Annotated in this window: 53 protein-coding genes (2 of these 53 cut by a window edge); 20 read left to right on the top strand and 33 right to left on the bottom strand. The window is 52.7% G+C overall.

Annotation, left to right across the window (positions count from 1 at the left end; translation table 11 throughout):
- Positions 1-286: the 3' portion of an STAS domain-containing protein gene (locus tag LWL52_RS12645; RefSeq protein WP_196266546.1), read on the top strand. It extends 92 nt beyond the left edge of the window; 286 of the gene's 378 nt are visible here — the last part of the coding sequence; its start codon lies off the left edge, out of view; it ends in the stop codon at positions 284-286.
- A 15-nt stretch (positions 287-301) separates the two neighbouring features.
- Positions 302-1,222, top strand: coding sequence for a ribonuclease Z (locus tag LWL52_RS12650; protein WP_242920335.1), 921 nt, complete (start codon positions 302-304; stop codon positions 1,220-1,222).
- On the opposite strand, the gene LWL52_RS12655 is transcribed toward LWL52_RS12650, so the two are convergent.
- Positions 1,209-1,649, bottom strand: coding sequence for a hypothetical protein (locus tag LWL52_RS12655; protein WP_242920337.1), 441 nt, complete (start codon positions 1,647-1,649; stop codon positions 1,209-1,211). The two genes, LWL52_RS12650 and LWL52_RS12655, sit on opposite strands and share 14 nt — an antisense overlap.
- Before the next feature lie 124 nt (positions 1,650-1,773).
- Between LWL52_RS12655 and LWL52_RS12660 the strand changes: the two genes are divergently transcribed.
- From LWL52_RS12660 to trpS, 7 genes are all read left to right on the top strand, one after another.
- A complete protein-coding gene (locus LWL52_RS12660; RefSeq protein ID WP_242920340.1) occupies positions 1,774-2,448 on the top strand; it encodes an RNA polymerase sigma factor in 675 nt (224 codons plus the stop codon).
- Positions 2,449-2,702: 254 nt separating this feature from the next.
- Positions 2,703-3,230: an RBBP9/YdeN family alpha/beta hydrolase gene (locus LWL52_RS12665; protein WP_242920342.1), complete on the top strand. Its 528-nt coding sequence runs from the start codon at positions 2,703-2,705 to the stop codon at positions 3,228-3,230.
- Positions 3,231-3,344: 114 nt separating this feature from the next.
- Positions 3,345-3,815 (top strand): heme-binding domain-containing protein, encoded by a 471-nt coding sequence (locus LWL52_RS12670; RefSeq protein WP_242920344.1) that lies wholly within the window; start codon positions 3,345-3,347, stop codon positions 3,813-3,815.
- 165 nt (positions 3,816-3,980) lie between these two features.
- Positions 3,981-4,793, top strand: coding sequence for a queuosine precursor transporter (locus LWL52_RS12675; RefSeq protein ID WP_242920346.1), 813 nt, complete (start codon positions 3,981-3,983; stop codon positions 4,791-4,793).
- Positions 4,794-5,035: 242 nt separating this feature from the next.
- Complete coding sequence (locus LWL52_RS12680) at positions 5,036-5,941, top strand: EamA family transporter (RefSeq protein ID WP_242920348.1); 906 nt, start codon at positions 5,036-5,038, stop codon at positions 5,939-5,941.
- A gap of 463 nt (positions 5,942-6,404) precedes the next feature.
- Positions 6,405-6,875 (top strand): copper resistance protein NlpE, encoded by a 471-nt coding sequence (locus LWL52_RS12685; RefSeq protein ID WP_242920350.1) that lies wholly within the window; start codon positions 6,405-6,407, stop codon positions 6,873-6,875.
- A gap of 88 nt (positions 6,876-6,963) precedes the next feature.
- Positions 6,964-7,938 carry a tryptophan--tRNA ligase gene (trpS, locus tag LWL52_RS12690; RefSeq protein WP_242920352.1) on the top strand — a complete coding sequence of 325 codons (975 nt, stop codon included), beginning with the start codon at positions 6,964-6,966 and terminating at the stop codon, positions 7,936-7,938.
- A gap of 140 nt (positions 7,939-8,078) precedes the next feature.
- Here the strand turns inward: trpS and LWL52_RS12695 are convergent, their stop codons facing one another.
- Complete coding sequence (locus LWL52_RS12695; RefSeq protein WP_242920354.1) at positions 8,079-8,441, bottom strand: methylglyoxal synthase; 363 nt, start codon at positions 8,439-8,441, stop codon at positions 8,079-8,081.
- 161 nt (positions 8,442-8,602) lie between these two features.
- Positions 8,603-9,016 carry a hypothetical protein gene (locus LWL52_RS12700; protein WP_242920356.1) on the bottom strand — a complete coding sequence of 138 codons (414 nt, stop codon included), beginning with the start codon at positions 9,014-9,016 and terminating at the stop codon, positions 8,603-8,605.
- A 344-nt stretch (positions 9,017-9,360) separates the two neighbouring features.
- On the opposite strand from LWL52_RS12700, the gene LWL52_RS12705 reads away from it, so the two are divergent.
- Positions 9,361-11,676, top strand: coding sequence for a patatin-like phospholipase family protein (locus LWL52_RS12705; RefSeq protein WP_242920359.1), 2,316 nt, complete (start codon positions 9,361-9,363; stop codon positions 11,674-11,676).
- A 5-nt stretch (positions 11,677-11,681) separates the two neighbouring features.
- Here the strand turns inward: LWL52_RS12705 and LWL52_RS12710 are convergent, their stop codons facing one another.
- Positions 11,682-12,227: a DUF4136 domain-containing protein gene (locus tag LWL52_RS12710; protein WP_242920360.1), complete on the bottom strand. Its 546-nt coding sequence runs from the start codon at positions 12,225-12,227 to the stop codon at positions 11,682-11,684.
- A gap of 276 nt (positions 12,228-12,503) precedes the next feature.
- Here LWL52_RS12710 and LWL52_RS12715 point away from each other — a divergent pair, with 276 nt between their 5' ends.
- Positions 12,504-12,770 (top strand): sll1863 family stress response protein, encoded by a 267-nt coding sequence (locus LWL52_RS12715; protein ID WP_242920362.1) that lies wholly within the window; start codon positions 12,504-12,506, stop codon positions 12,768-12,770.
- Between the two features lie 71 nt (positions 12,771-12,841).
- On the opposite strand, the gene paaN is transcribed toward LWL52_RS12715, so the two are convergent.
- Positions 12,842-14,515 carry a phenylacetic acid degradation protein PaaN gene (gene paaN / locus LWL52_RS12720; RefSeq protein ID WP_242920364.1) on the bottom strand — a complete coding sequence of 558 codons (1,674 nt, stop codon included), beginning with the start codon at positions 14,513-14,515 and terminating at the stop codon, positions 12,842-12,844.
- Positions 14,516-14,700: 185 nt separating this feature from the next.
- Here paaN and LWL52_RS12725 point away from each other — a divergent pair, with 185 nt between their 5' ends.
- Positions 14,701-18,027, top strand: a complete 3,327-nt coding sequence (locus LWL52_RS12725; RefSeq protein WP_242920366.1) for a S8 family serine peptidase — start codon at positions 14,701-14,703, stop codon at positions 18,025-18,027.
- Positions 18,028-18,102: 75 nt separating this feature from the next.
- Here the strand turns inward: LWL52_RS12725 and LWL52_RS12730 are convergent, their stop codons facing one another.
- Positions 18,103-20,382, bottom strand: a complete 2,280-nt coding sequence (locus LWL52_RS12730) for an aconitate hydratase (RefSeq protein WP_242920369.1) — start codon at positions 20,380-20,382, stop codon at positions 18,103-18,105.
- Between the two features lie 191 nt (positions 20,383-20,573).
- Between LWL52_RS12730 and LWL52_RS12735 the strand changes: the two genes are divergently transcribed.
- Positions 20,574-21,839 (top strand): peroxiredoxin family protein, encoded by a 1,266-nt coding sequence (locus LWL52_RS12735; protein ID WP_242920371.1) that lies wholly within the window; start codon positions 20,574-20,576, stop codon positions 21,837-21,839.
- Positions 21,840-22,277: 438 nt separating this feature from the next.
- Here the strand turns inward: LWL52_RS12735 and LWL52_RS12740 are convergent, their stop codons facing one another.
- Complete coding sequence (locus LWL52_RS12740) at positions 22,278-22,901, bottom strand: class I SAM-dependent methyltransferase (protein ID WP_242920373.1); 624 nt, start codon at positions 22,899-22,901, stop codon at positions 22,278-22,280.
- 197 nt (positions 22,902-23,098) lie between these two features.
- On the bottom strand, positions 23,099-24,079 hold the full coding sequence (locus tag LWL52_RS12745) for a polyprenyl synthetase family protein (RefSeq protein ID WP_242920375.1): 981 nt from the start codon (positions 24,077-24,079) through the stop codon (positions 23,099-23,101).
- A 331-nt stretch (positions 24,080-24,410) separates the two neighbouring features.
- Here LWL52_RS12745 and LWL52_RS12750 point away from each other — a divergent pair, with 331 nt between their 5' ends.
- The 3 genes from LWL52_RS12750 (at position 24,411) to LWL52_RS12760 (ending at position 26,241) form a co-directional block, all read left to right on the top strand.
- Complete coding sequence (locus LWL52_RS12750; protein WP_242920377.1) at positions 24,411-25,256, top strand: alpha/beta hydrolase family protein; 846 nt, start codon at positions 24,411-24,413, stop codon at positions 25,254-25,256.
- Positions 25,249-25,734, top strand: coding sequence for a 2-amino-4-hydroxy-6-hydroxymethyldihydropteridine diphosphokinase (gene folK / locus LWL52_RS12755; RefSeq protein WP_242920379.1), 486 nt, complete (start codon positions 25,249-25,251; stop codon positions 25,732-25,734). Before LWL52_RS12750 ends, folK begins: the two co-directional genes overlap by 8 nt.
- A 78-nt stretch (positions 25,735-25,812) precedes the next feature.
- Positions 25,813-26,241, top strand: coding sequence for a hypothetical protein (locus LWL52_RS12760; RefSeq protein WP_242920381.1), 429 nt, complete (start codon positions 25,813-25,815; stop codon positions 26,239-26,241).
- A 47-nt stretch (positions 26,242-26,288) separates the two neighbouring features.
- Here LWL52_RS12760 and LWL52_RS12765 read toward each other — a convergent pair whose 3' ends face one another.
- The 5 genes from LWL52_RS12765 to LWL52_RS12785 form a co-directional block, all read right to left on the bottom strand.
- Entirely contained in the window at positions 26,289-26,579 is a 291-nt protein-coding gene (locus LWL52_RS12765) for a hypothetical protein (RefSeq protein ID WP_242920383.1), read from the bottom strand.
- 10 nt (positions 26,580-26,589) lie between these two features.
- On the bottom strand, positions 26,590-27,402 hold the full coding sequence (locus LWL52_RS12770) for a CPBP family intramembrane glutamic endopeptidase (RefSeq protein ID WP_242920385.1): 813 nt from the start codon (positions 27,400-27,402) through the stop codon (positions 26,590-26,592).
- A gap of 159 nt (positions 27,403-27,561) precedes the next feature.
- Complete coding sequence (fabD, locus tag LWL52_RS12775; RefSeq protein WP_242920387.1) at positions 27,562-28,443, bottom strand: ACP S-malonyltransferase; 882 nt, start codon at positions 28,441-28,443, stop codon at positions 27,562-27,564.
- A gap of 169 nt (positions 28,444-28,612) precedes the next feature.
- Entirely contained in the window at positions 28,613-29,038 is a 426-nt protein-coding gene (locus LWL52_RS12780) for a thiol-disulfide oxidoreductase DCC family protein (RefSeq protein ID WP_242920389.1), read from the bottom strand.
- Positions 29,038-31,851, bottom strand: a complete 2,814-nt coding sequence (locus LWL52_RS12785; RefSeq protein WP_242920391.1) for a T9SS type B sorting domain-containing protein — start codon at positions 31,849-31,851, stop codon at positions 29,038-29,040. Before LWL52_RS12785 ends, LWL52_RS12780 begins: the two co-directional genes overlap by 1 nt.
- 244 nt (positions 31,852-32,095) lie before the next feature.
- Between LWL52_RS12785 and LWL52_RS12790 the strand changes: the two genes are divergently transcribed.
- The 4 genes from LWL52_RS12790 to LWL52_RS12805 all read left to right on the top strand — a co-directional run bounded on the left by LWL52_RS12790 (position 32,096) and on the right by LWL52_RS12805 (position 36,356).
- Positions 32,096-32,776 carry a succinate dehydrogenase cytochrome b subunit gene (locus tag LWL52_RS12790; protein ID WP_242920394.1) on the top strand — a complete coding sequence of 227 codons (681 nt, stop codon included), beginning with the start codon at positions 32,096-32,098 and terminating at the stop codon, positions 32,774-32,776.
- Positions 32,777-32,798: 22 nt separating this feature from the next.
- On the top strand, positions 32,799-34,733 hold the full coding sequence (locus LWL52_RS12795; protein ID WP_242920396.1) for a fumarate reductase/succinate dehydrogenase flavoprotein subunit: 1,935 nt from the start codon (positions 32,799-32,801) through the stop codon (positions 34,731-34,733).
- 172 nt (positions 34,734-34,905) lie between these two features.
- Positions 34,906-35,661, top strand: a complete 756-nt coding sequence (locus tag LWL52_RS12800) for a succinate dehydrogenase/fumarate reductase iron-sulfur subunit (protein ID WP_242920695.1) — start codon at positions 34,906-34,908, stop codon at positions 35,659-35,661.
- A 170-nt stretch (positions 35,662-35,831) separates the two neighbouring features.
- Positions 35,832-36,356 carry an NADPH-dependent FMN reductase gene (locus tag LWL52_RS12805; protein ID WP_242920398.1) on the top strand — a complete coding sequence of 175 codons (525 nt, stop codon included), beginning with the start codon at positions 35,832-35,834 and terminating at the stop codon, positions 36,354-36,356.
- Between the two features lie 220 nt (positions 36,357-36,576).
- Here the strand turns inward: LWL52_RS12805 and ftsZ are convergent, their stop codons facing one another.
- The 20 genes from ftsZ to crtID form a co-directional block, all read right to left on the bottom strand.
- Positions 36,577-38,109: a cell division protein FtsZ gene (gene ftsZ / locus LWL52_RS12810; RefSeq protein WP_242920401.1), complete on the bottom strand. Its 1,533-nt coding sequence runs from the start codon at positions 38,107-38,109 to the stop codon at positions 36,577-36,579.
- A gap of 24 nt (positions 38,110-38,133) precedes the next feature.
- A complete protein-coding gene (gene ftsA / locus LWL52_RS12815) occupies positions 38,134-39,453 on the bottom strand; it encodes a cell division protein FtsA (RefSeq protein ID WP_242920403.1) in 1,320 nt (439 codons plus the stop codon).
- 12 nt (positions 39,454-39,465) lie between these two features.
- Positions 39,466-40,227 (bottom strand): cell division protein FtsQ/DivIB, encoded by a 762-nt coding sequence (locus LWL52_RS12820; RefSeq protein ID WP_242920405.1) that lies wholly within the window; start codon positions 40,225-40,227, stop codon positions 39,466-39,468.
- Positions 40,214-41,623, bottom strand: coding sequence for a UDP-N-acetylmuramate--L-alanine ligase (murC, locus tag LWL52_RS12825; protein ID WP_242920407.1), 1,410 nt, complete (start codon positions 41,621-41,623; stop codon positions 40,214-40,216). The genes LWL52_RS12820 and murC overlap by 14 nt, the downstream gene beginning before the upstream one ends.
- Complete coding sequence (gene murG, locus LWL52_RS12830; RefSeq protein WP_242920409.1) at positions 41,620-42,732, bottom strand: undecaprenyldiphospho-muramoylpentapeptide beta-N-acetylglucosaminyltransferase; 1,113 nt, start codon at positions 42,730-42,732, stop codon at positions 41,620-41,622. Before murG ends, murC begins: the two co-directional genes overlap by 4 nt.
- Positions 42,725-43,894: an FtsW/RodA/SpoVE family cell cycle protein gene (locus tag LWL52_RS12835; protein ID WP_242920411.1), complete on the bottom strand. Its 1,170-nt coding sequence runs from the start codon at positions 43,892-43,894 to the stop codon at positions 42,725-42,727. Before LWL52_RS12835 ends, murG begins: the two co-directional genes overlap by 8 nt.
- A gap of 33 nt (positions 43,895-43,927) precedes the next feature.
- On the bottom strand, positions 43,928-45,271 hold the full coding sequence (murD, locus tag LWL52_RS12840; RefSeq protein ID WP_242920413.1) for a UDP-N-acetylmuramoyl-L-alanine--D-glutamate ligase: 1,344 nt from the start codon (positions 45,269-45,271) through the stop codon (positions 43,928-43,930).
- A 7-nt stretch (positions 45,272-45,278) separates the two neighbouring features.
- Positions 45,279-46,499, bottom strand: coding sequence for a phospho-N-acetylmuramoyl-pentapeptide-transferase (gene mraY / locus LWL52_RS12845; protein ID WP_242920415.1), 1,221 nt, complete (start codon positions 46,497-46,499; stop codon positions 45,279-45,281).
- A gap of 51 nt (positions 46,500-46,550) precedes the next feature.
- Positions 46,551-48,014, bottom strand: coding sequence for a UDP-N-acetylmuramoyl-L-alanyl-D-glutamate--2,6-diaminopimelate ligase (locus LWL52_RS12850; RefSeq protein ID WP_242920417.1), 1,464 nt, complete (start codon positions 48,012-48,014; stop codon positions 46,551-46,553).
- Positions 48,014-50,119 carry a penicillin-binding protein gene (locus LWL52_RS12855; protein WP_242920419.1) on the bottom strand — a complete coding sequence of 702 codons (2,106 nt, stop codon included), beginning with the start codon at positions 50,117-50,119 and terminating at the stop codon, positions 48,014-48,016. The genes LWL52_RS12850 and LWL52_RS12855 overlap by 1 nt, the downstream gene beginning before the upstream one ends.
- Entirely contained in the window at positions 50,109-50,552 is a 444-nt protein-coding gene (locus LWL52_RS12860; protein ID WP_242920421.1) for an FtsL-like putative cell division protein, read from the bottom strand. The genes LWL52_RS12855 and LWL52_RS12860 overlap by 11 nt, the downstream gene beginning before the upstream one ends.
- Positions 50,553-50,592: 40 nt before the next feature.
- Entirely contained in the window at positions 50,593-51,507 is a 915-nt protein-coding gene (gene rsmH / locus LWL52_RS12865; RefSeq protein ID WP_242920423.1) for a 16S rRNA (cytosine(1402)-N(4))-methyltransferase RsmH, read from the bottom strand.
- Positions 51,507-51,974, bottom strand: coding sequence for a division/cell wall cluster transcriptional repressor MraZ (gene mraZ / locus LWL52_RS12870; RefSeq protein WP_242920425.1), 468 nt, complete (start codon positions 51,972-51,974; stop codon positions 51,507-51,509). Before mraZ ends, rsmH begins: the two co-directional genes overlap by 1 nt.
- A gap of 463 nt (positions 51,975-52,437) precedes the next feature.
- Entirely contained in the window at positions 52,438-53,013 is a 576-nt protein-coding gene (locus LWL52_RS12875) for a hypothetical protein (RefSeq protein ID WP_242920428.1), read from the bottom strand.
- A 138-nt stretch (positions 53,014-53,151) separates the two neighbouring features.
- Positions 53,152-53,835: a fatty acid desaturase gene (locus LWL52_RS12880; protein WP_242920430.1), complete on the bottom strand. Its 684-nt coding sequence runs from the start codon at positions 53,833-53,835 to the stop codon at positions 53,152-53,154.
- A gap of 89 nt (positions 53,836-53,924) precedes the next feature.
- Entirely contained in the window at positions 53,925-54,776 is an 852-nt protein-coding gene (locus LWL52_RS12885) for a 4-hydroxy-3-methylbut-2-enyl diphosphate reductase (RefSeq protein WP_242920432.1), read from the bottom strand.
- A gap of 5 nt (positions 54,777-54,781) precedes the next feature.
- Positions 54,782-55,480, bottom strand: coding sequence for a lycopene cyclase domain-containing protein (locus tag LWL52_RS12890; protein ID WP_242920434.1), 699 nt, complete (start codon positions 55,478-55,480; stop codon positions 54,782-54,784).
- Positions 55,481-55,554: 74 nt separating this feature from the next.
- The gene (locus LWL52_RS12895) at positions 55,555-56,088 is read right to left on the bottom strand and encodes a hypothetical protein (protein WP_242920436.1); all 534 of its coding nucleotides are present in this window, start codon (positions 56,086-56,088) and stop codon (positions 55,555-55,557) included.
- Positions 56,089-56,922, bottom strand: a complete 834-nt coding sequence (locus LWL52_RS12900) for a phytoene/squalene synthase family protein (protein WP_242920438.1) — start codon at positions 56,920-56,922, stop codon at positions 56,089-56,091.
- Between the two features lie 4 nt (positions 56,923-56,926).
- On the bottom strand, positions 56,927-57,671 hold the final stretch of the coding sequence (gene crtID, locus LWL52_RS12905; protein ID WP_242920440.1) for a bifunctional phytoene desaturase/3,4-desaturase. Its footprint extends 767 nt past the window's final position; 745 of the gene's 1,512 nt are visible here — the last part of the coding sequence; its start codon lies off the right edge, out of view — the gene reads right to left on this strand; it ends in the stop codon at positions 56,927-56,929.

Genomic DNA, 57,671 nt, shown 5'->3' on the forward strand with positions numbered 1-57,671 from the left:
TGAGTTCGTGAAATTGAATGCCGAGGGGATCACCAACCTGATTCTTGACCTGAGTAACGTGAAATATACGGATTCATCGGGCCTGAGCTCCATTCTGATCGCAAACCGCCTATGCAATTCCTCTAACGGTTTGCTGATCATGACAGGGTTACAGGACCATGTGATGAAGCTCATCTCTATCTCTAAACTGGAGTCGGTGTTAAACATTCTGCCTACGGTAGAAGAAGCGATCGATCGTGTGTTTTTGCACGAGATTGAGCAAGATCTGACCAACAAAGAAGACTAACCTTACCGCCCGGTAGTGGATTTCGAACTCAGAATTCTCGGCAGTTCGTCGGCTACTCCCTCGGCAAACAGACACCATACCGCCCAAGTCCTGACGATTGGCAATCAGTACCACCTGATTGATTGCGGAGAAGGAACGCAGATGCAGCTGATGCAATACAAGATAAAGCATCAGCGCATCTGCAATATTTACATCAGCCACCTGCATGGCGACCATTATTTTGGGCTGGCAGGGTTGCTATCCACCATGCACCTGCAGGGGCGCCTCACGCCGCTGCACCTCTTCGGCCCTCCCGGCCTCTCCGAAATCCTTAGCCTGCAGTTTAAGTATTCGGGCACCAACCTGAGCTTTCCGCTCATTTTTCATGAGCTGGACACAGCTTACCACAAAAAGATCTTTGAAGACAAGCAGATCACGGTACATACCATCCCGATGGAGCACCGTGTGCCCTGCTGCGGTTTTGTTTTCAGGGAAAAGCCCAAGCCACGCCCACTGATCAAGGAAAAGCTCTCCGGCTTTCTGACCCCGCCGCAACTCGTGCGCCTCAAATGGGGCGAAGATATCAAAGACGAACAAGGCAACATCATCGTCCGCAACCAGGATGTAACACAGGAGCCAAAGCGCAGCCGCAGCTACGCCTATTGCTCAGACAGCCGCTATAAACCCGAGCTGCTCCCCTACCTGCGCGGTGTAGATCTACTTTACCACGAGGCCACTTTCCTGGATGATATGCGCGAGCGCGCTACCTATACCTTCCACAGCACGGCCCTGCAGGCTGCCGAGCTCGCCGCGGCCGCCAAAGTGCGCCACCTGCTGCTGGGCCATTTCTCGGTCCGGTACAAAGACCTGACCCCGCTGCTGCTGGAGGCCATGTCCGTATTCCCGCATGTAGACCTGGCCACCGAAGGCAGCATTTTCTGTATTACAGAGCAGTAGAAGGTCTGCCAGCCAGCGTTCTTTCTGTGCGGGGGCTATCGGTAGCGGTAGTAGCCTCGGTTACTTTGGTAAGCGTAAAAGCGCCTACGGCCATGGTCAGATCCCGCACAGCCACATCCAGGTAGTGCCCGCTCAACAGCAGGTTCAGGGCAATGCCGATCAGCCAGGCCATCACCACATAAGCGCCCAGGCGGGGCCGCACAAATACCAGCACCCCGGCAATGATCTCGATCACACCCACAAGCAGCATAAAAGTATGTGGTGCCACCGGCAACATCCCAGCAAGGGTCGGGTTCAGGTACTTATCCCAGTCTACCAGCAGGTCTGTGAACTTATCAATACCCGCAACAATAGGTACAAGGCCATAGGTCAGTTTCAGGGTGGTTCGGATTTGAAGCAGCGCCTGATGTTCCATTACATTTTCCATGATCTTTCGGTTTTTACAATTATTTAACATTATTTACTCATTAGATACCCGCTAATGAATAACGTTACAGATTCATGTAACTTTTTTGCGCCATTTGCATCTAAATAAGTAAAGGCAGCCAAGTATGCAGGTAAAAGAAAAACAAGGGCAACACCAGTTATCGGACCGGGAGGTAGTGGAACGGGTATTAACCGGGGAAAAAGAGTTGTATGAGATCCTCATGCGGCGCTATAACCAGAAACTTTACCGGGTGATCAGGGGATACCTGAAAGATGCGTGCGAGGTAGAGGATGCCATGCAGAACACCTACCTCAAAGCATATGAAAAGCTATATCAGTTTCACGGCGAGGCGCAGTTCTCGACCTGGCTGGTCCGCATTGGTATAAACGAGGCGCTGGGCTGGCTGCGCCAAAACCAGAAAGCCGCTTTCCTGCATAGTATACAAGAAGACCAACCAGACCAGCAACTCCTGGAACTACCTGACACCAAAAGTATGAACCCCGAAATCAATACCATTCACAAGGAAATGCAGCTGCTGCTGGAGCAGGCCATCGATAACCTGCCTACCAAATACAGGGTCGTTTATATGCTGCGCGAGGTAGAGGAAATGAGCACGGCGGAAGTGACCGCTTGCCTGGCTATCTCGGAAAGCAATCTGAAAGTAAGGCTGCATCGTGCAAAAACACTGCTCAAAGAAAACCTCTACCAGCTTTCTGCCTCGCGGGATGTGTTTACGTTTGGCTCGAAACATTGCGACAAGCTGGTCAACCAGGTTATGGCCAGGCTGCAGCAAGTATAGGTCCGTCCTCGCGTTGCTGTCAGTTCAAAAATTTATTCAAACATCCGCTTACCGCCTCAACCCGGCGCCGCTGTTAGCTGGCAGGAAGTATAAACCAGGTAAAACTCTTTAACAAGTGACAGATACGTATAAAGGCCATCGCTGCTTTTCGCCAATACCAATTAAATTTATGCTGAAAACCAGCCCACTTCAGTCTGCGCAAGTATAGCTTTGCCTTTTCTTTACCGTATTATTACCAGCACCAAAACACACGTATGGCTATACAACTGATCATGGTACCTGGGCTGGGCAACTCGGGGCCGCAACACTGGCAAAGTCTATGGGAAGCGCAGGATACCGCCATCCGCCGCGTAGGGCAATCGGATTGGGATACGCCCACCTGCGCAGCCTGGGTGAAAAAGCTGCACGAGGAAATACAGCAGGCAGATGCTCCTGTGGTGTTAGTGGCGCACAGCCTGGGTTGCCTGGCGGTGGTGCACTGGGCCCGGCATTACCAGGGAAACGTAAAGGCCGCCATGCTGGTAGCGCCGCCGGATGCAGAACGCCCGGATTTTCCGCAGGAAGCAACCGGTTTCGCCCCTATTCCCCAACAAAAGCTCCCCTTTCCAACTATAGTAGTAGCCAGCAGCAACGACCCCTACATATCCATGCAACGGGTACAGGAACTGGGCCGGAACTGGGGCAGCCAGTTGGTAAGCGTGGGAGATGCCAGGCATATCAACGCCAGTTCGGGCCTAGGCGACTGGCCGCAGGGGCAGCAGCTATTGCAGGAGCTACTGTAGCGCCAGGCTTTGCTTTAATCCTTTGCGGGCTTTGTACATTCTACTGAAAACCGCTATATTTAGGAGCCGCGTCAGCCCGCCTGCGCGCCTGTAATATCCCTAATCCTAACATAAATGGCTAAGAGAAAAGCATTCACCGCCACCGGCATTATCGTCGGTATACTTGTCCTTCTGGTTTTGATGCAGTTTATCCGCATTGATAAAACGAACCCGCCTGTAGACCCGGCCAAAGAATTTGTAACCATTGCTAATCCGCCACAGGATGTGACTCTTATCTTGCGGGAGTCCTGCTACGATTGCCACTCCAACACCACCAAGTATCCCTGGTACTCGAATGTAGCTCCGGTTTCATGGTTTCTCAAAAACCATATAGACGAAGGTCGCCGGGAACTGAATTTCTCGGAATGGGGAAGCTATACAGCTAAAAAAGCGAACCACAAGTTGGAGGAAGCCATCGAACTGGTTGAGAATGGCGAAATGCCGATGACGTCTTATACCTTGCTGCACGCCGAAGCTAAGCTTACCAAAGAAGAAAAGGAAAAACTGATCAGCTGGCTGAAAACTTACAAGAGCACCGGTTCTTAACCAGTAAGTATAGTGCCCCTGCAGGCAGCGGAAGGAGCGCTGCCCTGATGAATACCTGCCGTTGAACAAAAACGGCCAAAAAGAAGATGAACAGCTGCTTTACCTGTAACCAATGGGCAAGGTAGCTGTTTTGCTATTGTAAAAACCTAAACGCAGCGCACTCCTATGGCATCCCCTACTTCGCTGGCTCACGACAAAAAACGCACGCAGCTGTTTCTGGTGCTCAGTGGCATTTTTCTGGCCAACGCGTTGCTGGCCGAGCTGATCGGCGTAAAGATCTTCTCGGGCGAGGCTATTTTCGGTCTGCCCGGCGCACAGCTTAACCTGCTCGGCTATAAGCTGGACTTTAACCTGACGGCAGGGGTCATTATCTGGCCGGTCGTGTTCATCACCACCGACATCATCAACGAATACTTTGGCAAGGAAGGCGTTAAGAAAGTAAGTATACTCACGGTGTTGCTCATCCTGTATGCCTTCCTGGTGATCAGTATTGTAACCAAACTGCCCCCCGCGCAGTTCTGGCAGGAACTCAACAGCAAGGATGCACAGGGCAATCCCTTTAACATGAATTTTGCCTACAACAGCGTGTACCGCCAGGGGCTGGGCATCATTGTGGGCTCTGTTACCGCTTTCCTGGTATCGCAGTTCCTCGACGCGACCGTTTTCCACTGGCTGCGCCGCTTTACCGGCAGCAAAAAGATCTGGCTCCGCGCCACCGGCTCTACCGTGGTGTCACAGCTCATCGACAGCATTGTGGTGCTGTTCATCGCCTTTTATGCTTTTGGCAACTGGCCCCTTAGCCAGGTCATTTCGGTGGCTGCCATTAACTACATCTACAAGTTCTTTATTGCCGTTGCCCTCACGCCGCTGCTCTATGTGGCACACTATGTTATCGACAAATACCTGGGGCATACAGAGGCCGAAGAACTCATTGAAGAAGCCGCGATCGAAAGCGGCGATGTGGTGCCGCAAAAGTAAATTACAGCAGGCCTTTATACTTCAACTCTGCCGGAGGCATCAAAAGAACTATTTAATTTTTGATTCTTAAAAATCCCGGTCTAGCTTTGCAGTCTTATGCCTGCACATTTCGCACATACTCAGATCTTCATTACAGGCTACGTGCTTCACGACCTGTAGGAGCACCCCACTTCGCGTGCGGGGCTCTGCTCAGCCCTGCTGTTTTCTAAATTTTGTTGAATTTTCTGCTTAAAGGGACAATTATGTTCAGAGGGATCGCTGCGGTTTTTCTTGGAGCTTGCAGCTTCGGTATACTTTCTACGTTCGTAAAACTAGCATATAAAGAAGGTTTTACCCTGGGTGATGTAACGGGCACCCAGGTATTTTTTGGATTGATTATTCTTTGGGGGATGGTGTTGTTGCGGCAGCTGCCCGGCAGCAAAAGCAGCAGCACCTCGTTCAGAGATAAGCTCAAATTAGTAGCCATGGGCACCAGCACCGGCCTGGTGAGCATCTTCTATTATAAATGTGTACAAACCGTACCTGCTTCCATTGCCATCCTGCTGCTGATGCAGTTTACCTGGATGAGCCTGGCCCTGGATGCGGTTATGAAACGTAAGCTTCCCACCTCCATCCAGCTTGCCACCGTGGTGCTGGTGCTGCTGGGCACCTGCCTGGCCGGGCGGTTATTTTCCGGCGAGCTCCCGGATTTTGACTGGCAGGGTATCGGGTATGGCTTGCTCGCTGCGCTTTGTTATACTTTCTTCCTGGCCATAAACGGGGCGGCCGGCAATGCCATGCACCCTACTACTAAAAGTGCCCTGCTCCTGACGGGTGCCTGCATCCTTGTCTTTAGCGTGTTTCCGCCGGAGTTCCTGGTAAACGGGGCGCTCTGGCATGGCTTGTTTAAATGGGGACTGGTGCTGGCAGTTTTCGGAACGGTCATTCCCCCGTTATTTTATGCCTATGGCATTCCGCGTGCTGGCCTAGGGCTGACCGCCATACTTAGTGCCGCAGAGCTGCCGGTTGCCGTGCTCATGTCGCGGGTGGTGCTGCACGAGGAGGTATTGCCGGTGCAATGGCTGGGCGTCGGGCTGATCCTGCTGGCTATTGCGCTCTCAAACCTGAATTCTATCCGGAAAAGCCGCCAAACGGCTTCGCTGGCTTAAGTATATAATTGCATTTACCTGAACCTAAGACGCCGTGCCTATGTAAATGATTTTTTCTTCAAACAACAACTGATTGATTTTTGTGGTTAGGTCGATGCGTCAGACGCACGTTGCCTAACCATTGTTTTTTAGAGGCCCCGATTGTTGCATTCTACCTTTTTGTCATGCTGCAAGTCACAGATCCCGCACAAGTTGCAGGAGCTCGTAGTAGCATGCAGCACAGGCTTCAGCTCTTTTCTACCGGATTTGTCTGAACGAAAATAAAGCAAAGGCTAAGTATAGATTACCCGGCTCGCAGAAGAAACAATAACGGGGGTTCAATTTCCTACCAGGGTAAACAATAAACCACCGGATTTAATGGTTAAAATAGAAGTATACCCCCTTGATCTAACGCGAGGGAAACTTGGCCTGCCACAAGTGTTGCCAGTGGAAGTATACCTTGACCACTAAGAATATCCCTGCTATGAAGAAAACCATGCTCTCCCTTTTCCTGTTCGCCTTGCTGCAGTTAAGCGGCACCCCCACACAGGCAACCAACCACCCCCACCCTGCCACGACCCGCATACCGGGCCAGCCTCCCGTTAAAGATGCTGCCGGAACCTATAGCGGCACGGTACCCTGCGGGGACTGTGCAGGTATCCGGATGGAGCTTACGTTAAATGAGGGCAAAGACGGGAAAAGCAAAACCTATATCCTGAAACAAACCTACCTCGGCAAGCCCACCGGCACCACCACCCTTGAAAGCCGGGGCAAGTGGTTTGCCGCCACCGGCAACAGCCAGAATGCCAAAGCAGTAATTTACCAGCTCATTCCGGATAAAAAATACGAGCCGCTTTACTTCAAGCGCATCAGCGGTAAAGCCATTAAGATGCTGGACCGCGAACAGAACGAGATCAAATCGAAGGCTAATTATACTTTACTAAAGAAACCCTGACCCGGATAACATGCCATTTTAAGAACGGGATTTCCTTTAAAGCCCTTTTTACCGTATTTTGCAGCTGCAAACTTCTTAATCCTGTTACATGGCACGTTATCTTACCGGCATACAAAGCACCGGCCGCCCGCACCTTGGCAACCTGCTGGGCGCTATTATTCCGGCCATTGAATTTTCCAAAAGTTCGGAACATCAGTCCTTATACTTCATCGCCGACTTGCACTCGCTCACGACTATCCGCGAGCCGGAGGTGCTGCGGCACAATACCTACTCGATAGCGGCCTCTTGGCTGGCATTTGGTTTTGACACCGAAAAGCACCTGCTATACCGCCAGTCAGATGTGGCCATGGTAACAGAACTTACCTGGTACCTCAACTGCTTTGCGCCGTTCCCGATGCTGGCCAACGCCCACTCGTTCAAAGATAAATCAAGCCGCCGCGGCCTGGCCGAAGTGAATGCGGGCCTGTTTACATACCCTGTGCTGATGGCTGCCGACATTCTGCTCTACGACGCCAATTTTGTGCCAGTGGGCAAAGACCAGATCCAGCACCTAGAAATTACGCGCGACATTGCCAGTACGTTTAACCACCTCTATGGCGAAACGTTCGTACTGCCCGAGGCTAAAACGGATGAAGCGGTGATGACGGTGCCCGGCATTAACGGCGAGAAGATGAGCAAGTCGTATGGCAACATCATCGATATTTTTGAGGCCGATAAACCGCTGCGCAAAACCATCATGAGCATTATTACCGACAGCACACCGCTGGAAGAGCCCAAAGATCCGGATAGCGATACCACATTTAAACTCTATAGTTTACTGGCCTCTCCTGCCGAAATAGAAGTGATGCGCCAGAATTACCTGGCCGGCGGCTATGGCTATGGCCATGCCAAACAAGCACTATACGAACTCATTGTAAGCAAGTATGCCAAAGAGCGCGAGCTGTTCAGCTACTATATGAACAACCTGCCCGAGCTAGATAAAAAACTGCACGAAGGAGCCGAAAAAGCCAAAGCCATTGCCCTGCCTGTGCTACAGCGGGTGCGCCAGAAATTAGGCTACTAACGGGATTCCGGTTAAAAATACCCTTAAAATAAAGCGGGCCGCAATAACTGTTGCGGCCCGCTTTATTTTAAGGTGTACGTACAATCTGTTACACCATACTATGGTCAGCAAAACCTGGTAGCAGGATGTTAACGCGTGGCTTAACGTTCCAACACGATCAAATCGGCAGAGGCCCGGTTCAACGCAATAGGAATGTTGTTGATCACGGCCGTACGGATGAGCGTCTGGATATCGTGCTCGTGCCCGTGCGGGGTTTCGGCGTCTATAAAAAAGATCACCTTATCAATTTCGCCCTGCAAAATGCGAGCCGCCAGTAAGATGTCGCCGCCGCTTGGCCCATGTCCGAAGGCCTGCACGTTCAGGTCCAGCAGGTCGTTGATGAGTTTGGACGTGTTGGTGGTACCAATCAAGTTATAGCCTTCCAACGACGTATGGTTCTCTTTTACCCAGTTCAGCAGATCATTTTTCCGGTTGTTGTGCGCTATCAGTGCAATCGTTTTCATATCGTTTTATTTTGATCGGGGCTGCCTATGTAGAAGCCCCGGCTAAAGATAAATATTTTACAGAAGTATCGTTACAGCAGCCCCGTTAAGTTTTGGTTATGCCAGGGGCCCGGCGCCGCAAGACGTGTTATCAGATGCACCTGCTACCTTTCTCCACCGGATTACGATACATAGTCGCCCTCTTTTACCAGCCAATTAACGGCCTGGTGCTCATCCATAAACGTTTTCACCTCAAAGGTGCGTACTTCCTGTTGATTCACCTGTTTCATAACATGCTCGCGGGAAGGGTTTCCTGTTTGCAGGCGCGCTAATTTCTGCAAGCGGGTAGTTTGGAGCCCTCTTATAAAATCTGACAGCAAGTGCATGTACTGTGCTTCGTCTACTACCAGTATCCGCTTGCGGGAATCCATCAGCAGCCGTTTTACATCATAGTGGTGCACATGCTGCACTACGATCCTGAAAAACTCGATCATCTCCAGGGCATAAAACTCCTGCTGGGTTGTTAAGTCGGCCATCAGGATATCTGTTGCCGGTGTGTACTGCAAACGCAGGATAGGACTTTCGAATAAGATCATAAAGTATAACGGCAAAAAGAATGGCGTTTCGAACACGTTTCTGCTGCCTGGGGGCAAAGGTAATGCTTTTCTAAGTATCCCTTCACCATTCCGCAGCTGGGGCTATACTTCTTTTTCTGATCAGGTTTTCCCTTCCACCGGTCAGCAAAGAATACTTTCCATACCGTGCTTCGAAGCCGGGCTTGCGGAAGGTAAGACGATCTGGCACCCATCAGCCTAATTCCTGCTTTACAGCACAATATCAGGCCACTTCAGACAGTTGTGTTTTAAACAAATTGCAGGCAAACGCCTGTCAATCCTACCACATTCTGCTTACTTTTACCGCTCACCCACGATCCTCCTCCATGTCTGCCCGACACGTAAAGGTATGTTTACCGCTTCTGCTCAGCTTGCTGCTGCTGCTGGCGCCTTCCTTCCGGATTCAGGCGCAGCCGCAATTGCAACCGGGCAAGCCGCGCCCTAAAGTGGGGTTGGTGCTGAGCGGTGGCGGCGCCAAAGGTATGGCCCACATCGGTTTTCTGAAGGTGATGGAAGAAGCCGGCATCCGGCCCGACTACATCACGGGCACCAGTATGGGCAGTCTGGTGGGCGCTTTGTATGCCATGGGCTACTCGGCCGATGAGATCAAGGAGATAGCCCTGAAGATTGACTGGAACAAAGTGCTCAGCAACAAAGTATCACTCAACAAAGTGGCCCTGGAAGAGAAGGACTACTTTGCCCGCTATATGGTGGAGCTGCCGCTGGAGAAGCTGCGCATCGGCATACCAAGCGGCATGATCGAAGGGCAGGCGCTGGCAGAGACCTTCTCGCGCCTGACGCGCAGTGCGCATGGTATCACCGATTTCAGCAAGCTGCCCATCCCCTTTGCCTGCGTAGCCACCGACCTGCTGACGGGTGAGAAAGTAGTGCTCAAAAAAGGATCGTTGCCCGAGGCCATGCGCGCCAGTATGGCCATTCCGTCTGTTTTTACGCCCGTGCATATAGATGGCCACCTGCTGGTAGATGGCGGCATGGTGCAGAACTTCCCGGTGCAGGAGGCATTGGACATGGGCGCCGACATCATTATCGGGGTGAATGTGAGTGGTGCCCTGGAACCGGAAGCCAACCTGAACTCGATGCTGAACGTGCTGGTACAGATTGCCTTTTTTACCAGCTCGGCCAACATGGAGGCGGAAAAACGCAAGACCGATCTGCTGGTGGAAATGCAGGACTCGCTTAAGCAGTATAGCACCGGCAGCTTTAACCGCACCGCCGACATCATTAAAATTGGGGAAGAAGCATCTCAGCCTTACCTGGACTCACTGAAGGCGCTGGCCGCCCGGCTTAACACCTATGGCCCGCCCCCGCCGCCCGTGCACCACATCATGGCCAGCGATTCAGTATATGTGGAAAGTATCGCCATAACGGGTGCCAAACGGGTGCCCAGGCGCCTGATTACCGGCAAGCTGCACATCCAGGAAAAAGACACCCTGGTGCTGGAAGAAATAGAAGACCACGTGGAAGAACTTTACGGCACCCGGCATTTCGATAAGGTCTCGTACACGCTGCAGCCCCGAGAAAGCGGCTATCACCTGCAGGTGCAGGTAAAAGAGGCGCCGCCCTCCTCGCTGAAAGCCGCCGTCTTTTACGACTCTGAAAACCGGGCCGGCGTAACGGTAAACCTGACGCAGCGCAACCTGTTTGCCCTCGGCTCGCGGTTTATAGCCGAAGGGGACTTTGCCCAGGCTCCGCGCGTGGATCTGAATTACCTCAAGTACCTAGGCAAAACGCAGAGCGTGGCCGCCGTGGCGGGGGCCTATTATTATGGCTATGAGTTTCCGAGCTACGACCAGGATAACAACAAAATTGCCGTTTTCAACAAGAACAAGTATGCAGGCTATGCCGGCTGGCAGTCCAGCAAACATACTAACTGGACGCTGGGCCAGCGCATCAGCCTTTACCATGCGCGGCTCTCGCCGGAAGTAGCCGGCCAGGTAATCCTCAATGGCAGAACCTTCGACAGCTCCCTGCTGCAGAAGCTCCGCAACAGTGCCTGGGGCCTGAGCACCTTTTACCAGCTCAATAACCTCAACAGTGCCGTATTTCCTACCAAAGGCTGGAAAGTGGATGTAGCGGCGGAAGGGATGAAGCCCGGCCACGTAAAAGCCAGCTTTGTGGCAGGAAACAGCGAGCTGAAAGACGCCATCAACCAACGGACATACCCCACTTACCTGCGGTTTACCGTGAAGAGCACGGGCCTGGTGCCGCTGCGCCAAAACCTGAGCCTGGTGCTGCGTCAGGGGCTGGTATATTATACATCGGAGCAGGTGCCACCCGACCAGGAGATGTATGTGGGCGGCTTCCGGCCTATCGTGCCCAACAGCCTAGATTTCTGGGGTGTGGAGCCTTATACTTATGCGCTGACCAGAGCCTTATACCTGCAGGCAGGCCTGCAGCTGCGGATACGCAAAAACTATTACCTGCAACCCATGGCGCAGGCGGTAGACGTGGGCCTGCTACAGAGCACACGCACCCTGCATGGGCAAGCCTTCCGGATCAGCTATGGCCTCTCGGCAGGGTATGACTCCCCGTTGGGGCCATTGGTGCTGGGCGTAGCCCGGCAAAACGATTCCTCGCTGCGGGGTTACCTAGGCCTAGGCTTCCGTTTGCCCACCTACTAACCCGCTTATTGCGGTACGCGGCTGATGAGTTCCTGTATGCCTTTGGCCACTTGCTCCTGCAGCTTTTTATCTTTCTCCTGCAGAATGCTTTCGGCGGTGCCCTGCCATACCAGTTCGTTGCGGTCGGGGTTTACCAGGTCGAGGGTGACAGTGCCTGTTTTATAGCGGCCCACTTCCACCTCTTTGCTTTTCCAGGTATACCGGCGCTGCCCGATATAGGTAGGCGGATCTGTGACGAAATTGGTCTGGCGCGTCTGCACCTTCTCCTCCACTACAATACCAATGTTTACCAGTAGATCCGGATTTTGAGTTACCTGTTGTAGCCCGCGGGCCTGCAGCTGCCTGGCGATCTCGTTTTGCAGCAGCGCCACCTTTGGCTTATCGTTTTCCTCCAGGCCAGTACCCGATGCGGCTACCTCATAAAAGGCAAAGGTCCGGTAACGGGCCAGGTGAAAATCAGGCGCCGGCTCGGAGGTGATCACTATTTTAGGTGTGCAACCCGCTGCTACGATCAACCAGAAAAGCAGGATACATATTATGCGCTTGTTCATACGTGAAGTGTTAAGTTCAACCAGTTTTTTATGGCTACCATGCAAGTCGGATGTGCCCCACCCCGCAGCAGGCCGTTACCTTTGTATACTACTCCTGTCTTATTTAGATCAGCTCTAAATATATTCCGGATGCTCCGATAACTTCCTGCACCCGCCAGCTGGGTACATCCTTTTTAGGCTTAAAAGAGTATTTAGAGAAGGCTGCCGTTTGGCCGGCAGGTGAAGTATAACAGAAAACATGACGTTATGGATAACTACCCTTTAAAACCCGAACACATGCGCGCACCAAATAACCTGTCGCGCGAGGAGATACAGCAGAGCCTGGATGAACTGGATAATAAAATCAAAACCCTGAAAGGACGTGTGAACGCCACAGCGGCAGACTCGAACCATACCTACCATGAGCATATTGCGGGCCTGGAGAAGAAACGGGAGCTGATTGCCAGCAAGCTAGCCGACACGGAAAACACCCAGACCAAGTGGCAGCACCTGCGCGAGGGTATCGATGGCCTGAAGAAAGACCTGGACAACCTGTTCAGCTAATATAAAAATCCCCCTGCCGTAATGTTACAGCAGGGGGATTTTTATACGTTATACTTTGTGTCCGGTAGACCCTAACCAGCTACAGGCTCGCGGAAACCAACCCACGTAAAGCGCTTGATCACAAACTCGGGGTTAGTAAAGGAAGCGTTACCCGCCGGGTTGCCGCCCGTCACATGGAAATCGGAGAAACCGGCATTCTGATTTACAAAAATGCCGCCTGTCAGGTTAAAGCTAACCGGGGTACCGGCCAGGCTCATCTCATCCATTATTTTCTCTTTCACTTCCGGGTCGGTAGTATACGCGCCGCACGAGATAGCGCCATACTTCTGGGCCATTTCCTTGGCAATAGCAATCGACTCATTTGTATCCTTTGTTTTGATGATCAGCACGATCGGGCCGAACAGCTCGCGGCTGTAGCTTTCGGGTTCGCTGGCTGCCACTTCGTAAATTACTGGCGTGCAGGTACGGGCATTGGCAAACACCGGGTTGCTCAGGTCGCAGGTGCTCAGCACTTCTTTTCCTTTTATACTGGCTGCCTCCTTCACCCGCGCCGTGGTAGCCGGGTTTTGTATGGCGCCTAAAATATGCGGGCCTGCTTTGGGGTTATTAACCAGGCTGGTCACAGCATCAGCAATTTTGCGCACCACCTCGTCGTAAGCAACCACTTCGCCGCCTACCTTCACGCCGCTTTCGGGCACAAAGAAATTTTGCGGGGCCGTACACATCTGCCCGGAGTATAAGCTCACCGAGAAGGCCAGGTTCTGCGCCACTTTATCCAGGTCTTCCACCGAGTCAAGTATGATCGAGTTCACACCCGTTTTCTCGGTAAAGACGGTTTTCCCTTTCAGGCTCTCCACGTAATTGCCAAACTCAGTGCCACCGGTATAATCGATCAGCTTGACAAGCGGGTTTTCGGCCAGCTCTTTTGTGATCAGGTGGTCGTTAGCGTCCACAGCCAGCTGGCAGATATTGGGGTTCAGGCCATTCTCCTGGAGCACCCGCTGCACCTCTGCCACCACAATGGCGATCGGGAGCACCGCCTTGGGGTGCGGCTTCACAATAACCGGGTTGCCGGTAACGAGGCTGGCATACATGCCCGGCACCGTGTTCCAGGTCGGGAAGGTGGCGCAGCCGATCACCAGCGCCACGCCTTTGGGCACTGCTTTCCACTGCTTATTGAGCTTTAAGTTATACTTGCCCATGGGCTTTTCCCACTGCGTCTCTTCCGGAAAGCGGGTCTGCTCCTCCAAGCCGGCGGCTATCGCTTCCAGAGCACGGTCCGCGGCGTGTGGCCCCGATGCCTGAAACGACATCATATAGGCCTGGCCGGTAGTGTGCATGGTGGCATAGGCAATTTCGAAGAAGCGGTTTTTTACGCGCTCCAGTGTCTCCACAAGGATGGCTGCGCGATCGGCGGGCTTTACCTTGCGCCAGGTATGGAAAGCTTCTTCTGCCCGCGTAACCAGTGTATCGGGCGCGAAGAATGGGTACGTGATGCCTAGCGGCTGCTGCTCGTAGGGCGACTCCTCCTGCCCTACCCAGGCGGCGGGATCTTCCTGCAACAGTTCCGAGAAGGGCTGGTTCAGGTGCGCTTTATACATGTCACGTCCTTCCTTATCGGCATTTTCGCCATACACATCCGGCGTGGGGTTCTCGGGGTATTGCGAAAAAAAGGTGCGTTCGTGTAATGCACGGATAGCGGTTTGGAGCAGCTGCTGGTGGTTATTGCTTAGATTCAGGTTCATAGTAATATTTATATATAAAATAATTATAATTCATTCAGACTTCTTTTGGAAAGTTACGTAAAATCCTGAAAAGGTTTGATCACAAACCCTGATTTCGTCTGTACCCCAAGGCGCAATGCACCCCGCTTAGCTTACCGGAAAACTTCAGTTATACATACGTTAGGTTACATTATTTATTTGGCAAAATGTCTACTCCCCTCATGCGGCGCCTGAGCTGCCTGTTTAGTGCTTTGTTTTTTTTCGCCATTACGTACCCGGCAGCCGCCCGGCAGCTACCCCATAACCCCGATCCAACCAGGCCCTATACTGTTGTGTATAAGCTAAAGCCCACGGGCAATGCGCGGCTGGCAGCACCTGCCGCCGCCAAGCTAAAGGCAGCCCTGGCAAAAGTCGGGGCGCGGGAGGTTCACCAGAAATTTCCGAAGGCAGCACCGCCAGCCAATGCCCGCGTAGCCAGCGGCGCTGTAGACCTCTCATTGCTTTATGAACTGACCTATGCCCCCGGCCAAAGCCTGCAACAGGTACGGCGCACCCTGCTCAGCAGCGGCGCCGTAGCCTATGTAGAGCCCGTATACCAGCGCCAGCCGCTCCTGCAGCCAAACGACCCCGCCGCCGACTCCACCAAAGCTACCCAATATTATCTGAAGCTGATCCAGGCCTACGAGTGCTGGGAAATTGAACAGGGAAATGCGGCTGTGCTCATAGGCATACTGGATACAGGGACGCGCTTTACGCACCAGGACCTGAAAGAAAAAGTACAGTATAACGAACATGACCCGCTGGATGGTTTAGATAACGACGGCGACGGTTACACGGACAATTACCGCGGCTGGGACTTTGCCGACCAGGACAATGACCCCAGCGATGATTCGCAGTACAAGGGCCACGGCACGATCGTGGCCGGCATTGCAGCGGCGGCTACCAACAACGGCCAGGGCATTGCCGGCACAGGCTTTAAATCGAAATTCCTGCCCCTGAAGGTTTTCTCTTCTAAGAGCGGCAACGGCTTTGCTGGGTACGAAGCCATTGTATACGCTGCTGACAGGGGCTGCAAGGTCATTAACTTATCCTGGGGAGGCGAAGGCCACTCGCAGTACGAACAGGACATTATCAATTATGCCGTGCTAAACAAGGATGTGGTAGTAGTCGCCTCGGCCGGCAACACCGACAAAGGCGCACCGCTCGACGTGTATCCCGCCTCCTACGACAATGTGCTTTCGGTTGGCGGCACCACAGCCACCGATGTGAAGTATGCCGGCTTTACCTACAGCTATAATATCGACTTAATGGCGCCAGGTCGCGATATTGTGTCGCTTTCGGCCAACTCGGATACCCAGCTAAGCGCCGGCTCGTCGGGCACCTCGTTTGCCGCGCCCATGGTTTCGGGGGCCGCGGCATTGGTTCGGGCACATTACCCGGAACTGAATGCCCGCCAGGTAATGGAACGGCTGCGCGTAACCACCGACGACATTTACCAGCTGGCAGGCAACAAACCCTACCTGGAGATGCTGGGAAAAGGCCGCCTCAACCTGAAGAAAGCCCTGAAAACCCTAAACGTAAAAGCCGTGCGCTGCACCAGCTTTTCAGTAGCCGACCGGCAGATCCCTTACGCCGGCGCCACCATCGACATTTTAGCTGATTTTCTGAACTACCTGGCGCCCGTGCAAAACCTGCAGGTGGAGCTAACCTCGCCCTCGCCTTATGTAAGTATAACGCGTGGCACGCTGAACCTGGGCAGCCTGGGCACCGTGGCTGCGGCTGATAACGGGAAGCAACCTTTCCGGGTAAAGATCGCGGGCACAGCGCCGGCCAACAGCAACATCGCCTTTCGCCTTGGCTTTAAGGATGGCACCTACACCGATTTCCAGTACTTCACGATCGCGGTGAACCCGGACTTTGTAACACTGGACGCCAACAACCTGAAAGTGACGATCAACAGCATGGGCAACCTGGGCTATAATGGCCTGAACATGGCGCAGGGGGATGGGGTAACGTATAAGAACGGGAATTCGCTTTTGTTTGAAGGCGGCCTGATGGTGGCCACCGACGCCACGCACGTGTCTGATAACATCCGCAACGAAGTATACCAGAGCGACGGGGATTTTACTCGTACCAGCACCGCTCGCCTGCATTCAAATACGCCCCTGGCCAGCCAGGAAGCGCGCGCTGTGATGCACGACGCCTATCCATCTGATAAGAATGTGGGCATACAGGTAAAGCATGTGGCCTATGCCTGGAAAGATGCCGCCGCGCAGGATTATGTGATCCTGGAGTATCACATCCGGAACATAACCACCGCCCCGATTGAAAAGCTATATGCCGGCGTTTTTGCCGACTGGGACATTGGCGATAACACTGCCAATATAGCCGACTGGGACGAGGCCAACAAACTAGGCTATGTTTATAGCACCACAGAAGGAATGCCTTATACCGGCATGACGCTGCTGACGCCCGGCGAACCGGCCTATTATGCGATAGATAACGTTGGCGGCGGCGCTACGACCTTTGCCATTGAAGATGGTTTTACCAGTTCCGAGAAGTATAAGGTCCTCTCGGGGGGTGTGGCCAGAACAAAAGCAAACGGCGGCGGGCCGGGCAATAATGTGTCGCAGGTGGTAGGCAGCGCAACGCTGGCCCTTGCGCCCGGCGAAACGCGGGTAGTGGCCTTTGCGCTGCTGACCGCCGATAACCTGAAAGTGCTGCAACAACAGGCGGCCGCGGCCCGCTTAAAATACCGCACCATGAAAACAGGCCCAGTGCCGGTGGCCCTGGCTGATACGGCCTGCAGCGGCAGCACGCCGGTATGGAGGCCGAAGAACGGCAGCAGCTTCAACTTTTATGCCGATCCCGAAAAAAGCAAACTGCTCGGTGCGGGTGCTTCCTATACTTTGCCCGCTCTGGCAGGGCAGGCAACTATTTATGCCGCCAACGCTGATTCGCTCTTCGAAAGTGCGGCTGTCCCTGCAATCTTCTCGTTGCCTACTCCTGCCCTGCCGGCTTTCGAGCTCAGCAAGCCCGACGTTGCTCCCGGCCAGCCGGTCAGCTTCCTCAACAAGAGTATAAACAGCCGGAACTGGCGCTGGAGCATCAACAACGCAGCGCCTGTTACCACAAAAGACCTGACTTATACTTTCCCGGCTGAAGGTACCTATGAAATAAAGCTCACCGTCTCGGACCGGTTCGGCTGCGCCGATACGTCCGTTACCCAGGTGCTCGAAATAAAAAACATCGTGCCTACTGCTTTGCCCGAGGAGTTGGCCCAACAGATTAAAGTATACCCCAACCCGACACACGGCTTCGTTCGGATACAAACAAAAGAGCTGACCAAAGGCAAGGGCCACCCGCAGGTAACGCTGGTCGACGTGACGGGCCGCACGCTGGCGCCTTCTTTCCGGCAGAGCGCCGATGAAACGGAGCTGGACCTGACCACGCTGGCCGATGGCGTATACTTACTCCACATTACCTATCACGACCTGACGCTGACCAAGCGGCTGGTGTTACTCCGGCCCTGACCCCTGCCGCTGGTTGGCAGCAACAAAAAAGCCCCGCCAAATGGCAGGGCTTTTCTAATCTTAACGAAGTAGCAGTTATGCGTTAGCGTTTTGCTGTTGCTTCAAACGGATTAGGTTCAGGGCAGAACCTGCCTTAAACCACTCGATCTGGCCTTCGTTGTATGTATGATTTACCGGGAAGCTGTCCTGGGTGCCGTCGCTGTGGTGCAATACCACTTTCAGCGGCTGGCCCGGAGTAAAGTTCTCTAACCCGATGATGTCGAAGGTATCGTTCTCCTCGATCAGGTCGTAGTCGGCTTTGTTGGCAAAGGTAAGCGCCAGCATGCCCTGCTTTTTGAGGTTGGTTTCATGGATACGGGCAAATGATTTTACCAGTACGGCACGAACACCCAGGTGGCGGGGCTCCATGGCCGCATGCTCACGGGAAGAACCTTCGCCATAGTTTTCGTCACCTACCACCACGCTACCAATTCCTGCCGACTTGAACGTACGGGCAGTAGCTGGTACGGCTTCATAGCCGCGCGTCAGGCTGTTGTATACTTTGTTGGCTTCGCCGTTAAAGCAGTTGATAGCACCGATCAGCATGTTGTTCGAAATGTTATCCAGGTGGCCGCGGTATTTCAGCCATGGGCCTGCCATCGAAATATGGTCGGTCGTACACTTGCCCTGCGCCTTAATGAGCAGCTTCAGGCCTTTCAGGTCGGTTCCTTCCCAAGGCTTAAAGCCTTCGAGCAGTTGCAGGCGGTCCGATTTCGGATCAACTACTACCTGTACGCTGCTGCCATCTGCTGCAGGGGCATCATAACCGGCATCTTCTACGGCAAAGCCTCTTGTTGGCAGTTCAATGCCTTTGGGCTCATCCAGTCTCACCGCTTCCCCATCTTTGTTTGTCAGGGTATCTGTCAGCGGGTTGAATGTCAGATCGCCAGCAATGGCGAAAGCCGTTACAATTTCAGGCGAAGCCACGAACGCGTGTGTGTTCGGGTTGCCGTCGTTACGCTTGGCAAAGTTACGGTTAAACGAGGTGATGATGGAGTTCTTGCGGGTTGGGTCGTCGGTGTGACGGGCCCACTGGCCGATGCACGGACCGCAGGCATTGGCCAGCACAACGCCGCCCATTTCGGCAAACGTGTCGAGCAGACCATCGCGGGCGGTGGTAAAGCGCACCATTTCAGAACCCGGCGTGATAGTGAACTCAGCCTGGGCTACCAGTTTTTTCTCGATTGCCTGTGAAGCGATGGAAGCAGCGCGTGTTAAGTCTTCATAAGAAGAGTTGGTGCACGAGCCGATCAGACCTACTTCCAGTTTAGCCGGCCAGTTGTGCTCTTTTACCACGGCAGCGAACTGCGAGATTGGCCAGGCAGCATCCGGCGTGAACGGGCCGTTTACGTGCGGCTCCAGCGTAGAAAGATCGATCTCGATGAGCTGGTCGTAGAAAGAAGCCGGCGCAGCGTATACTTCGTCGTCGGCGCGCAGGTGCTGCGCTACTTCATCGGCCAACTGTACTACTTCTTCGCGGTTGGTTGCGTTCAGGTACGCCCGCATGCTGTTGTCGTAAGCAAACACAGATGTGGTGGCCCCGATCTCAGCACCCATGTTACAAATCGTACCTTTTCCGGTACAGGACATAGCCTCGGCACCTTCGCCAAAGTATTCCACAATCGCGCCCGTACCACCTTTTACGGTCAGGATGCCGGCCACTTTCAGGATCACGTCTTTCGGCGATGCCCAGCCGTTCAGCTTGCCGGTCAGTTTCACACCGATCACTTTCGGGAACTTGAGCTCCCATGGCATGCCAGCCATCACGTCCACGGCATCTGCGCCGCCTACGCCAATGGCGATCATACCCAAACCACCCGCATTAGGTGTGTGCGAGTCCGTTCCGATCATCATACCACCCGGGAAAGCATAGTTTTCCAGCACCACCTGGTGAATGATACCGGCACCCGGCTTCCAGAAACCAATGCCATACTTGTTGGATACTGACGCCAGAAAGTCGTAAACTTCTTTATTTTCATCATAGGCATCACGCAGGTCCGAATCAGCACCCACGCGGGCTTGGATCAGGTGATCGCAATGTACGGTTGAAGGCACTGCTACGGTTGGCCGCCCTGCCTGCATGAACTGAAGCAAAGCCATCTGTGCCGTCGCGTCCTGCATTGCCACCCTATCCGGGGCAAAGTCTACATACGACTTGCCACGCTCATGCGCCCCTGTGGCGTTGCCTTCGTACAAGTGGGAATACAGGATTTTCTCTGTCAAGGTAAGCGGTCGGCCTACTGCTTGGCGGGCAGTGTTCACGCGCTCTTCCATGCCGGCATAAACTGCCTTGATCATTTCTAAATCAAATGCCATAGTTTTGCTATTGTTAGTTTTTAAATGCTTCGTTGTGAAGTTTACAAATGTACGAAATAGGTTACTTTTAGCACAACATTAGCGCGCATGAATATACGCCGGTGCCAAATAATAAGGCTATGCCCGTTTTACGTGGATATTCGAACTTTATCCTCTAATTTTGCCTTCTTATTATTTATACCTGGTTATACATGAAACTACCTGTTTTTAATACACCTGTTAAGCTGTTTTTGTTTTTGGCGCTCATCCTTACAACCATGATAACTGCCTGTACATCCACCACATCCAATAACCAAACCATAACCCCGGGCATGTGGCGGGTAGTGCTCCATACCCAGGGCCAGGAAATTCCTTTCCTGATGGAAGCGGCCGAAAAGGATGGCAAATCCGTGCTATACCTGGTAAACGACAAGGAGCGTATTTTGCTGGACAGCATTCAGCCACAAGGCGACTCGCTGAAGATCGGGCTGCACATTTTTGATGCCGACCTGATTGCCAAAGTGGAAGGCGGTAAGATGACCGGCCGCTTTGTAAAGAACGACACCCAAACCCCTTATTCCATCCCGTTTACGGCGGAGCATGGTAAAAACAACCGCTTTGCCGAAGCCCCTGCAAAAGCCACCCTTAACGTTGATGGCAAATGGCAGGTAGTCTTTACCGATGCCGAGGGCAGCAGCTACGATGCCGTGGGCGTTTTCAGCCAGAACGGCAACAATGTAAAAGGCACTTTCCTGACCGAAACCGGCGATTACCGTTACCTGGACGGCCAGGTGGAAGGCGACCAGCTGAAGCTCTCGACCTTTGACGGCAACCATGCGTACCTGTTCACGGCAAAGCCCGCCACCGACAGCACCCTGAAAGGCGAGTTTTACTCGGGCATGACGGGCCGCGAATCCTGGACAGCCACCCGCAACGAAAATGCAAAACTGGCCGATGCCGATTCACTCACCTTTCTAAAGCCGGGCTATGATGCCTTGTCGTTCACATTCCCGAACCTGGAGGGTGAAAAGGTGTCATTATCGGACCCCAAATATAAAGGCAAGGTGGTTCTGGTGCAGCTGGTGGGTTCGTGGTGCCCCAACTGCATGGACGAAACCATGTTCCTGGCGCCATATTATGACCAGAACAAGGACCGTGGCTTGGAGATCATCGGCCTTGGTTTTGAACGCAGCCCCGAGTTCGACAAAGCGGCCGCACGCCTAAGCAAGATGAAAGACCGCTTAAACATTAACTATGATCTGTTGGTGGCTGGTGTATCCGAAAAAGATGCTGCTGCTCAGGCCCTGCCGGCCCTGAACAAAGTCATGTCGTTCCCGACCACCATCTTTATTGGCCGCGACGGCAAAGTACGCAAGATCCATACCGGCTTCTCGGGCCCCGGCACCGGCAAGTACTACGAGGATTGGGTAAAGGAATTTAACAAGACGATGGACGAGCTGCTGGCTGAAAAGGCGTAGTATCGTTGTTCGCTTTTTCGTTTTCCATTGATCGGCAAGTATAAAAGCAAAGGCCGCTACTGCATTAGTAGCGGCCTTTGCTTTTATACTTTATCCTACCATACCTGTCCATGGGAAACTTGCTGTAACTACCTATAGCTGTTCCGGATTTGTAATCCGGAACAGCATAATCGAACCACCCCTGCCCCTCTTTGTCTAATGAGGGGAGCCTGCTACTACTGCTCCACTTGCATTCACAATAGTGGTTGATTTTTTTCTGTCATCCTGAAAGGATCTTGTGAGAAGGGAGGTTAAGCAGCAGTGATAAAGCTTGTACAGTCAAAACGTACTACCATAGTTCCCCGCCTTAGACTAGCGAGAACGTGAGTTCGAAGCTAGCGAGCGTAGCTCTGGGGGGATAAAGGGGTGGTTGGCCCCGGCAGTGCAAGGTATATCCTCTTAAACCGGCTTATGTAACCTGATCACCCTAAATGTACCACTAAACGCAGCGGGGTCGTTCAGCTCTACCTTTAAAGAAGTATGGCTGATGATCTTTCCGATAGAGCGGTTAATGTCGGAGAAAAGCGTGGCAGCAAGGGGATTCAGTAGGCGCCGCAGCAGCGAAGGCATTTGCCCGTCGGGCAGAAACTTATCAAAGACCATGATCGTGCCGCCCGGTTTCAGCACCCGCTCCACCTCTTTTATACAGGCTACCGGATCGGGGATCACGGCAAGTATGAGGTGCAGAATCACGGCATCAAACGAACTGTCCGGGAAGTTTAGCTGCTGGCCATTCATCACGCGGGCCACTACCGGCAGGTGCAGCTTTTCGGCCCGAGCTTTCAGCCTGGCGATCATGCCGGGCGTGATATCGATGGCAGTAAGGTTCGTGTAGCCCTGCAGGTACGGCAGATCCAGGCCGGTGCCGGCACCAAGTATAAGGACAGCATCCGCAGGTTTGGCGCCAAGCAGCGCGACAGAGCGCTTTCTATACTTACGAAAAAGGCGGTCGGCCACCAGGTCGTAGATGGGCAGATAGAAGGTATAGCGGAGGCGGTTCCAAGTGTTGGTGTTCAGGCGCATAGCATTGTGTCAGGTTGCATATTCAAAGCTACCTATACTTCCTATACTTTCTGTTATACAATAAAGGGTGAGGTTTACAGAAATTTACGATCGTGCAGGTGTGCTCCCGACTTCGATAGGGAATATTCTTCAAAGCAACGGCTGTCCACGCCAGACACTCGCAGGAGTTGCGCACACTGCGAGGTCATTGTAACGGCTTACTTCTCCCGTTCTATGGTATACGCGATGAGTTGCTCGAGCGAGGTGCGTGACGGGGAAGGCGGAAAGGTGTTGAGGATTTCCAGCGCTTCGGCGTGATAGCGGTTCATGGCCTCGATCGTATAGGCAATGCCACCCGACTGCTTTACAAAATCGATCACCTGCTGCACGCGCTTGCTGTCGCCGTTGTTGTTTTTAACGTTGTAGATCACGCGGCGCTTGGTCAGCCAGTCGGCAGCGCTCAGGGCGTTTATCAGGGGCAGCGTCATCTTCTTTTCCTTGATGTCGATGCCCACCGGCTTCCCGATCTCGGCATCGCCGTAATCAAACAGGTCATCTTTTATCTGGAAAGCAATGCCCACTTTTTCGCCAAACAAACGGGCTTTCTCCACTTCTTCTTTCGTAGCGCCGGCAGAGGCGGCTCCCACGGCGCAGCAGGAAGCAATAAGCGAGGCGGTTTTCTGGCGGATGATGTCGAAGTAAACTTCTTCGGTAATATCGAGGCGGCGGGCTTTTTCTATCTGCAGCAGCTCGCCTTCGCTCATCTCGCGCACGGCATTGGATACGATCTTGAGCAGTTCAAAATCGTCGTTGTGCAGGGAGAGCAGCAGGCCTTTGGAGAGCAGGTAATCGCCTACCAGCACGGCGATCTTATTTTTCCAGAGAGCGTTTACGGAGAAAAAGCCACGGCGGTAGTTGGCATCGTCCACCACATCGTCGTGCACCAGCGTGGCCGTGTGCAGCAATTCGATTAGGGCGGCGCCGCGATACGTAGCATCGCCAATGCCGTCGCCGCGGAAAAGCTTGGCCATAAAGAACACGAACATCGGGCGCATCTGCTTGCCTTTGCGCTTTACAATGTAGCTCATGATGCGGTCCAGAAGCAGTACCTTCGACTTCATCGAGGTTCTGAATTTCCGTTCGAACAGCTCCATTTCCTGGGCAATGGGCGCTTGTATTTCCTTTAGGCTGATGCTCATGTGTTGGGTTTGCAATATTACTGCCTCTGCAAGTGGTTTCCAAACGTGCAGGGGCAAAACCGCGTTTAATTGTTGGTTGTTGCTGGTTGCTTGTTAAATTGCTGCATGGTTAAACGGGAGTAAGATTATTTTACCGCGCAAGTATAGGTAAAATGTCTGCGTGCCCTGTAGGCAGGAGGTTTTTGCCCAGGTAAAGTCAAATGCCACCTATCATTAAAAAGACAGGCGTACTATAACTTGCGCCAGCAGAAGCACCCGGTCAGCGCATCGATCAACAATCGGCAACCAACAATCAACAATTAAACAATCCAGACAATCAACCCGCAACAAGATGAAAGTAAACTTTGTGGTATATCCGGCACACGGGCGGCCTTTTACCGCCGATGCCACCTTTGCCCAGGACGGGCAACCCAAGCCGGTCGTTATTTTTACCCACGGCTTCAAGGGCTTTAAAGACTGGGGCCACTTTAATCTGCTGGCGCGTTACTTTGCCGAGCAGGGTTTTGTATTTGTTAAATTCAACTTTGCCTATAACGGCACAACGGTGGCCGACGATTCGGACGTGCACGACCTGGAAGCCTTCGGCCAAAACAACTTCAGCCTGGAACTGGATGATATGCAGGCACTGATCGATCTGCTGCACGACACGCAAGGGCCGCTGCAGCAAAAGGAGCTCGACCTAAGCCGCATTTACCTGATCGGCCACAGCCGGGGCGGCGGCGCCGTGATCCTGAAAGCGGCTGAAGACCCGCGCGTGAAAGCGGTAGCCACCTGGGCGGCCGTAAACACGTTTAACCAGCGCTGGGACGAACTGCAAATGGTCGATTGGAAAAAAGAAGGCGTGCAATGGGTACTCAACTCGCGCACCGGCCAGCGTATGCCGCTCTACTATCAGATCGTAGAAAATTACTTCCAGAACCAGGACCGCCTCGACATCCCACGGGTGATTAAGAAAATGCAGCAGCCGCTGTTGCTGCTGCACGGCGAACTGGATGAAACGTTGCCGACACAAATGGCCCACGACCTGAAACGCCACAAGCCCGACGCCGAGCTGCACCTGTTACCCCAGGCCGACCACTCCTTTGGCGGCAAGCACCCCTACGACCGCGACGAACTGCCCGACGCTGCCCGCGCAGCGGCCGACCTGAGCATCGCTTTTTTCAGCAAACATGCCTAAGCTATACTTGCTGCTGGGCGGCAACCTGGGTAACCGTACTTTATACCTGCAGCAGGCCCGCGAAAGTATAGCCGCGCAGGTTGGCCCCATTAAGCAAAGCTCCCAATTATACCAAACCGCCGCCTGGGGCAAAACCGATCAGCCTGCTTTTCTGAACCAGGTGCTGGAAGTAGACACAGCACTCACTCCTGAACAGGTGTTGCAAAGTATAAACCGGATAGAGCACGAACTTGGCCGTGAACGGCAGGAGCACTGGGGGGCGCGCGTGATCGATATCGACATCCTTTTCTACGACGAGCTGGTGCTGCAGACCCAGCGCCTCACCATCCCCCACCCGCAACTGCACCTGCGTCGGTTTACGCTGCTGCCGCTGGCCGAAATTGCGCCGGAACTGGTGCATCCGGTGCTGGGTAAAAGTATAAGGTCATTGCTGGAGGCGTGCCCGGACCAGCTGGAGGTGCAGGTTTATGCGGAATAGCAAGGCTTTAAACATCAGTATAAATATTCTTACCTTTCCTTCTAACCGAACCTAAACTCACTTCCCGCCCCTGTCCGTATGAAGCACCTCCTTAGCGAACGGCTTGCCAGCTATGGCTTAGTCACGATCCTGTTGCTTTTCGTTCTTTTCCATGGGCTGGTTTTACTGCGCATACTACCAAATGAAATGGTCTGGGGAGGCGGGATGACTGATCAGAAGCAAATGATAACCTTAGAGTTGCTCGCGTTGCTGGTGAGCCTGCTTATGCTGGCAGTGGTGGGTATAAAAGCTGGTTTTATACCTGTCAAAGTAAAGCCGGTACTTTTGAAGGGAGCCCTGTGGGTGATGTGTGGCATGTTCCTGCTGAATACACTCGGGAACATGACCTCGCAGCATGCGCTGGAAAAGTTTGCGTTCACGCCTCTAACCCTGCTGCTCTCCCTGTTTTGCTGCAGGTTGGCAGTAGCACGTAAAAAGCCGGAACATGAAACGATAAAGGTTTCCTGACCGCTATACTTAGTAAAGGCTAAAGGGCTAGCGGTAGTCTTTTGCTATCAATCCTCCTGCAATAAGCTGGCTGCTTGTGCATAAGGCTGCTCCGGAAAAAACTCGCTGCTGATTTTCAGGATGGCAAACAGGTGATTCTTTAACGCAGCTTCGTTTATCGTTTCACCCTTTAGCGCATCCTGCGTAAGGTGAAGCGAAAGGTCTGCCAGCAGCAGGCGCCGCTTTTCTGCCCATTCCGGCGTAGCTTTGTATACCGGTGTTTCCGGATAAAAGCTCTCCACCCTGGCATGGGCCGCATCTACCAGTTGCAGCACCTCTTTTCTGTTCTTGCTGTTCATATAATGAGCGCTAAGCTGTTTGCTGCGGAAAGGGTTTATCTTTCATGTATTTTTGCGCGCCTTCACCCTGCTTGTCTTTCAATAACAGGTACACCACCGGAAACAAGAGGGCGGTGACCAGCAAGCTAACGTACTCATACTGCACGCCCTCGGTAACATGCTCCAGCTTCCAGATGCCCTGCCCATCAAATCCGGCTATTAATCTATACATCATATTGCCGCCCCAGTGGATACCGATGGCCATCCAGATGGAGCCGGTTTTTAGCACCGTATACGCCAGCGAAATACCGAGTACCGCCGAAAAAGCCAGGTTCATCACATCAAAGCCTTCGTTCCACGAGTCGTCCAGGGCGTAGAGCACGGTGGCCAACAGCAGGTACCATTTCATCTGGTGCTCCTTACGGCAAAAGGCAAACCAGTACCCCCGGATCAACAGGTCGTTGATGGCAGCGGCAAAGAACATCCCAAGCAGCGCCTGGGCTAGCAGTGGGTAAATATAGCCTGCCTCCATCATACCCGTCAGCTCGAACTTACCCATGGCATAGAACACCAGGTTTTTAAGCGCCCAGATGCCAAAGCCAAGTATAAACCCAACCGCCAGGTTCCTTACCCAGTGCCGGTGCAGGTTCATGCCAAACGACTGCAGCCCTTGCAGGCGCAGCACATACCGGCCCAGCACGAAAGCAAGTATAAAGAAGCCGGCCCAATAGGCAAACCAAAGCAGCAGGTTGTTCTGCGGAAACAGTTTTGGGAGGAGGCTGGCATACAGGTTGAGGAGCACAAACCCACTGCCCCATAAGAGAAGGGAGACTTTACTTTTCATAGTTCAGGAGATAAAGAGCAAGGCAAATGTAGCAAATTACAGGTCACTGTCAAGAGTTTATACCTGCGCCGCAACTTGCCTCCCCCTGCCCCGGAAACACAAGATCCTCCCGGGCGCAGCGCCCGGGAGGATCTTGTACTTTAAAAGCCGCCTTTTCCGCTATTCTACAGAGCTTACTTCGGCGTTGCGGTCTATTTTCTTTACCAGCCCCTGCAGCACTTTGCCCGGGCCGCATTCCACAAAATGTGTGGCGCCATCGGCAATCATTTGCTGTACGGATTGGGTCCAGCGCACCGGTGCTGTTAGCTGGCTGATCAGGTTCTGCTTGATCTCGGTTGGATCGGCGTGGGGCCGGGCGTCTACGTTTTGGTAGATGGGGCAGATACCCAGGCTGAATGTAGTTTCGTTAATGGCTTTGGCCAGTTCTTCTTCGGCCGGTTTCATCAGCGGCGAGTGGAACGCGCCACCAACCGGCAGCGGCAAGGCACGCTTGGCGCCGGCTTCTTTCATCTTCTCGCAGGCAATTTCGATGCCTTTGTTGGAGCCGGAAATAACCAGCTGGCCCGGGCAGTTATAGTTGGCGGCAACCACCACTTCGCCGTCTATCGAGGCGCATACTTCTTCTACTTTGGCGTCGTCCAGGCCAAGTATGGCCGCCATAGTAGAGGGGTTTGCCTCACAGGCTGCCTGCATGGCCAGCGCACGTTTCGAGACCAGGCGCAGGCCATCTTCAAAGCTCAGCACTTTGCTGGCAACCAGGGCCGAGAATTCGCCCAACGAGTGGCCTGCCACCATGTTCGGCGCAAAATCCTGGGCTACGGCCGCCTGTGCCACTGAGTGCAGGAAAATAGCCGGCTGGGTTACTTTGGTCTGCTTTAGCTCCTCGTCGGTGCCGTAAAACATGATCTCGGTGATGTTGAAGCCCAGAATCTCGTTTGCCAGATCAAACAACCGCTTTGCTTCGGTGTGCTGCTCGTACAAATCTTTGCCCATCCCTACAAACTGCGAGCCTTGGCCCGGAAAAATGTATGCCTTCTTCATTCGTCATTATTCGTTTATTGTTTCTTAGACACAAGACGTTAGACACAGGACGTTAGACTTTTTTGCTTTTTATTGATGCAGCAAGCCGCTGCATCAAAGTTTAGAAGCACATGAAACCTCAAGTACATTTTTGTCTTGTGTCTTATGTCTAACGTCTTGTGTCTCCCTTTTAAGCTACAAACCGCGCCCGTTCTTCGGGGCTTGGCAGCATGCAAGCTTCCGTGCGGCCGGCTATCAGATAGCGATGCCGGGCGATGAAGCGGTACACAAAATCGCGGAAAGATAAAGGAATAATGCGGAAATAGTAAAGGATACGGAGCGGAAAGTTGAGGTAGCGGGCAATGCGCAAAGCCGCTTCTGACTCTGAATAAAGCTTGCCGTTCTCGTAAAAAAGAATGGAATCCGGAAGAATTTCAGGCAGTTGCGCCCCGGGCACCAGGGCCTGCAACAGCCCCGATTGCAGGGCCGCAAAGTATAAGTCGCGGCCCTTGTTGTGCTTTAAGGCCACCTGCACGCTGCCCTGGCAAAAGCCGCAGGTGCCGTCATAAAAAATGACCGGCTTGCCCTGCAGCTGTTGTAAGTTATCGTTGTTCATTAGCGTACGATTTCTACCCACCCTTTATACTTGCTGTGTGCTTTGGAAGGGTCTATGGTAAAGAATTCTACGTCTGCTTCGTAATAATAGGTGCCGTCTGTCAGGCGATTCCCGTTTTTATCGGTGCCTGCCCAGTTAATGTACAAGCCTTCGCCACTTGTAACCGTACCACTGCTGTATACCAGCACTCCCCAACGGTCAAATACTTTAAAGTTCATGCTCTTCACAAAAGACGTACGCTTGTCTGGGCGGAATACATCATTGAGCCCATCGCCGTTCGGAGTAATGATGTTGGGCAGCATAAAGAAGATGCAGTTGTCTTTGCAAACTTCGTTGCTGCGGGGGCTTTCGTTTCCGGCCGCGTCGGTGGCTGTTACCTGATAGCAGCCGGCATAAGATTGTAAGCCGCTATGGGTGTACGTTGTTTCCTCGGTGGTACCAAGCTTGGTATAATCGGTATCGCCGGCTCCTTTAAAGTATACCGTATAGAAATCAATCTGGTCGGTACAATCCCCGGAGGTTTGCGGCACCCACGTCAGCACATTCTGATACGGCGGCTGGGTCGGGCTCTGGCTAAAGGCCGCGCAATCCAGCTGGTCTATACTTAGCTCCGGCGCACAGATAACCTTGGGCAGCGTTGCACATACTTCCTGGCTGTTGTTGCGCAAAGGCGCCGGCAAGCCGCTGATCTCGTAGGTGCCCACCGTCTGCACATAGTAGCAGTAGCTTTGTCCCCGCTGCAAAGGCGCGTTGCTAAAAGCGCCCCGATCGGTATAGGTGCCGCTGCTGGCCGTGGCGGTCACGCTGTCGATGAGCGTAAAGGTGCCATTCACCACCCGGAAGATGCGGTGCTTGAGCACTTCGTTTTTCCAGGGCACGTTGTAGGTCCAGTTCAGCACCAGGGCTTTTTCCTCGCCGGCAGCAGCCGTTATCTCCAGGCGCACACTCGATGCCTCGGTGCTGTCGCGCAGCACTGTTGGCTGCCCGCCAGCTGCCGGAGCATGGTAGAACTCCAGGCGATAGCGGAATGCTTTTTGGAGCGTGTTCAGGTTCTTATCCACATAGGTGGTATCGGTCATGGTACGGCTGGAGAAGACCTGCTGGAAGCCGGTTCCTTTTTCCTGCCCCTCTTTGCGGTAGAGGCGGTACTCGAGCGGCGGCGTGAGCTTTGCTACATTCTCAGGGCGTGTCCATTTCACGGTGATCTGGCCAGTGGCCGCATCGGTCTTGTCTACCGTCACGTTGGTCAGGTACGGAATGTCGCGGTCTATGTCCACGCAGGCTTCGTTCGAGGCCAGGCTTTCGCCCCGCGCCGGCGAAGGGAACTGCGCATATATGATGTAGCAGTAATCCACACCCGCTTTCAGTCCGGCTCCCTGGTTATCGTCTGTAAAGGTGGTCTGGTCGGGCTTCACTTCCGCAATCAGCACATAGCCCGTGCTGCTTGGCACCCCGGTCTGGCACACATCCGGCACAAAGCCCGAAGGTCCTTCGCGACGGTAAATACGAATCACAGCAGCGTTCTGGCAAATATACGGGTCCCAAGTCAGGGTTACGGTACGGTCGGCGCCGGTAGCCACCAGATTTTGCGGCGGTGGCCCCACTACCCGGATATTCCAGGGCTGCAGGTCGGCCAGGGCATCCGTAATCGTATCGGTGGTGGTGCCCCCACCCGACAGGGCCCGGGGTACGATGGCCAGTGGCGGCCGCACATCGCGGGCTCTGAAAATAACCTGGTACGGCCGTTCTCGCACATCCTCACAATCTGTGGCCCAGCTAAAGGCACCGCTGGCAGCGCCTTTCTGATCAGAGGTCTGCCGGAAAGTGGCTGGCGGCAATATACCGCTTGCCGCGCTCAGTTTAATTCTATCGCCGTCCACGTCGGTGGCCTGTACCACGCCCCGCAGGGTAGTGCCGGCCACAATACAGGTATCTTTCGGGGTAAGTTTAGGCGGGTGGTTTTCGGTTTCTTTTACAATGATCTGCATGTCGCGCACTACTTCGCCCAGCTTTACAGCACCATTGGCCGACACGCGCCATTCTTCCACCACAAAGGCTACGTTGTATTCTCCCTGCTTGCAGGGAGAATCCCAGATCAGCTGCCCCGTGTTCAGGTCCAGCGTCAGAAAAGCCGGGCCGGTCACATCGCTTGTCTGGCAGTTAAACGTACGGCTGGGCAGCGAGTAGCCGGGCACATCCATGATGCGGCCGGAGGCAGCATCGCGGCGCTGCGGCACCCGTAACTTAAACGCCAGGCTGTCGCCGTCGGGGTCGTAGGCGCCTGGGTTATGCACAAACGGCCGCCCCACGGCAGCCAGGTCAATAGGCGCTACAGTAAGTATAGGCGTGCTGTTAAAGCCGCGCAGCGCATTTATATTGATCGTAGTGGAAATGAAAAAGGAAACCTGGTCGGAAGGAGGGGCAATGTTGAGGATGTTACCGTTGCGGTTAATGCCATTCCAGGAGATGGTATAGCTGCCATCGGCCGGGTAGGTATATTCCCACTTAAAGATCTCTTTGTCGGTTACGTTTCCGATCGGGATCACCGCCAGACGGTCCACGATCTGGGTGGTGCCGTCGCCGTTATTGATGGTCACCTGCGGGTCCTCCGCCGTGGAGGCCTCGTTGGTGTACATGATCATGGTAAAGAAGAAGCGGCGCGGGTTTGGGTTAGGGGTGGTATCGCGCTTCGCGGTGATATCTCCTGCTCTGATGTGCGTAGCCTGTGCATCTGTAAAACAACCCAACAATAAGATCAACACCCACAACAGACTGCCATGCAGCAGATACCTCGTGCGTAAACTGTTTGGCATACAAGTAGGTTTAGGCGGTAGAATGAAGTATAAAGTAAACTAAATTTTTTAAGAATATAGTATGACCAGTAAGAATATAGTATGAACAAGCGGCTATTCTGCGGGTTATAGAATAAAGGTTTTTTGTCCTACGGATTCCAATTTAGATTGATTCAAAATATGAGCCCAAAATTGTTTTATATAAGGACCACATGTACCTTTGGGAATTAAAAAAGCATCATTCTATAACCTTTAACAAATACAGATGAATTGGTTTACTAAAACGTTTTCCAGTACAGTTGGGCGGAAGATCGTGATGTCTATCACGGGGCTTTTCCTTTGCTCGTTCTTAGTTATTCACCTGCTGGGCAACCTGCAGTTATTCAAGGATGATGGCGGCGAAGCATTTAACCTCTATTCTAATTTCATGGCCCATAATGGCATTATCCGCACCATGGAATGGGTACTTTTAGCAGGCTTTGCTTTTCACATCTACGATGCCCTGGTGCTTACCCGCCGCAATCAGGCTGCCCGGCCAGTAAACTATGCCAGCAACCATCCGGAGCAGAACAGCTCGTGGGCATCCCGCAACATGGGCCTCCTGGGCACGGTTATCCTGGTTTTCCTTATCATTCACCTCTACAACTTCCTGATCCCGGCCCGCTTTGATGGCCTGGAGCCGGTAAACATCAACGATGTAGAGTATGAGAACCTGTATGCGCAGGTGGTGTATGCCTTTAAGCAGTGGTGGTATGTGCTGATCTATGTTCTGGGCATGATTGCGTTGGCCTACCACCTGATCCACGGTTTCCAAAGTGCCTTCCAGTCACTGGGGCTTAACCACAAGAAGTATATGCCTTTTATTCAGGTGTTCGGCGTGGCTTTCTCCATTATTGTTTGCCTGGGATTTATGGCCATACCCTTGTATTTCTTCTTCTTTGTGTAAATAATAACTTGCTATAGTTGCTATGATATTAGATTCAAAAATCCCGGAAGGCCCGCTGGCCCAGAAGTGGGATAAGCATAAATTTGATGTGAAGTTGGTAAATCCGGCCAACAAGCGTAAATACGAAATTATTGTAGTAGGCACCGGACTGGCCGGCGCTTCTGCGGCAGCTACCCTGGGCGAGCTTGGCTATAATGTAAAAGCTTTCTGCTTCCAGGACTCCCCGCGCCGGGCGCACTCGATTGCCGCTCAGGGCGGTATCAACGCAGCCAAGAACTACCAGAACGACGGAGACTCTGTTTTCCGTCTTTTCTACGATACGATAAAAGGAGGCGACTACCGCTCCCGCGAGGCAAACACTTACCGCCTGGCCCAGGTATCGGTTGATATTATTGACCAGTGTGTGGCGCAGGGTGTTCCGTTTGCGCGCGAGTACGGCGGCCTGCTGGCTAACCGTTCATTCGGTGGTGCCCAGGTATCACGTACGTTCTACGCCCGCGGCCAAACCGGACAGCAGTTGTTACTGGGTGCTTACTCGGCCCTGAACCGCCAGATCGCTTATGGCAAGGTAAAAATGTTCCCGCGCACGGAGATGCTGGACCTGGTAGTAGTGGATGGCCAGGCACGCGGCATTGTGGTGCGCAACCTAATCACAGGTGCGATCGAATCGCATAGCGCGCATGCCGTGGTGCTGGCTACCGGCGGATACGGCAACGTATTCTTCCTGTCTACCAACGCCATGGGCTCTAACGCCACTGCAGCATGGCGGGCACACAAAAAAGGTGCTTTGTTCGCTAACCCATGCTATACCCAGATTCACCCTACCTGCATCCCGGTATCCGGTGAGCACCAGTCCAAGCTAACGCTCATGTCCGAGTCGCTGCGCAACGACGGCCGTGTATGGGTGCCTAAAACCGCTGAAATTGCCCAACGCCTGCGCAAAGGCGAGATAAAGGTGAGCGATATTCCGGAAGCAGACCGTGATTATTACCTGGAGCGTAAGTACCCGGCCTTCGGTAACCTGGTGCCGCGTGATGTGGCCTCCCGTAACGCCAAGCTGGTGTGCGACGAAGGCCGTGGCGTAGGTGCTTCGGGACTAGCCGTGTTCCTGGACTTTGCTGAAGCGATCAACCGCGACGGCCTGGCCACGATCAGCGCCAAGTATGGCAACCTCTTCGAGATGTATGAAAAGATCACCGACGAGAACCCTTACGAGCGCCCGATGCGCATTTACCCGGCCGTGCACTATACCATGGGTGGCCTGTGGGTAGACTATAACCTGATGACCAACGTGCCGGGTCTCTACGCCACCGGCGAGTGTAATTTCTCCGATCACGGCGCTAACCGCCTGGGCGCATCCGCCCTGATGCAAGGCCTAGCCGATGGTTACTTTGTGATACCGTATACCATAGGAGATTACCTGGCCCGCATGCCATATACCAAAGTGCCGACCGATCATCCTGCCTTTAAAGAAGCAGAGCAGGCGGTAATTGCTAAAAACAATCAGTTGCTGTCTATCCAGGGTACCCGTACCGTGGATGAGTTCCATAAAGCGCTGGGCCACATTATGTGGGAAAACTGCGGTATGGCGCGTAATGCCGAAGGCTTGACCTACGCCAGGCAGGCGATCCGCCAGCTGCGCGAGGAGTTCTGGCGTGATGTGAAAGTAACGGGTGTAAACGAAGAGCTGAACCAGACCCTGGAGAAAGCCAACCGTGTGGCCGATTTCCTGGAGCTTGGCGAACTGATGGTAGAAGATGCCCTGCACCGGAACGAGTCCTGCGGCGGCCACTTCCGGGAAGAGTATCAGACGCCGGAAAATGAAGCCCTGCGCGACGATGAGAACTTTGCATATGTAGCTGCCTGGGAGTTTACAGGCGTAGGCAACGAGCCGGTGCTGCACAAAGAAGAGCTCAAGTTCGAGAATGTGAAGCTTACACAGCGTAGCTATAAGTAAAATAATTAATGACGAATTCAGAATTACGAATTACGAATACAGATAAGCTGGCCGGGAAGTATAACTCTCCGATTTCTCTGAATCATAATTTAAGGTTCTCAATTCGAAATTGTTAATTCGTAATTCTTAATTGAAAAATAAGATGGCTGGAAGTAATCCAAATGCTAAACCAATGGACCTGACACTCAAGGTTTGGCGCCAAAAAGATAGAAATTCAGCGGGTCAGCTGGTTACATACCCTGTAAAAGGCATTTCCCCGGACATGTCGTTCCTCGAGATGCTGGACGTACTGAACGAAGACCTGCTGCGCAGTGGCCAGGAGCCCATTGCGTTTGACCACGACTGCCGCGAAGGTATCTGCGGTATGTGCAGCCTGTTCATCAACGGGCGCGCACACGGCCCGGAGCGGGGCACCACCACCTGCCAGCTGCACATGCGCCACTTCAACGATGGCGATACCATCACGATCGAGCCTTGGCGGGCAGCTGCTTTCCCGGTGCATAAAGACCTGGTAGTAGACCGGTCTGCCTTCGACCGTATTCAGCAGGCCGGCGGTTACGTTTCGGTGAACACAGGCGGTGTTCCGGATGCCAACGAGATCCTGATCCCGAAAACTATTGCCGACAAGGCCTTTGATGCGGCGACCTGTATCCAGTGCGGCGCATGTGTAGCGGCCTGCAAGAATGCCTCTGCCATGCTGTTTGTATCGGCTAAGGTATCGCAGCTGGCTATGCTACCGCAAGGCAAAGTAGAGCGCCAGACGCGTGTGGAGAACATGGTGGCCCAAATGGACATCGAAGGCTTCGGCTCCTGCACCACCATCGGCTCGTGCGCGGCAGAATGCCCGGTAGGTATTTCGCTGGAGAACATTGCCATGCTCAGAAGAGAGTATATCTCGGCGAAAGCAACTTCTGAACACTTAGCATAGGTGCTGCTATAGTATACAAAAAAGGCGAGGCAGTTTTGTCCTCGCCTTTTTTGTTTTAGCTTTATTGCGCTTAACTAAAGTATAAAGGAAGTATAAGACCTGAAACAGCAGCAACGATCAAACTTTACAACCTGCTTCCAGTTAACTAAAGAAATCAAAGAAAGCACTACATGATCACCATCATATCGGGTACCAACAGGCCCGGCTCTACCTCCCGGGCTATCGCAGAACTTTATGCGCGCATGCTCTCGGAGCGGGGCATTGCAAACCGCATCCTGGACCTGGCAGATCTGCCTCCCGATTTCACGTCCACTGCCCTCTACGATTATACCGGCAAAAACGAAGCCTTTAACAAGCTCACAGGTATGATCGCTTCCGCTGAAAAAATTGTGTTCATCGTGCCGGAGTATAACAGCTCCTACCCTGGCGTACTGAAGGCGTTTATCGACGGGCTCGATTATCCTTTTTCTTTTAAAGACAAGAAAGCAGCCCTGGTCGGATTATCGTCCGGCATGCAGGGCAGCGGGCTGGCGCTGAGCCACCTGACCGATGTGCTCAATTACCTGGGTATGCATGTGCTGGCAACACGCTTAAAACTGGCCCATATCGAAAAGAACTTCGACGGCACCACCATCACCAACAAGTTGTACCAGGAGCTGTTTGAGCAGCAGGTAGAGCAGTTCATCCGGTTTTAAACACCCGCAATGCTGCTGAGGCACACTTTAACGCAGCTGCTATACTGCTTATACCTGTGCTTTATACTTGTGCTGCCAGATATGACCGTTGTAAAGCTGTATAGCGTTTCCGGGCCATCATTTCCTTTTCTAACCAGCGGTCGTATCATCAAGCACCTATAAAACAAAAGCGCCTGCTATTACTAGCAGGCGCTTTTGTTTTATACTTCGAAGAAACGGACTAGTCCACGTTATCGTGCAGGAAACGATTGTCGCCTAGTATCTCGTTGTCGTCGTTCAGGTTGAAGCGGGAGATGTTACGCTCCGAAGAATGCGCTACCCGGTCCAGGGCCACATTGCGGCGCAGGTAAGCCGGCACATCCAATTTCTCTTTGATGACTTCCGAAGTGATCTCAGAGCTCAGCATACGCAGGCGCTCGCGGCGCTCCTCGGCACGGCGCTGCATCAGCTCGCGCTCCTCTGCCAGGCGTGTTGCCTCGCGGGCAGCCTTGTCTTCCTCACGGGCGGCATACGCGTCGTGCTGCATGTTGCCATCCAGCTCGAACACTACGCGCTGCGGCTGCTCTACTGGCCGGCGAACAGGCTCAAAGCTTTGCTGCTGCGCAGGTGCTTGTGGCTGTACAGCAGTTGGCTGCGGCGGTGTGGGCACCGGTGCTACCGTAGGGCGGCTTACAAAAGCGGCAGGATCTGCTACTTCTGGTTTTACCGGCTCAGCTACCTCAATTTTTTTTTGGCTATCCAGGTCAAATACCGTCTTCTTTGGCTCAATAATGCTTTCGGCATCACTTGCAAAGCCCGTAGCGATCACGGTTACCCGGATGCTCTGGCCCAGCGAGGAGTCAATACCATGGCCGAAAATAACTTCCGCTTCCTGGCCTGCTTTATCCTGGATATACTCTGTGATCTCGGTCAGTTCATCCATTTCCAGTTCGGCCTGTTCGCCGGACATAATAGAAAGCAGGATCTTCTGGGCACCATGAATGTCGGTGTTGTTGAGCAGCGGAGAAGAAAGCGCCTCTTCGGCAGCACGCAAGGCACGGCCTTCGCCCTCTGTTGTTGCAGAACCCATCACTGCAGCACCAGAGTCCTTCATCACCGTTTTTACGTCTTCAAAGTCCACGTTCACTTCTGCTGTCACCGTAATGATCTCAGCAATCGACTTGGCAGCCGTTGTCAGCACGTTATCGGCTTTGGCAAATGCCTCGCGGATGGTCAGGTTGCCAAACATCTCGCGCAGCTTGTCGTTGAGGATCACCAGGATCGTATCGCAGTTGTCGCTTAGTTCCTTCACCCCGTTCTCGGCAGCAATTTTCTTCTTCTTGCCTTCAAAGGCAAAAGGAGCTGTTACGATACCTACTGTCAGGATGCCCAGTTCTTTGGCAACTTTAGCAATGACCGGGGCTGCACCTGTACCGGTACCACCGCCCATACCAGCTGTAATGAACACCATTTTAGTGTCAGAACTCAGCATTTCCCGGATCTCCTCTTTGCTCTCAAGGGCGGCATGCTTCCCTTTTTCAGGGTTCGCTCCTGCCCCAAGTCCTTCCGTCAGGTTTTGGCCGATAGCAAGTTTGTTTGGAACGCTGCTACTCTTAAGGGCCTGGGCATCGGTGTTACAAATGATAAACTCGACATCTTTAATGCCTTGGTTATACATGTGATTCACCGCGTTGCTACCACCGCCCCCGACGCCAATCACCTTGATGATGGACTTACTGCTGGCTGGTAAGTCAAAAGTGTACATTGAAGTCATACTAATTTCTCCTGCTCTAATGGGTTAATAACTTTGTTTGTTGTCTATGTCGTCTGATAAAAAGCCCTTGAGCTTTTGTAGCAAACCACCGGAGCTATTGCTCGTGCTTGTGCTCGTAGTAGTGCTCTTTTGTACCGGCTTGTTATACTCCTCGTGTGCCGGCGCTTCCACATAATGTTCGATGCGCTGGTCTATTGGCTGGTATCCGGCCAACACCAGCCCTACACTGGTGGCATACATCGGGCTCTTCACCGCGTCGATCTTCGATTTGCCCAGGTGCTCGTTCGGATAGCCGATACGGGTATCCATGCCGGTAATATATTCTACCAGTTGCACCAGGTTCTGCATCTGCGCGCCGCCACCTGTTACCACAATACCGGCTGCCAGGCTGTTGGCAAAGCCAGAGCGCACGATCTCGGCATACACCAGTTCGATGATCTCTTCCATCCTAGCCTCAATAATATAGGCAAGATTCTTCAAAGATATCTCTTTTGGCGTACGATCCCGCAATCCGGGGATAGAAACAATCTCGTTTTCAGAGGCTTCGTCGGCAATTGCCTTCCCGAACTTCACCTTCAGCTGCTCCGCCTGGTTCTGCATCACCATACAGCCCTGCTTGATATCGGACGTAATAATGCTTCCTCCAAAAGGTAAAACTGCCGTATGGCGGATTATATTGTCCTTAAAGATGGCAAGGTCGGTGGTGCCACCGCCAATATCCACCAAAGCAACGCCTGCTTCCTTCTCCTCGTCGCTCAATACGGAGAGGCAGGAGGCCAGCGGCTCCAGGATCAGGTTATCGATCTCGAGCCCGGCGCGGGTCACGCATTTGTTGATGTTGTTGATGGCGTTGGACTGGGCCGTGATGATATGGAAGTTGCCTTCCAGGCGCACGCCCGACATGCCCACCGGGTCCACAATGCCTTCTTCATAGTCTACCTTATACTCCTGTGGCATCACATGAATGATCTCGCTGCCCGGAGGCGTTACCAGCCGGTACATGTCGTTGGTCAGGCGATTGACATCGTCCACGGTAATTTCGTGGTCTGTTACCTGGCGGGTGATGCTGCCATTATGCTGTAGGCTTTTGATGTGCTGCCCTGCAATACCCACGTTCACCACACCAATGTTGATTCCGGACTGTTCCTCTGCCTGGCGAATTGCTTTTTTGATCGCATCCACGGTTTTGTCGATGTTGCTCACAATTCCTCTCACCACTCCTTCGGATATGGCTTTGCCCATACCCAGTATCTCCAGCTTCCCGAATTCATTTTTCCGACCAACAAGCGCGCAAACTTTGGTGGTGCCAATGTCCAAGCCTACTACTATTTTGTCGTTCTGCATATCTCGTTTATATTATTCGCAAATAATCTGATCATCAAATTCTACATTCACTCTTTTATACTTGTCCCATCCCATCACAGGAAGCACCTCTTTATAAAAGATCATGAGTTTCTTAAACTTCGCCTCCACGTCGGTAGGCTTGCCAAACTCAATAGTATGCTCGCCTACCTGTGGTAAGAAAGAAACTCTGCCCTTGCCATCAATGTGCATCTGAGCTAACTGCGCCTTCCAAAACTGATCGTTCTCGATGAACTGCAGCAAAGAAAGATAAGACTGGCCGACCGAATCCTGAAAAAAGCCTTTCTCAGAGGTTCTGCTCAGGGCCGACCTGGTTATCGGGATTACACGAGCGGTGTATCTGTCTGAGAGCGGAAGTATGTTTCCGGCTGCATCAATGTAGACATCCTGGTCTGTTCGTATAATTCTTGCTATTGGCCTTGTCTGTTTTACACTTACATGAACGTTTCCGTCCAGTCCGCGGTATACTTCCGCATCTTTTACAAATTTATGCGCTTCCAAGCGTTTTTCAAGGTGCTTCAGATCAATTTCCTGATTCGGGAGCCCCTCTAATTTACGGTCTCCCTGCCGGGTGAGCAAGTCACGAACTTCTTTATCTCCAATAAAGTAATTATTGTACTCATTATCAATATTTATTGTAACTTTTTCACAGATTTTTCCACTCTGCTTAGAGGAAGCAAATCCTGCCAAAGCGCCGATCGTGACAATGCTACAACCTGCAAAAATTAAAGATTTTATTTTACTATTCAAGCCCATACCGATTATTTTCTAAAAATATTTTGAGGGGCTTTACCAAGGTGTCGATATCCCCGGCGCCAACAGTCGCCAAAACATCAAAATCACCGTTTTTGAATAGATTTTCAACAATTTTATCCTTCGGCAGCAGTGTCTTTACGGCGCATTTAACCTGGCTTAGAATGAGCTCCGAAGTAACACCGGCAATCGGTTTTTCCCGTGCCGGATAGATGTCTAACAAGACCAGTTCATCCGCCTGGCTCAGGCTTTCTGCAAACGCCTCTGCAAAGTCGCGGGTACGCGTGAAAAGGTGCGGCTGAAATAGTACCTTAATTCGTTTGTCCGGATACAGGGCACGCAGGGAAGTCATAAACGCATCGATCTCTTTGGGGTGATGCGCATAGTCGTCGATGTATACTTTGTCCGGGCTTTCGTACACAAACTCGAAGCGGCGCTTGACGCCTGCAAAACGCGCCACACCCGCCCTGATTTCCTGCTCCGGCACCTGCAGCACCTGCGCAGCAAGTATAGCCGCCACCGTGTTCTCCACGTTATGATAACCAGGCACGGGCAGGCGCAACGAGGCTATGTTACCGAAAGGGCTCACCAGGTCAAATTCGAACCAGTGCCCGCTGATGTTAAGGTTTTGCACGTACGCTTCTCCCTGTGTTAAGCCATACCGTACCACCTGCACGCCCGGCTGCACCAGATCGGCCAGGCACGGATCGGTGCTTGCCTGTAAAAAGAGATAGCCGCCCGGCTTTACCTGGCTTATAAACTTCTGGAACGTCCGGATCAGTTCCTCCCTGTTTCCATAAATATCCAAATGATCCGGATCTGCTGATGTTACGATGGCAATATCAGGGAAGAGCGTCAGAAACGAACGGTCATACTCATCGGCTTCCACCACGATCACTTCCTGACCTACTTCTCCTTTTCCGATCAGCAGGTTCGAGTTCAGATTCGTAGCAATGCCCCCCAGAAAGGCCGAGCAATCGACCCCGGCGTAGTGCAACAGGTGCGTTACGATAGCGGACGTGGTGGTTTTACCATGCGTGCCCGCAACTGCCACCGTGTAAGCCGCCGCAGTGATGATGCCCAGCACCTCGGAGCGTTTTTTTATCGTATAGCCCTGCGCCTTGAGGTAGTTCCATTCGGTGTGTTCAGCCGGAATGGCCGGCGTGAGCACCACCAGCGTATCTTTTGGGTGCTGCAGCACTTCTTCAGGCAGTTTAGCCAGGTTGTCGTAGTAGTGCACGCGTATACCTTCCTGCTCCAGGGCCTCTGTCAGAGGGGTGCGGGTTTTATCATAGCCCCATACCGGATAACCTTTGGCATTGAACCAGCGCGCAATGGCGCTCATACCAATGCCGCCGATGCCCAGGAAGTAGATGTATGTATAGTCCTCCAGTTTCACCTGATCAGTTTTAGTAACTCGTTCACAATATCGACAGCAGCATCAGGCCGCGCCATTTTCAGAATATTGGTGCGCAGGCGCTGTTGCTCCTGGTCATCTTTGGCCAGCTGCAGCACGGCAGGCACCAGCTTTTCACCTGCTTCGGCATCACGCACCAGGATGGCGGCGTGCTGCTGCACCAGCGCCATGGCATTTTTGGTCTGATGGTCTTCGGCCACATTGGGCGAAGGCACCAGCACGGCAGGCTTACCCGCCAGGCATAGCTCTGAAATAGACAACGCGCCTGCTCTGGAAATTACCACATCGGCCGCCGCATACGCCAGGTCCATCCGCTTTATAAAATCAAATGCCTTAATTACCTGCGCCTCATACTTAGCTGCCAGTTTTTGGGCCTCCGGGAAAAATAGCTTGCCCGTTTGCCATACTACATTGTAGCCTGCCTGCGCCAGTTGATCCAGGCCGGCCGCCATACTTTGGTTCAGGGTTCTGGCGCCCAGGCTTCCGCCTATCACCAGTATTGTTCTTTTCGTCTCGTTCAGCCCGAAATGCGCCATAGCCTCGGCTCTGCTGGCATGGCCGGCCATGATGTCGGAGCGCACCGGGTTACCGGTCAGCGCCAGCTTCTCGGCCGGGAAGAACTTCTCCATACCCGGATAGGCCACACATATTTTGCCCACCCGCTTGCCCAGCAATTTGTTGGTGATCCCGGCATACGAGTTCTGCTCCTGAATAAGGGCCGGAATGTTGCGCGAAGTGGCAGCATACAGCAATGGCCCACTGGCATAACCTCCCACGCCTACTACAGCATCGGGCTTAAACTCGCGGATGATCCGGTGCGCTGCCCGCACACTGGAGATCACCTTCAATGGAAACGAAAGGTTATCCAGCGTCAGGCGCCGCTGCAGGCCACTGATCCAAAGCCCTACAATTTTATAACCTGCCTCGGGTACCCGCGTCATTTCCATGCGGCCTTTGGCACCCACAAACAGGATCTCAGCCGCCGGATTAACCACCCGGATCTGGTTGGCAATGGCAATGGCCGGGAAAATATGCCCGCCGGTGCCGCCACCGCTGATAATGATGCGATATGGTCGGTTAGAATCAGGCATTTACAGGTGCTTTTGCAGGTGCTTTGGTGCCGGCAGCTCCCATGGCTGCACGCTCAAACTCTACATCAGTACGACTTACACTTAAGATGATGCCCAGCGAAATGCCGGTGAAGATCAGGGACGTGCCGCCCATACTCAGCAGCGGCAGCGGCAAACCCGTGATCGGGCCCAGGCCCACGGCTACCCCCATGTTGATCATCCCCTGGATAACGAGGCTGAAACTAAGGCCGGCGGAGAGCAAACCGCCAAAAGCCCCGTTACTTTTACTTACCGTCACCAGCCCCCGGTAGAGCAGCGCCAGGTATAAGAACAGCACCGCAACGCCGCCCAGCAAGCCATACTCTTCCAGGATAATGGCATAAATAAAATCCGAATACGGGTGCGGCAGAATATCCCGCTGGTCGCTATTGCCAGGGCCTTTGCCTACAATACCACCTGTGGCGATAGCGATATAAGATTGTTCTAACTGGAAAGCTGTTTTGGTCGGGTCCATAAAAGCCTCTACCCGGCTGACAGCAGTGCTCATGCGCTGGCCAAAAACCAGGGCAGCTCCCCCAACTACTACCCCGATCAGCACCACGGCGGCCAGGTATTTCATCGGCACGCGGCCAATAAACATCAGCAGCATACAGGTCATAAACAGCAACACGGCAGTCGAGGTATTGGTCAGGGCGATCAGGGCGCAAATAACGACTGTCCAGGCAAAAATAGGCACCAGCGTTCGCTTGATATCGTGCAGCATCTGCTGCTTTTTAGAAAGCATGCTGGCCAGGTAAGAGATCAGGGCCAGTTTAGCAAGGTCAGAAGGCTGGAACGTCTGGTTGATCACGGGAATGGTGATCCAGCGGGATGCTTCGTTGATATTGGAGCCGTAGAAATACGTAACGAGCAGCAACGGCGCCGACACAAACAGCGCCAGCAACGAGAGCTTGGAGTAATACCGGTAGTTGATCTTGTGGGCAGCCCACATAAAAGCGAGGCCGATGAGGATGAGGGAAGTATGCTTAAAGAGAAAATATTCCGTATTGCCCTCCATTTTTTTGTACGCAAGCGTACCCGTGGCAGAGTATACCACCAGCACACTGATAATGGAGAAAAAGAACACTATGCCCCAGAGCATAGGATCTCCCTTCAAGTTTTCTTGTAACCACTTCTTAATCATAACCTCTGGCTAAATCGGTTTGATATTTTCCCGCTATTTCTTCAACACTATTTTCTCTACAGCCTCTTTAAAACGCTGTCCACGGTGTTCATAATTGTTAAACAGATCAAAACTGGCACAGGCCGGCGAGAGCAGCACCACGTCGCCGGGCGTTGCCAGCGAGCGGCTCAGGCGCACGGCGTAATCGATGGAAGTCGTTTCGGCAATGATCGGCACTACTTTCCCAAACGCCTGCTTCAGTTTATCATTATCTTTCCCCAGGCAGATGAGCACTTTCACCTTCTCCCGGGCCAGCTCTACCAGCGTACTGTAGTCGTTGCCCTTGTCCACGCCACCTGCAATCCAGATGATCGGGCTTTTAATTCCTTCCAGCGCATACCACACTGCTTCCACGTTGGTCGCTTTGGAATCGTTGATGTAGGTTACCTCTTTGGCTACGCCTACTTCCTGCAGCCGGTGGTCCGCATTCTGGAACGTCTCCAGTGAGCGGGCTATACTTTCGTCTTCCACACCCACGAGTTTGGCTACCGCCACAGCCGCCATGGTGTTGTACTGGTTATGTTTACCGATCAGACTTGATCCTGACGTATCCACAGCACCTGTGTAAAAAGGCACGTCCACGTGGATCGTTTTGCCATCCATAGTTACTTTCGCCTGCGCAGCCCCTTGCAGAGAGAACGGCACGGCCGTACCCCCAAAAGCTGCCGGTTCAAAAGCTTTCGCAATGTTCTCGTCGTCGGCATTAAAGAGGAAAAAGTCGCTGCCCTTCATGTTCTGCGCCACGCGCATTTTTGAGGCCGCATACTTGTCCATGCTATAGTTGTAGCGGTCCAGGTGATCGGGCGTAATGTTGGTCAGTACCGCAATATGGGCCCTGAACTGATACATGTTGTCCAGCTGGAAACTGCTCAGCTCCACCACGTAATAGTCGTGCTTGTCATCGATCACCTTCTCGGCCAGGCTCTCGCCAATGTTGCCGGCCAGCCCCACATTTACACCTGCGTTGTGCAGCAGGTGGTAGGTGAGCAGCGTGGTGGTGGTTTTGCCGTTGGTGCCCGTAATGCAGATGAATTTTGCTTTTGAATAACGGCCAGCAAACTCGATCTCCGAAATCACCGGGATGCCACGCTTTACTGCCTCCTGAATGATCGGCGCTTTGTCCGGAATGCCCGGGCTTTTGATAATCTCCGAAGCCTCCAGAATGCGCTCAAAAGTATGGGTACCTTCTTCAAAAGTAATGGCAGCGGTGGCCAGCTTGGCTTTATAGGGCTTCTTTATCGGGGCCATGTCCGACACGAACACGTCGAGCCCCTTGGCATTTGCCAACAAAGCGGCTCCTACGCCGCTCTCTCCCGCACCAAGTATAGCTATCTTCATTTTCGTGTTAGCGTAGTTTGAGCGTTACCAATGTCAGAATGGCCAGCATGATCCCCACGATCCAGAAGCGGCCTACAATTTTAGACTCGTGGTAACCCATTTTCTGGTAGTGATGGTGCAGGGGCGACATCTTAAAAATGCGCCGGCCTTCGCCATACTTCTTCCGGGTATACTTAAAGTAACTTACCTGCAGCATCACCGACAGGTTTTCGATCAAAAAGATGCCACAAAGTATAGGAATCAGCAGTTCTTTGCGCACGATCAGCGCCAGTACGGCAATAATACCGCCAATGGCCAAACTGCCCGTATCGCCCATAAATACCTGCGCCGGATACGTGTTGTACCATAAAAAGCCCACGCAGGCCCCCACAAAAGCCAGACAGAAAATGGCCAGCTCGCCCGAGTTGGGGATAAACATGATGTCGAGGTAATCGGCAAAAATGGTGTTTCCCGATACGTAGGTAAAAATGGCCAGCGTGGTGCCGATGATAGCGGAAGTGCCTGCCGCCAGGCCATCAATACCGTCTGTGATGTTGGCTCCGTTCGATACGGCCGTAATCACCAGGATCACAAACGGAATGTAGAGGTAGCAGGACCAGTCCTGGAACAGCGGGCCGGCAAAGGCAAACAGGTTGCAGTAGTCCAGCTCGTTATTTTTGCGGAACGGAATGGTGGTGATCATGGACTTGACATCCACAAAGTGCCTGCTGGCATTTACAGCCGAGGTGCTGCCGTCTGCAAATATATATTGGCGCACCGTTACGTCGTCTGAGAAGTATAGCGTTAATCCTACAATCAGGCCCAGGCCGATCTGGCCCAGAATCTTGAAGCGGCCGGCCAGCCCTTCCTTGTTCTTTTTAAAAACCTTGATATAATCATCCAGAAAACCGATCATCCCAAGCCATACCGTAGAAACAAGCATCAGCAGGATGTAGGTATTGTCGAGGCGGGCAAACAGCAGTACCGGCACCAGAATGGCCATCAGGATAATAAGTCCGCCCATGGTCGGGGTGCCTTTCTTTTCCATTTGGCCTTCCAGGCCCAGGTCGCGGATGCTCTCGCCCACCTGCTTGCGTTGTAAGACCTTGATCAGTTTACCGCCAAAGATCATGGCAATCAGCAGCGACACCAAAGTAGCCATACCTGCCCTGAAGGAGATATACTGGAATACACCAGCTCCAAAAAGGTCGAACTTGCGGTCGAGGTATGTAAAGAGGTAATATAGCATTTAGTTGTATTCGGTTACCTTTAGCTTATTTTATACTTGGCTGTTTTATAGTTACTTTCCCAGTTGCTCCAGCGTCTCGCGCAATACCTGTTTGTCATCAAAAGGATACCTAACGCCTTTCACTTCCTGGTATGTCTCGTGGCCTTTGCCAGCCACCAGGATGATATCGTTCGGCTCGGCCAGCATGCAGGCCGTTTTGATGGCTTCCCTTCTGTCGAGTACCGAGAGCGTTTTTTTGTAGTCGAGCGGTTTTACGCCCTTCTGCATTTCGGCCAGAATGGCCTGCGGCTCCTCAAAACGCGGGTTATCGGAGGTCAGGATCACTTTGTCGCTGAAGCGGCAGGCGATATCGGCCATAATGGGCCGCTTGGCCGCATCGCGGTTGCCGCCACAACCAACCAGCGTAATCACTTTCTGGGTAGGATTGCGGATTTCGCCGATCGTTTGCAGCACGTTTTCAAGTGCATCCGGCGTATGGGCGTAATCCACAATGCCCGTTACCTGAGTGGCCGATACGATATAGTCAAAGCGCCCGGCAGCAGAATCAAGGGCCGAGAGCACGGTCAGCGCCTCTACCTCATCCTCGCCCAGCAGCACGGCTACGCCGTAAGCCCCCAGCAGGTTATAGGCGTTAAAAGCCCCGATCAGTTTGCACCAGATCTCCTGCCCGTTCACTTCTAGGTGCAGGCCCTGCAGGGTATTGTCGATGATGCGGCCTTTAAAATCCACTATCTTGCGCAAGGCAAAGTAATGCACGCTGGCGCTGGTGTTCTGCACCATCACCGGTCCGCGCTTGTCGTCGGCATTTACCAGGGCAAACGCGCTTTTCGGTAGCATATCAAAAAAGGATTTTTTTGCTTTGATATACTCGTCAAACGTGCCGTGATAATCCAGGTGGTCGTGGGTGATGTTGGTGAACACGCCCCCTGCAAATGTCAGTCCGGCTACGCGTTGCTGCACCATGGCATGGGAGCTTACCTCCATAAAGCAATGCGTGCACCCGGCCTGCACCATCTGCGCCAGCAGCTCGTTGAGCTTTACCGCATCGGGCGTAGTATGGGTGGCCGGAATGACGGTCTCATCGATCTGGTTCTGCACCGTAGAGAGCAGCCCCACATGGTAGCCCAGCTCGCGGAACAGCTTGTGGAGCAAGGTAACCGAGGTGGTTTTACCATTGGTGCCCGTCACGCCGATTAACTGCAGTTTGCGGGAAGGATGGCCATAAAAAGCCGACGCCATTTTGCCCAGCGCCTCGGCCGAGTTCTGCACCACCACATACGTGATGTCCGGTGCCAGCTCCGCCGGCAATTCCTCGCAAATAACAGCAACGGCTTTTGCAGCTACCGCCTGCGGGAGGTAATCATGACCGTCGGCCTGGACGCCACGAGTGGCCACAAAGGCTACCCCTTCACGCACCTGCCGCGAATCGAAGGTAATGGCCGCAACCGGCACATCCAGCGAACCTTTTGTGTTCAGGACCTTAACCTCTTGTAATATGGTTTGCAGCAACTGCATCAGCTTAGCACAATCGTTATCTGTTTCTCTTTATCAATAGCAACACCCGGCTCCAACGACTGCTGTTTTACCCGCTTGCCTGCCCCCTCTACCTTTACCTGCAGGTGTTGATTTCCCAGAATGTAGAGCGCATCGCGCAGAGTCATACCTGTTACATCCGGCACCAGGCCACCCAGCACCGGGTTTGGTTTAAAGTTTAGCGAGCGCTTAGCCGGCTCTACTTTTATCCATTCTTCATCCGGAGACACATTAGGGTGGTTGCTGATGCCGATCTTATTGCAGATCAGCGACAGGTCATCAAAGCTGCCGGCACTAATTTGGGGCAAACTCTCTTTGTTGGCAACAACCCGGTCCTTCAAAGGCCGGTGCATGGCCAGGTCGCGGGCGTACGCTTTATCGGCCAGTTCTTTAAACACCGGCGCCGCCGCATCTCCCCCATACACATTTACCCCTTTCGGGTCGTCGATGATTACAATGCAGCTATACTTGGGGTTGTCTGCCGGGAAGTAGCCGGCAAATGAGGCGGAATAGGACCGCACATAGCGGCCGTCTTTCACCTTTCGGGCCGTGCCAGTTTTGCCGGCCACTTTATAGTCTGCGCTCAGGATATTTTTGGCAGTGCCATTCTCCACTACCCCTTCCATCATCGTCTTCAGCTTTTTAAGGGTCTCATCAGAGCATATTTTGTCTACCAGCACCCGCGTCTTAAAAGACTGGATCACCTTATCTGCTTTACTGATCTGCTTGACGATAATGGGCTGCACTTTTACGCCATTATTGGCGACAGCATTGTAAAAAGCCAGCGTCTGCAGCGGCGAGATTTTCAGCTCGTAACCAATGCCCATGGAAGTAAGGGTCGTGCCATACCAGGTACGGTCGCTGGGGTTCTTCATAAATGGCCTGGCTTCCCCATCCATCTGGAAGCCCAACGTGTTATCCAGCCCGAATTTATGCAGGTAGTCAATATAGGCCTGCGGGTTATTGCCGAAGGTTTTCTCCATCAGCTTCGCCACCCCAATGTTCGAGGATTTCTCAAATACCTGCTGCACCGTTATTTTCCCATTGCCCCCGTGCTTGGAGTCGCTCATGGTGGTGTTCTTGATGCGATAGGTTCCTTTGCCGGTATCCACTGTATCTCCCAGGCTGAGGGCATTGTTGGTATACTCGAACATGGCCATCATCGAGGCCAGCTTAAAGGTAGAGCCCGGCTCGGTGCGTCCCTGGCTGCCCACAGCATAGTTATAATCCTCGATGTAGCCGCCGGTGGTTTTGCCCAGGTTCACAATGGCCTTGATCTCGCCGGTCTTTACTTCCATTAGAATCACGCAGCCATGGTCGGCATCTGTTTTCTCCAGCGTTTTATAGAGGGCGTTCTCCGCCACATCCTGCAGGTTGATATCGAGCGTTGTCCGGATGTCGTAGCCATGCTGGGGCTGTACTTCTGTGCCATCGTTAATCTGCTTGTTGCCCCCGGCAATGCGCTCAAAAAGAGCCTCCCCATCGGTACCGGCCAGGTCGCTGTTGAAGCTATACTCCAGTCCTGCGCCGTTCTTGTCTTCGTTTATAAAGCCCACGGTGCGGTCCGCCAGGATGCCAAACGGCTTAAAGCGCTTTTCGACCTTCTCGAAAATAACACCTCCCTTGTTTTTGCCGGAACGGAAAATAGGCCATTTGGCCATCATTTTTTTAGCCTGGTAATCAACCTGGCGGCCGTTCAGGCGAATATAACGCCGCCCGGCATGGCGGGCATTCTTGATCTTGCGGCGATAGTACTCTTCCGGCCGGTCCTTAAAATACCGCGACAGCAGCAGGGACAGGGAATCGACACCGGCATTAAAAACCTCCGCATCCGATACGGTAGGATCAAAAGCAACCCGGTAAAAAGGCAGCGAGGTGGCTAGTATACTCTCGTTGTCGGAGTAGATATTGCCGCGGGTAGCAAACACAGGCTGATAATGAATGCGCCGCTCCTTGGAGATCTCCTTCCACTTCGCCCCATCCATAAACTGGATAGCAACTACCTTGTACACAATGGCGCATGCAAAAAGGCAGATAGCCAGAAAGGCTATCCGCACACGAACCAGTATGGATTTCTTAATATTCATCGGCAGGTACAAGCACTTGGTAAGGGGGCGATGAACTTTCGATCAGGCCGAGCGGGGCTACATTACGCGCCACTTCCGACTGCTTGCTGGCTTCCATATACTCCGACTTGAGCGTCGTATAATCGGCCCGCAAATCTTCGGTCTCTACTTTGATCTTATCAATTTTACGGATCGTCTTTTCGGCAAAATGGGTGTTGCCGATATAGAAAAGGGTAATAAACGTCAGAAAAAGGACATGCGGCATATACTTGAGCGGCACTCCTTCCTCAAACAACGAATCGATGTTGGCATACTTGTCGAGCAGCGCAAATAAGCTGAAGCTCCTGGCTTTGGGCTGCGGCGCTTTTGGCTGCACCACCTCTTCCTCTGGCTTCACACGCACCGTGTTGTAGCGGGGCGCGGTTGCTTTTTTAGTCATCAGGTTCGAAGCCATAATTAATGCTTTATTTGAAGCTAACCAGGTTAGCTGTTAATCAATCATCCAGTTCTCGTTTTGCTGCTACTCTCAGTTTGGCGCTCCGTGAGCGGCTATTTTCCAGTAATTCCTGTTCCGAAGGAACGATCGGTTTGCGACTGACAGCATCAAGTGGTTTAAGCTCGTTGCCGAAAAGATCTTTCTCTACTTCTCCAAAAAATTTGCCTTTGGCGATAAAGTTCTTCACCAGCCTGTCTTCCAGCGAGTGGTAAGAAATCACCACCAGCCTGCCACCAGGCTTGAGCACCTCAGCCGCCTGCTGCAGCATCTCTTCCAGCGCCTTCATTTCGTCGTTCACTTCGATGCGAAGCGCCTGAAATACCTGGGCCAGGTATTTATTTTCTTTACCTTTCGGTGTGCAGGAGCTGATGGCCTGCTTAAAATCATTGATCGTATCGAGTGGCGCCCGGGCGCGTTTCTCCACAATCGTGCGAGCCAGGGTACGGGCATTTTTCACCTCGCCATACATCCCAAAGATGCGGTGCAACTGCTCTTCAGAGTAAGTTTCCAGCACTTCCTTGGCAGTGGTACCTGCTTCGGGATTCATGCGCATATCCAGCGGCCCATCGAAGCGAGTGGAAAAACCACGCTCCGGCACGTTGAACTGGTGCGACGAAACACCCAGGTCGGCCAGAATGGCATCCACTTCTTTTACCCGGTACAGGCGCAGGTACTTTTTCAGATCGCGGAAATTGGCCCGCACAAACTGAAAAGTTTCCCCTTCCAACTTGCGGGATTGCTCCTCGGCATCGCGGTCCTGGTCAAAACTGTACAGCTTACCGGCTGTAAGCTTGCTTAAAATCAGGGCCGAGTGGCCGCCCCCGCCAAAGGTCACATCCACGTACACGCCATCCGGTCTGATGCCCATGGCCTCAACCGATTCCTGCAACAATACGGGACGATGGTATTCCATTAAATCAAAGGCTCCTCGCCTGGTTTATCTCCTAAAAACTTCTGGGCCAGCTGCGAGAAACTCTGCTGGTCCTTGATCAGGAACTCATCATACTTGTCCGGATTCCAAATCTCCACGCGGTTACCCAACCCCACTACTATCGCTTCCTTGTCCAGTTCTGCAAAGCGCGCCATCGTGCGGGGCACAATAAAACGGCCGGCGCCATCCAGCTCCACCTCGGTATTGCCCCGGAAGAAGTTGCGCTGAAACTGGCGGTACTCTTCGTTAAACTCGTTCAGGCCCGCCACTTTATCATAAATCACTTTCCAGTCGGCTTTCGGATAAAGCACCAGACATGGTTCAAATCCTCTTGTCAGCACCACGTGATTGCCAGACGCCTCCGGCAGGTTGGCTTTTATCTTTGCAGGTAAAACCAACCTTCCCTTCGGATCGATCTTGCACTCGTACTCGCCGGAGAGGAAGTTCATATCTATGGGTTTTTATCCGTGTGGTTCTCGGAGTATACAAATGTAGCGATTCAGCAAAACTCAACAACCACAATCTACCACTTTTTACCACTTTGTGGATAAATTATGGTTATCCACCCCACTTATCCACATTATCCACACCACAAACCCTATATTTTGGGTATAAGTTTTTTTGCTTTGAAGCTTGCAATTGCTTAACATACTACCTTTTAATATTTCAACTAATTGATTTACAATTATTTAACAGCAAAAATATATAATATTACCTATTTTCGATAGATATCCACAGGCAGGGTGGTAAATCGTGGAAAGAGTGGGGCAAAGTGGTAGGTTTTTCCAGACCTCGTGATCAAAAGTGGGAAAACACCCTGCCAGCCAGGGGCTTGCTTGCCCTCCAAACCATCCGGAAAGGGCAACAAAAAAGGGAGCTAAAAGCTCCCTTGCAAACCGGATTTTATCCTGCTTAAAAGGCAAAGCCAATGTGCATCCCCAGCGACAAAATGGGGGTGCCTTTGGCATAATGAAAGTACTCTATCCGGGCACCGGCCACGCCATGGCGCAAGACGCCAAAGTCGTTTGCCAGGAAAACATTGAACCCGGCTTCCGAAGTTTTGATGTGTTTTACGGAGCCGTCGATGGTACCCTGGTCGGCATCGCTGGAACTGATCTCGGCCCGGTGCCGCACACTGGGGCCTGCTCCCACCCGCAGCCGGATCGTTTCGTTATTGAGCAGGTCGTAACTGGCTTCGAGGGTGGCCATGTAAAACGTATTCTTGATGGCGTAGATCTGCTTCATCTCATCAAAACGGGAAGCTGCCAGCAAGCCGACATTGAGCCCCAGCGCCATTTTATTGCCCCGCAGGTAATGCGTGAACTGGTCACTGAACATGATTCCCTGGCTGTCATAATCGGAGAGCCATACATAACTGACGCCTGTTTTAACAGAATTCGGATTGTTGCCGGCCAGCACAGGCCTCCCCACCAGGGTGAGCAACACAAGCCCAACCAACATCCGCAAGGAAGGTAAAGGTGATTTCATGAAAGGATTGATAGAGGGTGAAAAGCTTAGATGAAGCAATTGCTGTACTTAGTTATCAAAAAGTATAACTATAGCTGTTGCATACTCCCACAACCCTTTAATAGTTACAGCTAAGCTTAGAAAATTAAAAAGAGAGACTTATTTTGTTTTATACAACTGCCACCAGGGCAAATAGGGCTTGTCGTGGTGCTCGTAATGGTAGCCGAAAAAATAGCAGCTCACAAAAGCCCATACATGGTTTTTAGCCTGAGTTGTTGATTTGTGCACATTATCCGCCGCATGCTCGCCACGGTGCGGCAGGTAGGTGCCGAAATAAAATAACTGGAAAGTAGCCAGTATGGCCGGCAGCATCCAGAAGAGAATCACATTCTCGAGTGGAAAGAGCAGGTTAAGCAGGTTAAAGGTAAGGGCCATTAACACAAGCTGCCACCACGTAATGTATTGCTTGAGAAAACGCAGGTACCAGGCCCAGAAACCGCCCTGGTGATAATCCGGATCCTGCCCGGTGGCCACGTGCCGGTGATGCTGATGGTGGCGGGGTAGCAGGCGCGGGTACCAGTTATAGGCAAAAAGCAACGCCGTTAGGGTGCCTATACTTCTGTTCAGAGCCGGGCGGCCCGGGGCGGCTACCCCGTGCATGGCATCGTGCGCAGTAATAAAAAGGCCGGTATAAAGATGCGTCTGCAGGAGCACAAACAGGTAGGTAAGCGGCGAGGCGAAATCAACCGGGAAGGAAGTGAGCAAGTATAAAAGCAGGCCCGCCCAGCAAACTACCAGTACGAGCGCTACAACTATCCCCCTGTAATCTCTCTTTTTAAGCATGTATGCTGATTTACGAATGATGACGTACGCAGTTCCGGCGGCCCTTTTCTGCCCGTAGAAGTTCGGTAAGGCAATAGCTTTGTATGCTGTTACTCGTCATACTTGAGCAAGGCATCCCGAACCCGTTCCATCAGCCATAAGGGCGTGGAGGTAGCCCCACAAATTCCCACCTTATCGCCGGGGGCAAACCAGCCGGGATCCAGCTCCTCTACCTTCGAAATGAAATAAGTGGCCGGATTGGTGGCTTTGCATACTTCGTAGAGCACCTTACCATTGGAGGATTTGGTACCGGATACAAAAACGATCTTATCAAACCCGGAAGCAAACTTACGCAGTTCTTTGTCGCGGTTAGACACCTGCCGGCAGATCGTATCGTTGGCATCCACGGTATAGCCTTTTTCCTGCAAGGCATTTTTGATGCGGTAAAAGCTGTCGGTGCTTTTGGTGGTCTGGCTATAGAGCGTAATATTGGCGGGTAGCTCGTGCTGCAGCAACTCCTCCATACTTTCAAAAACCACCGCTTCGTTGCTCGTTTGCCCCAGCAGGCCCAGCACTTCGGCGTGGCCGTGTTTGCCGTAAATAAAGATCTTGTCTTTTTTGTCGTAAGAGGTTTTGATGCGGTTCTGCAGCTTGAGCACCACCGGGCAGGAGGCATCTATCAGCCGCAGGTTATTCTGCAGGGCAATCTGGTAGGTTTCCGGCGGCTCCCCGTGCGCCCGGATCAGCACGGCCTCGTGGTGCAGCTCCCGCAAGCGCTGGTGATCGATAATGCGCAGGCCGCGTTGCTGCAGGCGCTCCACTTCCTCGTCGTTGTGCACAATATCGCCCAGGCAGTATAAATACCCCTGCTCGTCCAGCAGATCTTCTGCCATCTGGATGGCATACACCACGCCAAAGCAGAAGCCGGAATTTGCGTCAATCGTTACCTGGAGGCTGTTCATACCTTTTATACAGGCAAGACCTGATATTGTTTATGTGATTTTCGTTTCAGCAGGCCTTCGTATACCGAAATGGTCAGTAGCAGCATCATCATCGAATACATGGTATCTTCTACAGGAATGGTACCCAGGCGCAGGCCCAGGTTATACTGGTTGTTATACCACACCACCGGCAGGGAGGTCAGCACGCCGTTTACCAGCAGGAATGGCACCAGGTGCACCACGTAAGCCAGGTAAAAACGTCCCAGCAGCTTGTCGGCAAAAAAGCGCAGATGCACCAGGTGCATCAGGCTAAGCAGGCAGAAGGTAACAGAAGTATAAAGGCGCCAGATATTAAAGATACCGATCAGGGGCAGGGCCAGCATGAGCAGAACTGCAATGGCTTTGGCCGAAGGCTGCAGCAGGTCAGTGGGGATGTAGGCGTTCAGCACCTCGTAGATAAACACGCAGGCATACGGCACCGTGATAAAGAACAGCACTTCTTCCAGCGGCAGGTTAAACAAGTATAAGCCCACCAGGTATTTCTCGTTGAAACCCCATACCCCGATACTGGTAAAAAACATATCCCAGGTGATAAAAAACAACGCGTTCACAAGTATAGCCGGAAAAAGTGCCGGCCACTTTTTATAGAAAGCCACCCGCTTATCAAACGAGAGCAGCAGCGGAAACAGAACGGTAGCAATGTTCAGGTACAGGTAGATGTACATCTAGGCACTGGTTTTATAAATGAATATTACTTCTTACTTGATCAGCCTCCTGCCCCGTTCCTGCCTGCAGCCTGTCAGATACGGATATTGCGCAGCACCTTTCTTTCGGCTTCGGTGCAGTGGTCTTTCGAGAGCATAAAATCGCGAATAGTACGGGCCACGCCCTGCGAAAGCTCCGATTTAGGGTATGCCTGCAGACTGCTGATCACAATGCGCTTGTCTTCGTCCACGTGCGCGCTCAGGTCCAGGTAACGGGGCACATAATGTTCCACGGTAAAGCGCAAAAACCGGATCTCAGGATGCCTGCTATCCAGTTTCACAGCCTCTTCGAAGATAGCGGAAGAAGCTTTGATCTGCTTCAGTTTGCCATAAGGGTTCCAGATATACTTGGCCATAACCGCTACCGAGGCAGCCTGGTAGGCTTTTATCAGGGCGTTCTGGCCATTATAAGCCTGCATCTCTTTGTTAAATTCCCGGGCAGCATTTTCGTCGGTGCTCGCTTTCAGGTACTTGAGGCGGAGCTCGTCTACTTTGTAACGTGCGGTATCAGCTGCCCACGTTCTGCCAACTACTAAAAGTAAAAGTACCAGTAAAAAGTGTTTCGTCATTTAGATCGCGTTAAGTCTGTACCTGAGATACGAGCTGAGCAGGAGCGCCAGCTTTTTATTGTCAGGTACTCTTACGCGCTCTTTCAGGATGTGGGTTGCCGGCAAGCTTTGAATTTTCCGGAATAGCTTCAGGTAATAGACATACGCCAGGTATACACCCATGCGGGCGGTGGGCGGCAATGCCATTATGCCAACATAGGCTGCCTCGAAATCATTCCGTATATCGGCTTCTATCTCGGCTTTACAGCTGTTGCTAAAGGTTTTAAACTCCACTTTGGGGAAGTATATGCGGCCGCGGTCCTTGAAATCGCTTTGCATGTCGCGCAAAAAGTTCACTTTCTGGAAAGCAGCACCCAGCCGGCTGGCCGGCTCCCGCAGGCGCTCAAACATGGCCTCGTCGCCTTCGCAGAATACTTTTAAGCACATCAGCCCCACCACTTCGGCCGAACCATAGATGTATTCCCGGTAAAGCGACGCATCGTAAATATGATCCTCCAGGTCCATTTCCATACTATTTAGGAAGGCCGTGATATACGCCTGGTCGATGTTATACTCGTTAACCACGGACTGGAAGGCATGCAGTACGGGGTTCAGGCTGATGCCGCTGGCGATGGCCTCGAAAGTCTGATGTTTAAACTCCTGTAGCAGCCGGCGTTTATCATGGGCATGAAACGTGTCTACAATCTCATCGGCGCAGCGCACAAACCCATAGATGCCATAGATGGGCATATGAAATTTTTGATGCAGTGTTTTGATGCCCAGCGTAAAAGAGGTGCTGTAGGCCTGCGTGATTACTTTGCTGCATTTAAGACACGTTTGTTTGTATAGCTCCATGCACTCAGGGGTTTGACAGTTCTACGTTTACAGAAACCGGCGCGGCATATTCCTTCTCAATTTCGCGGGCTACCACCTGCCCCGATATCAGCGAAGGCGGCACGCCGGGCCCAGGCACCGTTAGCTGGCCGGCGTAAAACAGGTTGCTCACTTTTTTGCTCTTCAAACCAGGCTTTAACAGCGCCGTTTGCAGCAGCGTATTCGCCAGCCCATAAGCGTTGCCCTTAAAAGCATGGTAATCTCCCATAAAATCGCGGTGGGCATAGCTGCGCTTGTATACCACCGCACTGCGTACCTCCTGCCGGGTAAGGCGCTCCAGGCGATCCATCACCAGGTTATAGTAATGCTCCCGCGTAGCTTCCGTATCTTCCAAGCCTGGCGCCACCGGGATTAGAATGAATAGGTTCTCGCAGCCAGGCGGTGCTACGGATGGATCTGTAACGGAAGGGGCGCACACATAAAAAAGCGGTTTTGCGGGCCACTTCGGATCAGTATAGATCTCATGTGCATGCGGACCAAAGTCCTCGTCAAAAAACAAGGTATGGTGCTGCAGGTTTTGCAGGCGTTTGTTCACGCCCAGGTAAAAGATCAGCGAGGAGGGTGCCATCACTCTTTTCTCCCAATACGCGTCGCTGTAGCTTTTATACTCGCCAGTGAGCAGGTCTTTTTCCACATGGTGGTAATCGGCGCTGGCTACCACCACGTCAGCAGCAAACGTGCCGGTGGCGGTAACCACGTTGCGGGCCGTA

Origin of the sequence: Pontibacter liquoris, assembly GCF_022758235.1 — a bacterium.
GTDB lineage: Bacteria > Bacteroidota > Bacteroidia > Cytophagales > Hymenobacteraceae > Pontibacter > Pontibacter liquoris.

Bases quoted from the DNA above. Each gene is read 5' to 3' on its own strand.
- LWL52_RS12705 (WP_242920359.1), top strand. From the start codon at position 9,361: ATGTCTGCCCGACACGTAAAGGTATGTTTACCGCTTCTGCTCAGCTTG.
- LWL52_RS12715 (WP_242920362.1), top strand. From the start codon at position 12,504: ATGCGCGCACCAAATAACCTGTCGCGCGAGGAGATACAGCAGAGCCTG.
- LWL52_RS12795 (WP_242920396.1), top strand. From the start codon at position 32,799: ATGATATTAGATTCAAAAATCCCGGAAGGCCCGCTGGCCCAGAAGTGG.
- LWL52_RS12800 (WP_242920695.1), top strand. From the start codon at position 34,906: ATGGACCTGACACTCAAGGTTTGGCGCCAAAAAGATAGAAATTCAGCG.
- LWL52_RS12685 (WP_242920350.1), top strand. From the start codon at position 6,405: ATGAAGAAAACCATGCTCTCCCTTTTCCTGTTCGCCTTGCTGCAGTTA.
- LWL52_RS12680 (WP_242920348.1), top strand. From the start codon at position 5,036: ATGTTCAGAGGGATCGCTGCGGTTTTTCTTGGAGCTTGCAGCTTCGGT.
- LWL52_RS12900 (WP_242920438.1), bottom strand. From the start codon at position 56,922: ATGGAGCTATACAAACAAACGTGTCTTAAATGCAGCAAAGTAATCACG.
- LWL52_RS12665 (WP_242920342.1), top strand. From the start codon at position 2,703: ATGGCTATACAACTGATCATGGTACCTGGGCTGGGCAACTCGGGGCCG.
- LWL52_RS12660 (WP_242920340.1), top strand. From the start codon at position 1,774: ATGCAGGTAAAAGAAAAACAAGGGCAACACCAGTTATCGGACCGGGAG.
- LWL52_RS12670 (WP_242920344.1), top strand. From the start codon at position 3,345: ATGGCTAAGAGAAAAGCATTCACCGCCACCGGCATTATCGTCGGTATA.
- LWL52_RS12880 (WP_242920430.1), bottom strand. From the start codon at position 53,835: ATGCTTAAAAAGAGAGATTACAGGGGGATAGTTGTAGCGCTCGTACTG.
- LWL52_RS12725 (WP_242920366.1), top strand. From the start codon at position 14,701: ATGTCTACTCCCCTCATGCGGCGCCTGAGCTGCCTGTTTAGTGCTTTG.
- LWL52_RS12875 (WP_242920428.1), bottom strand. From the start codon at position 53,013: ATGAAATCACCTTTACCTTCCTTGCGGATGTTGGTTGGGCTTGTGTTG.
- LWL52_RS12790 (WP_242920394.1), top strand. From the start codon at position 32,096: ATGAATTGGTTTACTAAAACGTTTTCCAGTACAGTTGGGCGGAAGATC.
- ftsA (WP_242920403.1), bottom strand. From the start codon at position 39,453: ATGCAGAACGACAAAATAGTAGTAGGCTTGGACATTGGCACCACCAAA.
- mraY (WP_242920415.1), bottom strand. From the start codon at position 46,499: ATGCTATATTACCTCTTTACATACCTCGACCGCAAGTTCGACCTTTTT.
- trpS (WP_242920352.1), top strand. From the start codon at position 6,964: ATGGCACGTTATCTTACCGGCATACAAAGCACCGGCCGCCCGCACCTT.
- LWL52_RS12745 (WP_242920375.1), bottom strand. From the start codon at position 24,079: ATGAGCATCAGCCTAAAGGAAATACAAGCGCCCATTGCCCAGGAAATG.
- LWL52_RS12855 (WP_242920419.1), bottom strand. From the start codon at position 50,119: ATGAATATTAAGAAATCCATACTGGTTCGTGTGCGGATAGCCTTTCTG.
- fabD (WP_242920387.1), bottom strand. From the start codon at position 28,443: ATGAAGAAGGCATACATTTTTCCGGGCCAAGGCTCGCAGTTTGTAGGG.
- LWL52_RS12780 (WP_242920389.1), bottom strand. From the start codon at position 29,038: ATGAACAACGATAACTTACAACAGCTGCAGGGCAAGCCGGTCATTTTT.
- LWL52_RS12700 (WP_242920356.1), bottom strand. From the start codon at position 9,016: ATGATCTTATTCGAAAGTCCTATCCTGCGTTTGCAGTACACACCGGCA.
- LWL52_RS12655 (WP_242920337.1), bottom strand. From the start codon at position 1,649: ATGGAAAATGTAATGGAACATCAGGCGCTGCTTCAAATCCGAACCACC.
- folK (WP_242920379.1), top strand. From the start codon at position 25,249: ATGCCTAAGCTATACTTGCTGCTGGGCGGCAACCTGGGTAACCGTACT.
- LWL52_RS12765 (WP_242920383.1), bottom strand. From the start codon at position 26,579: ATGAACAGCAAGAACAGAAAAGAGGTGCTGCAACTGGTAGATGCGGCC.
- LWL52_RS12695 (WP_242920354.1), bottom strand. From the start codon at position 8,441: ATGAAAACGATTGCACTGATAGCGCACAACAACCGGAAAAATGATCTG.
- LWL52_RS12820 (WP_242920405.1), bottom strand. From the start codon at position 40,227: ATGGGCTTGAATAGTAAAATAAAATCTTTAATTTTTGCAGGTTGTAGC.
- LWL52_RS12740 (WP_242920373.1), bottom strand. From the start codon at position 22,901: ATGCGCCTGAACACCAACACTTGGAACCGCCTCCGCTATACCTTCTAT.
- ftsZ (WP_242920401.1), bottom strand. From the start codon at position 38,109: ATGACTTCAATGTACACTTTTGACTTACCAGCCAGCAGTAAGTCCATC.
- mraZ (WP_242920425.1), bottom strand. From the start codon at position 51,974: ATGAACTTCCTCTCCGGCGAGTACGAGTGCAAGATCGATCCGAAGGGA.
- paaN (WP_242920364.1), bottom strand. From the start codon at position 14,515: ATGAACCTGAATCTAAGCAATAACCACCAGCAGCTGCTCCAAACCGCT.
- LWL52_RS12835 (WP_242920411.1), bottom strand. From the start codon at position 43,894: ATGATTAAGAAGTGGTTACAAGAAAACTTGAAGGGAGATCCTATGCTC.
- murG (WP_242920409.1), bottom strand. From the start codon at position 42,732: ATGCCTGATTCTAACCGACCATATCGCATCATTATCAGCGGTGGCGGC.
- LWL52_RS12750 (WP_242920377.1), top strand. From the start codon at position 24,411: ATGAAAGTAAACTTTGTGGTATATCCGGCACACGGGCGGCCTTTTACC.
- LWL52_RS12785 (WP_242920391.1), bottom strand. From the start codon at position 31,851: ATGCCAAACAGTTTACGCACGAGGTATCTGCTGCATGGCAGTCTGTTG.
- LWL52_RS12860 (WP_242920421.1), bottom strand. From the start codon at position 50,552: ATGGCTTCGAACCTGATGACTAAAAAAGCAACCGCGCCCCGCTACAAC.
- rsmH (WP_242920423.1), bottom strand. From the start codon at position 51,507: ATGGAATACCATCGTCCCGTATTGTTGCAGGAATCGGTTGAGGCCATG.
- LWL52_RS12760 (WP_242920381.1), top strand. From the start codon at position 25,813: ATGAAGCACCTCCTTAGCGAACGGCTTGCCAGCTATGGCTTAGTCACG.
- LWL52_RS12805 (WP_242920398.1), top strand. From the start codon at position 35,832: ATGATCACCATCATATCGGGTACCAACAGGCCCGGCTCTACCTCCCGG.
- murD (WP_242920413.1), bottom strand. From the start codon at position 45,271: ATGAAGATAGCTATACTTGGTGCGGGAGAGAGCGGCGTAGGAGCCGCT.
- LWL52_RS12675 (WP_242920346.1), top strand. From the start codon at position 3,981: ATGGCATCCCCTACTTCGCTGGCTCACGACAAAAAACGCACGCAGCTG.
- LWL52_RS12735 (WP_242920371.1), top strand. From the start codon at position 20,574: ATGAAACTACCTGTTTTTAATACACCTGTTAAGCTGTTTTTGTTTTTG.
- LWL52_RS12890 (WP_242920434.1), bottom strand. From the start codon at position 55,480: ATGTACATCTACCTGTACCTGAACATTGCTACCGTTCTGTTTCCGCTG.
- LWL52_RS12850 (WP_242920417.1), bottom strand. From the start codon at position 48,014: ATGCAGTTGCTGCAAACCATATTACAAGAGGTTAAGGTCCTGAACACA.
- LWL52_RS12710 (WP_242920360.1), bottom strand. From the start codon at position 12,227: ATGAACAAGCGCATAATATGTATCCTGCTTTTCTGGTTGATCGTAGCA.
- LWL52_RS12885 (WP_242920432.1), bottom strand. From the start codon at position 54,776: ATGAACAGCCTCCAGGTAACGATTGACGCAAATTCCGGCTTCTGCTTT.
- LWL52_RS12895 (WP_242920436.1), bottom strand. From the start codon at position 56,088: ATGACGAAACACTTTTTACTGGTACTTTTACTTTTAGTAGTTGGCAGA.
- LWL52_RS12730 (WP_242920369.1), bottom strand. From the start codon at position 20,382: ATGGCATTTGATTTAGAAATGATCAAGGCAGTTTATGCCGGCATGGAA.
- LWL52_RS12770 (WP_242920385.1), bottom strand. From the start codon at position 27,402: ATGAAAAGTAAAGTCTCCCTTCTCTTATGGGGCAGTGGGTTTGTGCTC.